We start from the raw sequence: 55,476 nt of genomic DNA on the forward strand, positions 1-55,476 counted from the left end.
CATCGTTTCGAGCATTCATTCGATTTTTTCACCCTGCGCCCTTCAAGCAAATATTGCAATCGATTTCGGATTTATTTTCCGGTAGCGTCGAAAAAGCACAGACTTCGTTCAACGTTTGGCACTATTTTGCGAGCGAGTCGCTCACGGCCTTCGTCGGCCGTGGGCAGGGTCGAACCGAGATCTCGGGACGATCGGCGACGAACCGCCCCCGGCACGCCGCCGGCGCGGCAGTCCGGTTCCGCCGCTCGAAACTACGGACGACATCGCCACCGACGGGTCGCACGACACCGTCTCGTTCGACCGCGCCGGTGATCCGTGCGCGATCGAACGCCGATCGGCGCGCGTCGACAGGCATCCACCCCACCATCCATCGAAGAGGTACCCGACGATGAAGACGAAATTCCAGGCCGGCCAAGAGGTCGTGTGGACTCCCGGCCCTTCGGTGCGGCCGCAGCGCTGCACCGTGATCCGGGCGATGCCGAGCGAGACCTCCGCGCGGGTCTACCGCATCCGGCGGGCCACCGAATCCTGCGAGCGTTCCGTTCCGGAAGACTCGCTGTCCGCGTTCCGTCCGTCCGAACGCGATCGGCTCTTCGACAACTGAGGTGCCCGACGGGGTTCCCGCCACGCCGATGCCGGCGCGGCATCGCTCTTGCTGGGCGCGCGGCATGGCCACCGCGAAGGGAGGAAACCCGACAATGGCGATCGTGACGTTCTGGGAGAAACCCGGCTGCGCCAACAACACGCGGCAGAAGGGGCTGCTCGCCGCCTCCGGCCATACGGTCGTGGCGAAGAGTCTCCTCGCCGAGCCGTGGGAGGCGGCGCGGCTGCGCTCGTTCTTCGGCGACAGGCCGGTCGCCGACTGGTTCAACCGCGCGAGCCCGCGGGTGAAGGCCGGCGAGGTGGTGCCGGAGACCGTCTCGGAAACCGACGCGATCGCCGCGATGCTGGCCGATCCGCTCCTCATCCGCCGGCCGCTGATGGAGGTCGACGGCGCCCGCTCGGTCGGTTTCGACGTGTCGGCGGTCGATGCCTGGATCGGGCTCTCCGCGGCCACCGCGCCGATGAGCGAGGCCTGCCCCAAGGGCGACGCGCCGCATCCCCCCTGCCCCGATCCGGAACCGGCGAAGACGGCGTGAGCGGCGCTCTCAGGGCGTGATCCTGACGGGTCCGTTCTCGGGCGTGATCCGGGTCGGCGCGGACGGATCGCCGGAGCTCTGCGGCATCTCCGGGTTCTGGAACTCGAAGATGCGGCGGAAGATGCCGGGGGCGACCGCCGACAACGGGTTGATCTGCAGCACCGGGTCCTCGATCGGGCCGACGACGCGGAAGGTCACGCCGACCAGACCTTCGTTCGAACCCGAACCGGTGATGGCACCGAAGATCGGAATGCGGCCGGCGAGATTGTTGAGGCCGAAGGCCGGGATGTAGGTTCCCGACAGCGACAGGCGCTGGCCGGTGACGTCGATCTGGCCGTTGGCGGTGGCGCCGACCGAGGCGCCCTTGGCGACGCCCTCGGTGACGTCGATGATGCCGTCGTGCATGACGAAACGCACCTGGGCGCGGTCGAAGTTGGTCGAACGGTCGAAGTCGACGCGACGCAGCAGGATACGGCGGGTGCCGTCGGCGGCTTCCGTCGAGGCGACGCGGCCGGCCTTGGGCTCGGCGAGCAGGTGGAAGTCGACGAGGCGCAGCGTGCCCTCCGACGTGCCCGGCGCGCCGAGCCGCGACGACAGCGCCAGCGTGCCGCCCTGGATACGGTCGAAGAGGTCGAGGAAGCTCAGGACCGACCCGGCATCCTCGGACGCCACGGTGAAGCGGCGATAGCCGGTCTCCGGGCGGATGGCGATCGACAGCGGCTTGCGCGAGGCGGCCGTGCGGGCGCGTGCCTCGAGCGTCTGGAAGGCGCCGGCCCGCCACCGGCCGTCGACGACCACGTCGGACATGGTGACGTCGTTGAAGCCGAGCACCGTGCCGGCCTTGAGCTTGAGAACGATGTCGGGGCCGGACGCCGCGGCGGCGTCGCCGGTGCCCGAGGCCTTGCGGTTGGTCTTGAGCAGGCCGCGCACGTCGACGCTGGCCGCATCGAGCGCCACCGTCGTGACCTTGTCGGCGCCGCGCGTCACCTTGAGCTTCGCGTTGTCGCCCTTGCGCAACTGGAAGCGCGAGAAGTCGGCGGAGACGACGTTGTGGTCCTTGTCGAGCAGGACGTTGCCGCGGATCGACAGGCCTTCGCTCTCCATCACGATGTTGTCGACGTGACGGCCCTTGTCGTCGTCCCACAGGTCGAAGGTCGCCTTGGCGGGCACGCCCGGCCCCTTGGTCCAGCCGACGGCGACGAAGTTGAGCCGCGCCGGCGAGAGATCGGCCTCGATGCGGCTGCGGTTCTGCGCCGGATCGGGCTGCGACACCGACAGGCCGATGGCGCCCTCCACGGCACCGCCGAGGTCCAACCCCATGCGCTGGCGGGCGGCGTCGTCGACCTCCATCTTGAAGTCGCGCTTCTCGCCGGTCTTGGAGCCGCGGGCGTCGAAGACGTGGACGTCGGCGGGAACGCCGTCGACGACCGCGCGGCCGGAGACGTCGAGGCCGCGGGCGTCGGCGACGATCTTGAACCGGGCGTCCTGGAAGCGGCGGCCCTGGATCGGTTGCTGCGATCCGAAGCCGTCGAGCTGCGCCTCGACGCGGTAGTCGATCGACTTGGCGGTGATCGGGTCCTCGAAGGTCACCTCGACCTGCGAGGTGACCGAGCCGGTGCCGGCAAGACCGGTCGCGGCGATGCCGGCCTGCGACAGGACCGCCAACGGCTCGGCGTCGGCGATCTCGGCGAGTGCGGCGACGTCGCCCGAGACCTTCGACGAGAAGATGCCGCGCGCCGGCTTGCGGAACATGTCGACGACGGCGAAACGCAGGCCCTCGAGCGTCGGCTCGCGCCCCCTGGTGGCGACACGCCCCTTGTCGATCACCGCCTCGAAGCGCCGCTCGGCGACCGAGACGCGGCCCTCGCCGGCGGTGACGGGCGGCAGATTGCCGAGCGGCACGAAGCGCAGGCCGTCGAAGCGGCCGGTCATCTGGACGGCGTTGCCCGGCCAGGTCTCCTGGCGATCGAAGCGCGGCATGTCGAGGCGGACGCGCAGGTCGGAGACACGGCCGGCGGAGACGTTCTTGACGAACCACGCGCGCGCGTCCGCCGCCACCCAATGGGGCCAGGCGTGGGCGATTTCGGCGGCCGAGAGCGGCGAGAACTGGAGATCGTAGACGAGGCGCGGGTCCTCGCCCGACAGATCCAGGCGACCGGCGGAGCGCAGCGTCACGGCGCCGAAGGCGACCTCGCCGGTCGTCACGTCGAGAAAGCGAGTCTTCGGATCGAAGGAGCCCTCGAGCCTGCCGCCCCTGATCGGCACGGCCGTACCGGCGACGTCGCGCGGGCGCAACTGGCCCGGATCGAGCGCCATGTCGTAGGTCCAGATGCCGCCCGTCGCCGCCGGTGGGGCGATGCGGCCGTGGAGATTCCAACGGGTCTCACCGATCGCCGCGGTGGCGCGCTCGACCGCGAAGACCCGATCGCGCGGGTTCCACACGGCATGCACGTCGGCCTCGTCGAACAGGATCTCGTCTTCCGGCATCCGGCCGAAGCGGAAGACGCCCGCCCCCAGGTGCAGGTCGAGATCGGCGCCGTCGAAATGGCCGTTCGCGGCATAGCCGAGCTTCAGCGTCGGATAGAAGGGCGTCGTCAGCGCGAAGGCCGGACCGCCGGCGCCGAGCAGGTCGGCGAAGGTCACGTCTTCCGCCGAGAAGACGAGGCGATGACCGCCGTCGTCGCGGGCGGTGCGGGTCAGCCGCATGTTCCAGCGGCCGACCTCGCCGCGGGCCGAGACGCCGGCATCGAGCTCACCGCCGGGGCCGTCGATCACCGCGTCGATCTCGACGTCGACGAGGCGGATGTCGCGGCGATTGCCGGAGGGCGCGACATGGGCGATCTCGGTCCGCCCGCCGCGCAGCGACACGGTCTGGAAGCCCTGGTCGCGGGCGAGGCCGAGCAGGCGGTCGAGACCGACGTCGACGGCCTCGGCGAGCCGGGTGGAGACGGGAACGGTCGGACCGGCCCGGCCGGGCACCGGCGCGGCGCCGTCGGCGGCGGGCGTCGCGGGCGCGGGCGGCGCGGGCGCGGCTTCGGGGCGCTGCGGCGGCAGCGGCGCGGGGGCCGCGTCGGGGCGCTCGCGCAGCTCGGCGGTGTCGAGGACGAGATGGGGATCGACGATCTCGATCGCCCGCGGCCGGACTTTGCCGACGAGCAGCGGCAGCAGGCGCAGGCGGACGACGAGACGCGGCACGTCGAGGGCCAGCGTGGTGTCGCGGCGGACCGAGACGTCGCCGAGCGACAGCGACACGCCCTCGGCCCAGGTCCAGTCGAGGCCGGCGGCGCGCACCTCGGCGGTCGCGCCGGGGCCGCCGAGTTCGGCCAGCGCACCTTCGGCGGCGCGCACGGCGGCTTCGGTCTCGATCGGCCCGCGCGACAGGAGGACGACGAGGCCGAGCAGGAGGGCCGCGACGACGGCACCCGACGCCAGACCGATGCCCAGCGCCACGCGACCGCACCGGCCGACGAAGCGGCCGAGGTCGCGACGCGGCGGCGTCCCGGCGTCGGTCCCGGCCTCAGCCCCGGTCTCTGCGGTGTCGATCGGTGCGTCCTGCAATCCCGTCGGTCTTCTCTTCGGCGGATCGCCCGGGATCCGTCCCTGTCGATGTCGGCGGGTCGAATCGCGCCGGCGGCGCGGTCGTCCCGAACGAGGCACTACACGGTTCGCCCGCAACCGTCGAACCGCTTGCGGGCCGGTCGCGGCCGAGGCTAGGCTCGGTCGGACCGAAAAGCCGTCGCGCGGCGCGCGCGGCGACACCCACACCATCACATCGAGACGAAAGGAAGGCGAACATGGCCCTCGCCGTCGGAGACACCGCCCCCGACTTCACGCTCGCCGGCGATCGCGGCACGGTGTCGCTCGCCGCGCTGCGCGGCCGCCCGGTCGTCGTCTACTTCTACCCGAAGGACGACACCTCGGGCTGCACCAAGGAGGCGATCGCCTTCACCGGCCTCCTCCCCGAGTTCGAGAAGCGCGGCGCCGTGGTGATCGGCATCTCGCCCGACGGGGTCAAGGCGCACGAGAAGTTCCGCGCCAAGCACGCCCTCGGCGTCGAGCTCGGCGCCGATCCCGACAGGGCGGCGCTCGAGGCCTACGGCGTGTGGGTCGAGAAGTCGATGTACGGCCGCAACTACATGGGCGTGGAACGGGCGACCTTCCTGGTCGACGCCGCCGGCAAGGTCGCGGCGATCTGGCGCAAGGTGAAGGTCGCGGGCCATGCCGAGGCGGTGCTCGCCGCGGTCGACGCCCTGCCGCGCTGATCCCTCCCCCGCGCCCCGTTCCGGCACCGCCGCGGACGGGGCGGCACAAGCAAATCTTAACCCTAACGAAGTCTAATCGTCCCGAGCCGCAGAGCCCCTCCGAGGCCTTTCGAGACGAGCCCCATGGACGACAGATCGCGCCCCTTCGGACGCCGCGCCGACCTGCACAAGATCACCATCGTCCATGGCGACCGTGTGCGCGCCTTCCACGTCGACACCCGGCTGGTGACCGGCGGCGCCGCCATCCTCGGGGCCTTCGCCTTCACCTGGCTGGCGACGACCGCCGCCCTCTTCGTCCGCGACGAGTTCTTCGCCGATCCGCTGTCGCGGCAGGTCCGCACCGAGCGCGGCTACGAGGACCGGGTCGCGGCGCTGCGCGCCGAGATCGACCGCATCAACGCCCGCCAGCTGATCGACCAGGACGCCTTCGAGGCCAAGCTCGACGGGCTCGTCGCCCGTCAGGCCAAGCTCGGCGAGGTGCAGGCGAAGTTCTCCGGCCTCGCCGCCAAGATCGGCGACCTCGGGCTCGCGACCGGTTCCATCAAGCCGCCGGCGATCGCCCCGGTCGGCGCCGCCCTCGCCCCGCCGCCCGCCGCGTCGACGGCCACCCAGACGCCGGTCGCGCCTCTCCCGGCCGCCGCTCCGACGGTGCAGCCCCTCGACACCGAGAAATTCGCCACGCCGTTGCGTTCGTCGTGGCTCTCCGGCGGCGGCCGTCCCGGCGCGACGCGCGACGCGGGGGCCCGCATCGCCGCCGCCGAACACCAGATCGATGCCTTCGAGAAGCACCAGAGCGCGGCGCTCGCCGGTCTGGTCGACATCGCCGAGAGCCGCGACCGTGCCTGGACCCGGGCACTCGCCCGCGTCGGCTTCAAGGTCGCCGATGCCCCACCCGCCCCGCGCACGCCCGCCGCTCGGTCGGGCGATGCCGTGGGCGGCCCCTTCGTGCCGGTGCCGCCGGACGCCCTCGGTCGCGCCGAGAACGCGCTCGGACGCCTCGCAGCGATCCGCAGCCTCGCGGCGAAGCTGCCGCTCGCCCGGCCGCTGACGGGCGAACGCACCGTCACTTCGGACTTCGGCGTGCGCATGGACCCGTTCCTCGGCACGGCGGCGATGCACACCGGCCTCGACTTCCGCGCCGAGACCGGCGAGGCGATCCGCGTGACCGGGCCCGGCACCGTGACGGGGGCGGGCCGCCAGGGCGGCTACGGGCTCTGCGTCGACGTCGACCACGGCAACGGCGTGGTGACGCGCTACGGCCACATGTCGTCGATCTCGGTCTCGCCGGGCGACAAGCTCAAGGCGGGCGACGTCGTCGGCCTCGCCGGCTCGACCGGCCGGTCGACCGGGCCGCACCTGCACTACGAGACGCGGGTGGCGGGCGAGGCGGTCGACCCGCGCGACTGGCTGGAAGCCGGCCGCACGTTGGGGTTCTGAGAACTCACCCGCCGAAGGCCGGCCACACCACGTACCAGGCGAAGAGCAGCGCACCGAAGCCGATCCGGTACCAGGCGAAGACGCTCAGCGTGTGGTGCGCGACGTAGCGGATCAGGAACTTCACCACGACGATCGCCGTGACGAAGGCGACGACGAAGCCGACGGCGATGCCGAGGGCTTCCTTGCCGTTCATCTGGGCGCCGTGCTTGGCGAGGTCGAGCACCGTGGCGCCGAGCATGGTCGGGATCGCCAGGAAGAACGAGAAGTCCGTCGCCGCCGAGCGCGACATGCCGCCGAGCATGCCGCCGACGATGGTGGCGCCCGAGCGCGAGGTGCCGGGGATCATCGAGACGACCTGCGACAGGCCGACGATCAGCGCCTGTTTCCAGGTGATCGCCTCGGCGATGTCGGTGGTGGCGGGATGTTGCCGTTCCTCGACCCACAGGATGATCACGCCGCCGACCATCAGCGTCACCGCGACGATCCACGGCTTGAACAGCCAGGCCTTGATCAGCTTGATGGCGAGAAAGCCGATGATCGCGGAAGGAATGAAGGCGACCAGCACCGCGCCGGCGAAGGCGATCGCGGCCGGATCGCGCCGCAGCACACCGCCGATCAGGTTGAGGATGCGGTCGCGGAAGAGCCAGCACACCGCGAGGATCGCGCCGAGCTGGATCACCACCTCGAACACCTTGCCCGAGCCGCTGTCGAAGGCGATGAAGTCGTCGACCAGGATCATGTGACCGGTCGAGGAGACGGGCAGGAATTCGGTCAGGCCCTCGACGATGCCGAGCACCGCGGCCTTCAGGAGATAGACGAGATCCATGCGGGTCCTCGGGAGACGGGTCGGCCGGCGTCGCGGCCGAGGGCGTCCGGCGCCGGGCCGGACGAGCGAAGGGCGGCCGCAGCCGCCCCTCGGACGTTCAGTCGATGTCCTCGACGATCGCCGTCGCCGCGCCCTTGACGCGGGCGGCCAGCGAGGCCTCCATGAACTCGTCGAGGCCGCCGTCCAGCACCTTCTGCGGATCCGTCGTCTGCACGCCGGTGCGCAGGTCCTTGACCATCTGGTAGGGCTGCAGGACGTAGGAGCGGATCTGGTGACCCCAGCCGATGTCCGTCTTGGCGGCGGCCTCGGCGTTGGCCTTCTCCTCGCGCTTCTTCAGCTCGGCCTCGTAGAGGCGGGCGCGCAGCATGTCCCACGCCTTGGCGCGGTTCTTGTGCTGCGAGCGCTCGGCCTGACAGGCGACCGCGATGCCGGTCGGGATGTGGGTCAGGCGGACGGCCGAGTCGGTCGTGTTGACGTGCTGACCACCGGCGCCCGACGAGCGATAGGTGTCGACGCGGACGTCCGATTCCGCGATCTCGATGTCGATCGAGTCGTCGACCACCGGGTAGACCCAGGCGGAAGCGAAGGACGTGTGGCGACGCGCGGCGCTGTCGAAGGGCGAGATGCGGACGAGACGGTGCACGCCCGATTCGGTCTTCAGCCAGCCGTAGGCGTTCTCGCCCTTGATGACGTAGGTGACGGACTTCAGGCCCGCCTCTTCGCCCTCGGAGGCTTCCACCACCTCGACCTTGAAGCCGCGACGCTCGGCCCAGCGCACGTACATGCGCGCCAGCATCTGCGCCCAGTCCTGGGACTCCGTGCCGCCGGCGCCGGCGTGGACTTCGAGATAGGCGTCGAAGCCGTCGGCCTCGCCGGAGAGCAGCGCCTCGACCTGACGCTTGGCGACGTCGTGGCCGAGCTGCTTCAGCGCCTCTTCGGCCTCGGCGACGACCGCTTCGTCGTCTTCCATCTCGCCGAGCTCGAGCAGGCCGACGTTGTCGTCGAGATCACGGGCGATCGAGGCGACGATCTCCACCGACTTGGCCAGCTTGTCGCGTTCGCGCATCAGCTTCTGCGCGGCGGCGGGATCGTTCCACAGGTCGGGGCTTTCGGAGAGCGCGTTCAGCTCGTCCAGTCGTTTGAGCGCGACATCCCAGTCAAAGATGCCTCCTCAGCAGGCTGAGCGCCTGCTGGATCTCGTCCACGACGGACTGGATCTCTGCCTTCATCGGACCATTCCTCGAATGAGAATCTGGGGCGGGACCACACGTCCCGCGACGGGCGCGGACCATAGCCACGGGGGCGCGGGAAGTAAACGCGCGAAACGAAACGACGCCGCCTCGGGGACGAGACGGCGTCGCGACGGGAGACGCGAGACTCAGGCGGCGCGGCTGCCGTGGGCGACCTCGCGGGCGCGTTCGAGGAAGGCGCGGACCGACTGCTGCAGCCGTTCGGTCTGTTCGGCGAGTTCTCCGGACGCACCGGCGACGCGGTCGGCGGCCTTGCCGGTCTCGCCGGCGGCCTGGGCGACGTTGCCGACGTTGGAGGAGACCTCGTCGGTGGCGGAGGAGGCCATCTGCATCGAGCGGGCGATCTCGTGGGTGGCGGCGATCTGCTGCTGGACGGCGGAGGAGATGGCCATCGACGCCGCCGCGATGTCGCCGACGACGCCGGTGATGCCCTCGATCGAGGCCATGCACAGGCGGGCGCGCTCGTCGACCGCCTGGATGCGCTCGGCGATCGACTGGGTGGCGGTGGCGGTCTGGTCGGCGAGCGCCTTGACCTCGGTCGCCACGACGCCGAAGCCGCGACCGGCCTCGCCGGCGCGCGCCGCCTCGATGGTGGCGTTGAGGGCGAGGAGCTTGGTCTGTTCGGCGACCGAGCGGATCAGGTCGACGACGCCGACGATGTCGGAGACCGCGCCGGTCAGATCGACGATCGCCCGACGGCTCTCGCCGACGCGGGTGGCGGCCTGGCCGGCGATCTCGCGGGCGAGTTCCGACTGGCGGGCGATGTCCTCGACAGAGGCGGTCAGTTCCTCGGTGGCGGCGGCGACGGTGGAGACCGTCACCGAGGTCTCCTCGGCGGAGGCGCCGATGGTGGTGGAGCGATGCTCGGTGTCGACGGCGGTGGCGCGCATCGTCACCGCGGAGCGGGCGAGGCTCTCAACCGCGACGCCGAGCGAACCGGTGACGCCGCCGACGGTCGCCTCGAACTCGCTCATCACGCGGGCGAAGCCGGCGAGCCGCGCCTCGATGGTGGAGACGGCCTCGTTCATCACGACGGAGGCCTGACCGAAGGTGCCGACCATGCCGCGTTCGACGATGCGGCGATGGTTGCGGCCGTCGCGGATGCAGGCGAGCGTCGCCTTGGCCTCGCGGACGAAGGCGTCGGTGACGTCGAGCAGGCGGTTGGCGTCCTTGGCGAGGCGATGCAGCTCGCCGCCGTCGGCGAGCAGGATGACGCGCTTCTCCAGGTCGCCGCGGGCGGCGGCCGACAGAACCCCCGACACCTCGGCGACCGAGCGGCGGGCATGGCGGACCAGGCGGAAGGCGAACGCCGCCAATGCGCAGAGAACGAGCATCACCACCACGTCGTGGGGCTGCCGCTCCAGCGCGAGATGCACCCCGGCCGCGCTCAGAGACACCAGACAGATGGCGCCGAGCGCCCATTCAGCGCGCGAGAGAGAAGACGAATTCATCGTAGCTCGCACCGTTTGAGTGCAGGATGTCGTGGAGACGGGCGACGCTCGCCTCGAGGCCGCGGGCGCGGTCGGGCGCCCGTTCCTCGATCGCGCGCAGCTCGGCATAGAGCGGCCGGATCGCGGCGACGGCCTCACGCTCGGGGACACGTCGGTTGGAATGGAAGCCGGTGATGCCGCCGTCGGCGGCGAAGGTCGGCGTGACGTGGGCGAAGACCCAGTAGTGGTCGCCGTTCGACGCCATGTTGAGGACGTAGGCGAAGATCTCCTCGCCCTTCGTCACCGTGTCCCACAGCAGCTTGAAGACCGCGCGCGGCATGTCGGGATGGCGGATCACCGAATGTGGCGCGCCGATCGCCTGATGTTCCGCGAGCCCGGCGAGCTCGAGGAAGACGTCGTTGGCGTAGGTGATGATGCCGCGCAAGTCGGTCTTGGAGACGATGACGTCGTCGATACCGAAGGTGCGTTCGACCCCGGTCGGGCGGACCGTCGAAGCGAACCTCTGCTTCACCGCACCCCTGCCCCGCGCGGCCACGGGACCCCCGAACGAGATTCGCATTACATCCTCCGTTGTCCAACTTTGCGCTGTTTAATCCTTCGCCGTAAAGAAAAAGATAATAGATTACTCTGCGTAAGCCGTGCGCATTTATACGCATATACTAAGATGCCTCATATATTAGGCAAATCTAATTGCATTTCCGACAAATTGTATTCTGTTATTTCTATCGAATTCGTCTGTCCAATAACGCAATCCAAGCACAATCGATCAAGCGTCGACGATCGCGTCCGAAGACGAGACGGCCGAGTTCACCTGCTGACATTCCAACAATGATATTGGTATCGTGTTACCGATACCATGCCGCGATGCTGTTTGTCGGGCGCGCAGCAAGCGAAATGTTCAGGGAAGTCCGCAAGCAATTCTTCTTAGGTCATTGGTCGCACGAAGGCTTGCATCAACCTCGCCCACTCGCCCTCGTCGGCCGGCAGTCCGAAGCGCAGCAGCCTTGCGTCGTGCGGGAAGCGGCGGACATGGATACCGCAGGTGGCGAGGCGATCGGCGACCAGGGCCGCATCCCTTTTGCCGGCGAGGCGGAAAAGCGGCGTTCCGCCGAGGATTTCGAAGCCTGCGCCGGCGAGCACGCCGTCGAGACGAACGGCGGCGGCGGCGGTGCGTGCACGTGCCGCGTCGAGCCAGGCGCGGTCGGCGAGCGCGGCGCGGCCGATGGCGATGGCCGGACCGGAGATCGCCCAGGGGCCGATGCTGCGGCGCACGGTCGCGGCCGTCGCGATGTCGGAAAGCACGAATCCGAGCCTGAGACCCGCGAGGCCCCAGGTCTTGCCGAAGGAGCGCAGCACGATCGTGCCGGCGAGCGGCAGGCGCGGCGCGAGGCTCGCGCCCTCGGGCAGGATGTCGACGAAGGCCTCGTCGACCACCAGTCGGCGGCCGTCGCGCGCCATGTCGAGGGCGAGGCCCGCGAGCGCCTCGGGGGCGACGAAGCGGCCGTCGGGATTGTTGGGATTGACCAGGAGGCCGACGTCGAAGCCGGCCAGGTCTTCGAGCCGGTCGACCACCGTCGGCTCGGCCCCGGCCGTGCGCCAGACGTGGGCGTGTTCCTGATAGGTGAAGCCGAGGATGCCGACGCTTCGCCCCGCCGTCAGCCGTGGCAGCATCTGGATCGCCGCCTGGGTTCCCGGCACCGCGGCGACGCAGGCGGGATCGTCGACGCCGAAGGCCTCCGCCGCCGTCGCCTCGAGGGCGGCCAGCGCCGCGGGTTCCGGCAGGCGGGTCCAGACCTCGGGGGCGAGTTCGGGCACCGGCCAGGCGACCGGATCGATGCCGGTCGACAGATCGATCCACGGTTCCGGAGCGTCGGGATGGGCGCTGCGTGCTTGCGCGAGGTCGCCACCGTGGTAGACCCCCGTCGAGGCGCCCGTCGCCCCACCGTTCTTCGTCACGGAACCGTTCATGTCCCTCGTCCCCTGGTCCAGCTCGACGCTGGCGATCGCCCTCGCGGCGCTCGGCATCGAGGCCGCCGTCGGTTGGCCCGCCCCTCTCTACGCCGCGATCGGCCATCCCGTCACCTGGATCGGTCGTCTGATCGGCCTGCTCGATCGCCGTCTGAACCACGACGATGCCTCCGAGGCCGACCGTCGCCGCGCCGGGCTCGTCGCGCTGGCGATCGTGCTGGCGATCACCGGCGGCATCGCCTGGGCGCTGCAGGCGTTCGTCTTCTGGACGCTGCCGAAGATCCTCGCCGTGCTCGTCGTCGGCGCCTTCGCCGCCAGCCTGCCGGCGCAGAGGAGCCTGTACGAACACGTCGCGGCGGTCGCCGACGGGCTCTCGCGCGATCTCGACGAGGGCCGCCGCGCCGTGTCGATGATCGTCGGGCGCGACACGACGGTGCTCGACGAGGCGGGCGTGGCGCGCGCAGCGATCGAGAGCCTCGCCGAGAACTTCTCCGACGGCATCGTCGCGCCGCTGTTCTGGACCGCCGTGCTCGGCCTGCCGGGCGGCGCGCTCTACAAGGCCGCCAACACCGCCGACAGCATGATCGGCCACCGCACGGAGCGCCACGAGGCCTTCGGCCGGGCGGCGGCGAAGTTCGACGATCTGGTCAATCTCCCCGCGTCGCGGCTCTCGGCGGCGTGGCTGACGATCGCCGCGGCGATCCGGCCGGGCACCTCGGCGCGAGCGGCGATCGAGGCCGTGCGCCGCGACGCGGGCAACCACCGCTCACCCAACGCCGGCTGGCCGGAGGCGGCGATGGCCGGCGCGCTCGGCATCGCGCTCGCCGGGCCGCGCAGCTACCACGGCGAGACCTATGAGGGCGCCTGGATGGGCGACGGCCGCCGCGACCTCGCCGCCACCGACATCCGCCGCGCCCTGTCGCTCTACCGCACCGCGCTGGCGGTCCAGGCGGCGGCGCTGGCGGTGGTGTTGGCGGTGTTCGGGTGAGATCGGCTCGCCGCATGTCGGGGCCGAGCGGAGGCCCTTCATCCTGAGGTGCGAGCGCGAGCGAACCTCGAAGGGCGAAGGGCCGAGTGGCAGAGCCCGTCGTGGCTTCGTGTTTCGAGGCCCGGCTTCGCCGGGCACCTCAACATGAAGCCGAACAACAGGATGAGGAAGACCTCAGCGCGCCAGTCCCCACAGCCGATCGAGGTCGACGTGGGCGGCGACGTGTTCGGCGAGCGCATCCAGCGTCGCCTCCACCCGGGTCTCGTAGGCGAGATCCGACGCTTCCGCGCCGAGCATGGCGAGGAAGGCCGCCCGCGCGCCGTCGTCGGCGAAGAGCCCGTGGACGTAACACCCGGCGACGCGGCCGTCGGCGCGCACGGCGCCGTCGACGCGGCCGTCGGCGAGCGCCAGGACCGGTCGGGCGAGATCGGCGCCCGTGGTGCGGCCGACGTGCATCTCGTAGCCGGAGAAGGGCGCGGGCGCACCGGCGAAGGCGGCCGCCAGTGTTCCCGTCACCGCTTCCAGCCGCTTGTCGCCGCCGAGCACCGTGTCGACGTCGAGGAGGCCGAGGCCGGGCACGGTCGCGGGCGGGCCTTCGACGCCGTCGGGGTCGGCGACGGTGCGGCCGAGCATCTGGTAGCCGCCGCAGAGGCCGAAGACGCGGCCGCCGCGCCGGACATGGGCGAGGATGTCGACGTCCCACCCTTCGGCGCGCAGGGCCGCGAGATCGGCGATCGTCGCCTTGGAGCCGGGGAGAACCACCAGATCGGCCTCGGCCGGAACGGCCTCGCCGCGCGCCAGCATCACGAGGCGGACGCCGGGCTCCTGCGCCAGCGGATCGAGATCGTCGAAGTTGGAGATGTGCGGCAGGCGCGGCACGACGATCGTCGTGCGTCCGTCGCCGCCGGCGCGGCGCTTCTCCAGCACCACCGCGTCCTCGGCCGGCAGGAGCCCCGCGTCGCGGAACCACGGCACGAGGCCGAGATCGGCCCAGCCGGTCTTCTCGGCGATCAGCGCCATGCCGGGGGCGAAGAGTGCGGGATCGCCGCGGAACTTGTTGACGAGGAAGCCGACGATCTGGGCGGCGTCGCGCTCGTCGATCACCGCATGGGTACCGACGATCTGGGCGATGACGCCGCCGCGGTCGATGTCGCCGACGAGGACCACCGGCACGTCCGCCTTCCGCGCAAAGCCCATGTTGGCGATGTCGCGGGCGCGCAGATTGACCTCGGCCGCGCTCCCCGCCCCCTCGACGATCACCAGATCGGCCTCGGCCGCAAGCCGTTCGAAGCTCTCGTGGACGGAGACCTCGAGCCGCGGCTTCCAGTCCTGGAACTCGCGCGCCTTGGCATTGCCGACGACGCGGCCCCGCACGACGACCTGAGAGCCGACGTCGGACTGCGGCTTCAGCAGCACCGGGTTCATGTGCACCGAGGGCGCGACTCGGGCGGCGCGGGCCTGGAGCGCCTGGGCGCGGCCGATCTCGCCGCCGTCGACGGTGACGGCGGCGTTGTTCGACATGTTCTGCGGCTTGAACGGGCGGACGACGAGGCCGCGATTGGCGAAGGCGCGGGCGAGGCCGGCGACGAGCAGCGACTTGCCGACGTCGGAGCCGGTGCCCTGCAACATGATCGCCCTGGCGCGCCGTCGCTCGCTCACCCCCGCCTCCTCAGTACTCGATGCCGGCCTGCGCCTTCACACCGGCGGCGAAATGGTGCTTGGTCGCGCCCATTTCCGTCACCAGATCGGCGATCTCGATCAGTTCCGGCTTGGCGTTGCGGCCCGTCACCACGACATGGAGATCGGGCCGGCGGGCGGCGAGCGTCGCCACCACGTCGGCGAGCGGGAGATAGTCGTAGCGCAGGGCGATGTTGAGTTCGTCGAGGATCAACAGCGCGATCGCGGGATCGGCCATCAGCTCGACGACCTTCTCCCAGGCACGGGTCGCGGCGGCGACGTCGCGGGCGCGGTCCTGGGTCTCCCAGGTGAAGCCCTCGCCCATCGTGTGCCACGACACGAGGTCGGAGAAGCGCTCGAGCGCGGTGCGTTCGCCGGTCGACCACGCGCCCTTGATGAACTGGACGACGCCGACGCGATGGCCGTGGCCGAGCATGCGCAGGGCGAGGCCGAAGGCGGCGGTCGACTTGCCCTTGCCGGGGCCGGTGTTGACGATCAGCAGGCCCTTCTCCTCGATCGTCTTGGAGGCGACCTCGGCATCCTGCACCGCCTTGCGGGCGGCCATCTTGGCCTTGTGGCGATCGTCGGGGGTCTTGTCGGGCGTATCGGTCATCGTCGGGCCTCGGGAGGGGTTCTCCCTGAGACCACGGGAACGGAGACGGCGCAAGCGGGGAATGGGGGCGAGGCGCGACGGGCGCCGGTCCCTTCTCCCGCAAGGGGAGAAGGGGAAGCCGTGCGCGATGCTTCGAGACGGCGTTCTCCGAACGCCTCCTCAGCATGAGGCGTTTGTCTTTGCCGATGAAATCTCCGGAGCCTCATCCTGAGGAGCGCCGCAGGCGCGTCTCGAAGGATCGCGCACGGACGTCGATCCGGCCCCGTTTCGAAGGGCGCAGAGGTCCCGCAGGGGGGAGAAGGGGGAAGCCCCCTTTCGCCCACAAACGCACGAAGGCCGGGTCGCCCCGGCCTTCGGTTCGGTACGCGAGGCGCGAGCCTCAGCCGAACTTGAACAGCACGCCGTAGCCGCCGCGGGGATAGTCCCAGGAGATCTCGCCGGAGGGCTCGCACAGCACGCGGCAGGTGCCGCATTCCATGCAGCCGTCGGGGGTGACCTCGACCTGGCCCTTGTCGTTCATCTCGTAGCACTTGGCCGGGCAGACCGTGGTCAGCGCCACGAGGTTGGCCGAAGGCTTGTCGTGCGGCAAGACGGTGATGTGGGGGCGACCCGCATCGACCAGATAGCGGTTCTGATAGAGCTTGTCCTCGACGCGAACGGCGATCGTCATGGGTCCGTCCTCCTCATTCGGCGCGCGGGCGCCCGATTGTCCTGTCGTGTCGCAAAGCCGACGCGCGGTCGGCGGCTGGTGCGAGCAATGCGAGAAGCGTGCCGGAACGAGGGTCGTGCCGGCGCGCGAGGGCGGTCGGCGGGGCCGCTGCCCCGCCGGTGCCGATCAGCGCCAGGCGAGCGCCAGTTTCACCGCGTCGGAGACCATGCCGAGGCGCGAGCGCTTCTCGATGAAGGCGCGGCTGGTCGCCTTCTCGCGTTCGATCTTCGGCGTGCCGTCGACGCGCAGGAAGTTCTGCGCGGCCTGGGAGACGAGCTGCGGATAGGACATGAAGAAATTCGCCGAGTTGGTATGCAGCAGCGCCGGCATGTCCTTGTACTTCTTCAGATCCTTCATGACGAAGGACTCGTCCAGGAGCTCCTTGTAGAGCTTCAGGTTCTCCTTGGTCGGCGCCTGACGGCCGGCCTTGAGGCGGTGGATCGCCTCGCCGGCGAGACGGCCGGAGGTCATGGCGAGGTTGGAACCCTCGCGATGGATGGCGTTGTTGAGCTGCGCCGCGTCGCCGACCACCACCCAGCCGTCGCCGTAGAGCTGCGGGATCGCCTTGAAGCCGCCCTCCGGGATCAGGTGGGCCGCATATTCCTTGCACTCCGAACCTTCGAGCAGCGGGGCGATCGAGGGGTGGGTCTTGAAGGTCTCGAGCAGGTCGTAGGGGCTCTCGCGGGTCTCGGCGTAGTCGGAGATCAGACAGCCGACGCCGAGCGAGATGCTCTCCTTGTTGGTGTAGAGGAAGCCCATGCCGGTCATCCCCTTGGTGATGGTGCCGACGGCCTCGATGACGACGCCTTCGTCGCCCTTGATGTTGAAGCGGCTCTCGATGGTCTCGGCCGGCAGGAAGTGCATCTCCTTGACGGCGAGGGCCACCTGACCCGCCTTCGGCGGCTCGCGCAGGCCGGCGCGGGTGCCGAGGAGGCCGTTGACGCCCTCGGCCAGCACCACCACGTCGGCCTGGACGACGCCGCCGGCGCGATCGGTCTTCACGCCGACGCACTTGCCGGTGGAGTCGATCAGGAGACCCGTCACCGTGGTCTCGGTCAGCACCGTGGCGCCGGCCTCGCGGACCTTGCGGTTGAACCACTTGTCGAACTGCGCACGGACGATCGTGTAGCGGTTCGGCTTGTCCTCGTTGAAGTCGTCGGAGCGGTACTGCATCGCGGAGTGGCCGCGATCGTCCATCATCCAGAAGCGCTGTTCGATGACGTGGCGCTCGAGCGGGGCATCCTCGCGGAAGTCGGGGATGATCTTCTCGAGCATCGACGCGTACATGATCGCGCCCTGCACGTTCTTCGAACCGGCATATTCACCGCGCTCGAGCTGCAGCACCTTGAGGCCGCGGGAAGCCATGGTGTAGGCGGCGGCGTTGCCGGCCATGCCCGCACCCACGACGATGGCGTCGAACTTTTCCTCGATCATCGGTCGATCTCCTCGGCTCAAAGGCTCAACCGGCGAGCTTGTCGCGGTTGTGGGGCGAGAGGCGGCGGGTGAAGGCCTCGGTGAGCGCCGGCAGGAAGCGCAGCGCGTCGGTGACGACGCCGACATGGGCGAAGTCGAAGATCGGCGCGTTCTTGTCGGTGTTGATGGCGACGATCATGTCGGCGCCCTCGACACCCACCCGGTGCTGGATCGCGCCGGAGATGCCGGCGGCGATGTAGAGCTTCGGCCGAATGGTCTTGCCGGTCTGGCCGATCTGACGCTCGGCCGGCATCCAGCCCTTCTGGACGATCGGGCGCGAGCAGCCGTATTCGGCCCCGAGTGCCTTGGCGAGGTTCTTGACCAGCTGCATGTTCTCGACCGCGCCGAGACCGAGACCGCCCGCCACCACGACGTCGGCATAGGCGAGGTTCACCTTGCCCGCCTGACGGTCGGCGACGAAGTCGAGGATCTTGGTGACGATGTCGTCTTCCGCCATGTTGAGCGGATGGGCGACCACGCGACCGATCGGCTTTTCCTGCCGCTCGGGCATCGCCATGACGCGCGGACGCACCGTCGCCATCTGGGGCCGGAAGTTCAGCGTGTAGATGGTGCAGAGCAGCGAGCCGCCGAAGGTCGGCCGGGTCGCGGCGAGCGACTTGTCGGCATCGACCGCCAGTTCGGTGCAGTCGGCGGTGAGGCCGGTGAGCAGCGTCGTGGCCACCGAGCCGGCGAGATCGCGGCCGAGCGTCGTGGCGCCCAGCAGCAGGATCTCCGGCTTGTAGGTGTTGACGAGGTCGGTCAGACCCTTGGAATACGGCTCGTTGCGATAGTCGGCGAGCAGCGCGTCCTCCATCAGATAGACGAGGTCGGCGCCATAGGCGAAGCTCTCGGCGATCGCATGGTTGGTGCCTTCGCCCTTCGGGCCGAGGACGACGCCGGCGAGCTCGACGCCGAGCTGGTCGGCGAGCTTGCGGCCTTCGCCGAGAAGCTCGAACGAGACGGGGTGGACCGCCCCGCGTTCCACTTCCACGAACACCCAGACGCCCTTGTAGGCCTTGAAGTGTTCGGGAAGCTCCTTCTTCATTCCGGCGCGGCCGCCGGCAGCGGGAGCGGCAGGTGCGTTCGACATGGGTTCCCCTCCCCGTCTCAGAGCGTCTGGTGCAGTTCGACGAGCTCGGTCTCGAGACCGACGAGCCCGCCGAAGATGGTTTCGATCAGCGCATCGGCGGTATCGGCCGCCTTGGGCTGGACCTCGACGAGCTTGGCCTTCTCGGCGCGGGCGGCGGGCGCGAAGACGCGCTTGACCACCGTCGGCGAGCCGCGCAGGCCGCATTTCATGACGTCCTCGATGCCGGCGTCCTTGGCCGACCAGGTGACGATCTCGGCGCGGGCGGCGCGCAGCGCGTCGGGCATCGAGCCGCGGCGCATCTCGTTCGTCCCTTCGAGCATGGTGATGAGCACCGGCAGCCTGGTCTCGAGCACCTGGACGCCGCCCTCGGCGCGGCGCTCGACGCGGATCTTGCCGCCGGCAAGATCGAGGTTGGCGATCTTCGAGACGTAGGTCAGCTGCAGCAGCTTGTTGCGCTTGGCGATGCCGGGGCCGACCTGGGCGGTGTCGCCGTCGATGGTCTGCTTGCCGGTGAAGACGATGTCGGCGGCCCCGAAGACCTCGTCGATCTTCTTCAGCGCCATGGAGAGCGCATAGGAGGTCGCCAGCGTGTCGGAGCCGGCGAAGAAGCGGTCGGTGAGGAGCACCGCGCGGTCGGCGCCGAAGGTCAGCGCCTTGCGCAAGGAGTCCTCGGCCATCGGCGGGCCCATGGTCAGCACCGTCACCTCGCCGCCGTACTCGTCGCGGAGACGCAGAGCGGCCTCGAGGGCGAAGAGATCATACGGGTTGATGATCGTCGGCACGCCCTGACGCATGATCGTGTTGGTCACGGGGTGGACGCGGATCTGGGCCGAGTCCGGAACCTGCTTGATGCAGACGACGATGTGCATCTCGCCTCTCCTCGTGGGTTTGCCGGTCGCATGGGCCTCCGGCTGTTCGAGGGGACATACGCACGCGCCGTGCCAACCGGGAAAAGCGTGGAATTTCGAGCGCTCGCGTGGCAGGGCGACGAGATCCGTGCGGTGACCGACGGACAATCCGTCGCAGCTTGTCGCAAATCCGACAGGCGACGGCGGTCCGACACGGGGGCGTCGTGGCGGCGGCGGCGTCAGAGTGCCGGCGACGGTCGATCGCGACCTTCCCCTCTTGCGGTCGCAGCGATCATCCATTTTAATGGATGTATGGATACTATCGTGGATGACACCGGATCGCGGCTCGCCCGCCGCATCCGTCTCGAGCGCGAGGCGCGGGGCTGGTCGCTCGCCGATCTGGCGGCGCGGGCCGGCGTCGCCAAGGCGACGATCTCCAAGATCGAGCGCGAGGAGGCGAGCCCGACCGCCGTCGTGCTGGTGCGCGTCTCGGCCGCCTTCGGGCTGACGCTCGCCGGCCTGCTGCTGCGCGCCGAGGGCGCCGGCGATCGGCTGTCGCGCGCCGCCGACCAGCCGGAATGGCGCGATCCGGCGACCGGATACCTGCGCCGGCAGGTCTTCCGCCATGCCGATCATCCGGTCGAGCTGGTCGAGGTGACGTTGCCCGCCGGCCGATCGGTGACGCTGCCGGCGGAATCCTACGTCCACATCCGCCAGATCGTCTGGGTGCGCTCGGGCGTCCTCACCATCCGCGAGGGCGACGGCGAACGCCTGCTCGAGGCCGGCGACGCGCTCGGCTTCGGCCCGCCCGCCGACACGACCTTCGCCAACGAGACCGACGCGCCCGCGACCTATGTCGTGGCGCTCGCGCGCAGCTGAGGCATCCGCCGATGACCGAGCCCCGGATCGAACCGCTCGCCGACACGCCCGCGACCCGCGCCGCCCTCGTCGACCTGATCGTCGAGACGGTGGCGGCGGGCGGGTCGGTCTCCTTCATGCACCCGTTCTCGCGGGAAGACGCCGACGCCTTCTGGGCGGGATCGCTGGCGTCGGCCGCGCGCGGCGAACGGCTGGTGCTCGGCGCCTTCGAGGGCGAGGACCTGGTCGCGACTCTGACGCTGTTCCTCGCCTTCCCGCCCAACCAGCCGCATCGTGCCGAGTTGGGGAAGATGATGACGCGCGTTTCGGCGCGTGGACGCGGTCACGCGATGGCGCTGATCCGCCGGGCGGAGACGGAGGCGCTCGCCCGCGGCAAGACCCATCTGATGCTCGACACGGCATCGGACGGGGGCGCGAGCGGTCTCTACGAGAAGGCGGGCTTTCTCTTTGCCGGCGAGATCCCCGACTTCGCGCTGAAGCCGCACGGCGGGCTGACGGGGACGAAGTTCTACTGGAAGTCGATCGGGACGGCCTGAGCGCGCGCGGAGCATCCGGTCCCGGGGCCTTGTCGCAGAGGCCCTTCATCCTGAGGTGCGAGCGCCAGCGAGCCTCGAAGGGCGAAGGGCCGCATGGCACGGCCTGTCGTGGCTTCGTGTTTCGAGGCCCGGCTTTGCCGAGCACCTCAACATGAAGCCGAACAATGGGTGAGCGTCGTCACTTCCGACGTTCGGCCCGAGCCCCCCTCACCCCTGCTTGCGGCGGGCGTCGGCGATCGCCTGGGCGAAGCCGGCCGCGTCGAGGGCGCCGGGGAAGACGAAGGAGCCGATGACATAGGCCGGCGTGCCGGGGAAGCCGAAGCCTTCCGCCTGCGCGCCGTTGCGGGCGACGAGGGCGTCGAAGGCCTTGCGGTCGGTCTCGACGTCGGCCAGCAGTTTCGCCCGATCGGGCACCAGACGGCCGACGATCTCGTCGACGAAGGCGTCGGTCGGCCGGGTCTGCCAGTCCATCAGCGCCGCGTGCAGCGGCGCGAGCAGCTTCTGCCGGCGGGCCGACCAGACGAGGCGGGCGGCGCGTTCCGAGGTCTTGCCGAAGATCGGCCAGTCCTTGAGCAGCACCGCCACCTTGCCGTCGGCCTCGACCACCTTCATCAGCTCGACCTCGGCCTTGCGACAGAAGGGGCAGCGATAGTCGAACCACGTGGCGACGGCGACGTCGCCCTCGCGGTTGCCCAGCACCGGCACGTCCGGGTCGCCGAAGACGGCGGCGGGCTCGACCCGCGCCGCGGCGGGACGCAGCCCGGCGACGAGCCCCGCGCCGGCGGCGAGGCCGAGGAGCGCGGTGCGGCGGGTGGGGGCGGCGAAAGAATCGGTCATGACGGGCTCGCGGAAGGACACTTCAGGAAGCCCGAATATGTCCGTCCGACTTCACGCGCCAGTGACGTTCCGGTGAGCGCGACGCCCGGGCGGTGACGTCCCCGCCTCGAAGGGCCGACAGAGATCGATCGCGTGCATGGAACCGAACGGGCGCCGGTTCGTTTCTTCCTCGCGAACGAAGGAGAAGAACCATGCGTATGCTGATCGGTATGTGTCTCGGCGCGGCCCTGGTCGTCGGTGCCGCCTATGTGCACGACAGCAGCCCCGCGCTGGTCGGTACCAAGCCCGTGGTCAACTGGGACGTCGTCGGCGCCAAGGCGGCGGCGATCGAGGCGACGGTCTCGGCGGCCTGGAACAAGTTGGCCGGCTGACGCCGCGCGCCCGAGCATTCCGACCGACCGAGCGGCGCGGGGGCATCCCCGCGCGCTCGACCGGTCGACGTCATTCGGCCGTGGGGATCGGCGCCATGATCTCGTCGAGGCCGACGAAGGCCTGACCGGGCTTCACCGGGCGGGTGGGATCGTGATCCTTCAGCACCTTGAAGACGCGCTGCTGGAGCGGCGACGAGGTGGTGAAGTCCTCGTAGGCGCGCTCGAGGAAGGTGCGGGCGCGCGCCGCGACCACCCGGTCGGGCATGTCGTCGAAGTCTTCCGAGGCGAGGTACTGGCCCATCCGCTTCAGGATGTGGAGACGGGCCGGGCCGAGCACCTTGGGATCGAACTTCACCTTGAGTTCGGCGAAGAAGTCCTCGGCGGACGAGCACTGCTTCAGGCGGGCGAGGATGTCCTTGACCACCACCGCGTTGGAGATGTCGCAGGAAGAGACGTCTTCGGTCATGGGGTGCTCCCGTGGGCTGGAGGATCGTTGCGACGGGTGTCGTCGCGGGCGGGCAGGACCTCGAACTCGACGGTCGGTTCGGGCGTCCGCGCGAGGTGGGCGAGCCGCGCCTCGAGGAAATCGATGCGATCGACCAGCGCCGACAGCGCCTCGCCGACCGGGTCGGGCATCAGGTGATGTTCGAGATCGATGCGGCCGGCGACGAGGCGGCGGCCCTCGATCGGCTTGACGATGCGGCCGGGGATGCCGACCACCGTCATTTCCGGCGGCACGTCCTCGATGACGACCGAGTTGGCGCCGATCCGCGCGCCGGCACCGACGGTGATCGGGCCGAGGATCTTGGCACCGGCGCCGACCAGCACGCCGTCGCCCAGCGTCGGATGGCGCTTGCCCGGCCGCCAGGAGACGCCGCCGAGCGTCACGCCGTGATAGAGCGTCACGTCGTTGCCGATCTCGGCGGTCTCGCCGATCACCACGCCGGCGCCGTGGTCGATGAAGAAGCGGCGGCCGACGGTGGCGCCGGGGTGGATGTCGACATTGGTCAGGAACCGGCCGAGCCACGACACGAAGCGCCCGGAGAAGCGATGGCCGCGCCGCCACAGGCGGTTGGCGATGCGATGCCAGACGATGGCGTGGACGCCGGGATAGGTCAGCCAGATCTCGAGCGTGCCGCGGGCGGCGGGGTCGCGCGCCTTCACGCAGGCGACGTCCTCGCGGATCATCGCCCAGAGGCCGAGACGCGCCGGAGCCTCGCCGGTCGCGGCGGAGGCGAAGGAACCGAGAGTCAGATCGCTCATCACTGCCTCCTCCGGCGCCGCCGCTGCGGGCGGGCGCGTCTCCTCGTTCATGGCCGCACGCGCAGGGGCACGCGGGCCGGGCTCGCCTCTTCCTCGTCGACCAGACGACGGTGCATCTCGACCAGCACGTCGGTCGGCACCGGTCGCTTGGTGCGGATCGCATGCGCCTTCACCCGGGCGAGCAGCCGCGGATAGACGCGGTCGTCGAGTTCGACGGCGCGGGTCGCCAGCGCATGGACGATCGCGGTGCGGCCGGAATGCTTGCCGATGGCGAAGCCGTGGTCGCGACCGAGGGTCCGCGGGTCGACGCCCTGATAGGTGTCGCGGTTCCACAGCAGGCCGGCGACGTGGATGCCGCTCTCGTGGGTGAAGACGTCGGCGCCGATCACCGCCTTCTGCGGATGGATCGGCCGGCCCGAGGCGGTCGAGACCACCGCGGCGATGTCGCAGAGGCGGGTGGCGTCGACCCCCGAGGGGTAGCCGAGCCGATCGAGCGCCACCACCATCTCCTCGAGCGCGGCATTGCCGGCGCGCTCGCCGATGCCGCCGACCGTCACCGAGACGTGGCGGGCGCCGGCGCGCACGGCGGCGAGCGCATTGGCGGTGGCGAGCCCGAGGTCGTCGTGGGTGTGGATCTCGAGCGGCAGATCCGTGCCGCCGACGAGGCGGGCGACGAGATCGTGGGTGGCGAAGGGATCGAGCACGCCGACGGTGTCGGCGAGGCGGACGCGGAAGGCGCCGAGGCGCTCCACCGTCTCGATGACGGCCGCGAGGTGGTCGACCTCGGCGCGCGAGGCGTCCTCGCAGCCGATCGCCACCTCGAAGCCCATGTCGAGCGCCCGCGGCACGAGACGTTCGATGCGGGCGAGCGCCGTCGCGCGGTCGATGCCGAGCTTGGCGGCGAGCTGGACGTCGGAGGCCGGGATCGACAGGTTGACCGCCGTCACGCCGGCCGCCTTCGCGGCGGCGAGGTCGGCCTCGGTCATGCGGCACCAGGCCATGACGCGGAGCGGCAACCGGGCTTCGACGATGGCGCGGATCGAGGCCTGTTCGTCGGCACCCATGGCGGGGGTGCCGGCCTCGATCTCGGGAACGCCGGCTTCCGCCAGCGCTTCCGCGATCTCGACCTTCTCGGCGACCGAGAAGGCGACGCCGGGCGCCTGTTCGCCGTCGCGCAGCGTCGTGTCGTTGAGGAACACGCGGGCAGCCATCGGCGTCCCTCCCCTTCGATCAGGCATAGACCGGGTTGAAGGTCGCCGGCGCCTTGTCCGCGCCCTGCCAGAACGGCGACAGCGCCCGCAGCTTCTCGATGATCGGCGGCATCACCTCGAGGACGCGATCGACGTCCTCGTCGGTGTTGTCGCGGCTGAACGAGAAGCGGATGGCGCCGTGGGCCGCCGTATAGGGCACGTTCATGGCGCGCAGCACGTGGCTGGGCTCGAGCGAACCGGAGGTGCAGGCCGAGCCCGACGAGGCGGCGATGCCTTCGCGGTTCATCAGCAGCAGGATGCCCTCGCCCTCGATGAACTCGAAGGCGATGTTGGCGGTGTTGGGCAGGCGCTCGGCCGGATTGCCGGTGACGAAGCAGCTCGGGATGCGCTGGAGGAGACCCTTCTCCAGACGATCGCGCAGAGCCGCGACACGGGTGACCTCGTCCTCCATGTGGAGGAGCGCCAGTTCCGCCGCCTTGCCGAGGCCGACGATGCCGGGGGTGTTCTCGGTGCCGGCACGGCGGCCGCGTTCCTGGTGGCCGCCCTTGAGCAGCGAGCGGAAGCGCACGCCGCGCTTGACGTAGAGCGCGCCGATGCCCTTCGGCCCGTGCAGCTTGTGGCCGGAGAGCGACAGCATGTCGATGGCGGTCGACTTGAGGTCGATCGGGATCTTGCCGACCGCCTGCACCGCGTCGGTGTGGAACAGCGCGCCGACCTCGTGGGCGAGTTCGGCGAGTTCGGCGACGGGGAAGATCGTCCCGGTCTCGTTGTTCGCCCACATGATCGAGACGACGGCGGTCTTCTCCGACAGCGCCTCGCGGTAGGCGGCGATGTCGAGCAGGCCGCGGCTGTCGACCGGGATGACGTGGACCTTGAGGCCCCTGGTCTTCTCGAGATGGGCGCAGAGCGACAATACCGCGGGGTGTTCCACCGCCGAGGTGACGATCTCGTCGCGACCGCCCTGCGCCTCGAGGGCGGAGAGGATCGCCATGTTGTCGCTCTCGGTGCCGCCCGAGGTGAAGACGATCTCGTGATCGAACTCGGCGCCGAGCAGCTTCTGCAGCGAGGTGCGCGCCGCCTTCACCGCCCCGCCGACCGACGCGCCGAAGGCGTGCATCGAGGAGGGATTGCCGAACTGTTCGGTGAAATAGGGCAGCATCGCCTGGACCACCTCGGCGTCGCAGCGCGTGGTGGCGTTGTTGTCGAGATAGACGGGGCGGGTCATGGGTCGGTCCTCGTTCGTCTTCGCGTTCGTCGGGTGCGAGGGGATGCCCCCTCGCCCGCCCTCACTTCACCGGCACGACCCGGAGCGGGATGCCGAGCTTGGCGATCAGCTTCTCCTGGACGCCGTTGACGGTCATCGACGCCATCTGGCAACCGACGCAGGCGCCGGTCAGCTTGACGATGACGTTGGAGCCGTCGACGTCGACCAGCTCGCAGTCGCCGCCGTCGCGCTTGAGGAAGGGACGGACCTCTTCCAGCGCTTCCTCGATCAGCCTGATCTTCTGCACCGTGGTCAGGCGCGGCGCCGCGGCGGCGGCGGCCGGGACCGGCGCGGGAGCGGCGGCGGCGACGACCTCGGTCGCGGCGGCGGCCTTCTCCAGCGACTCCAGCGAGATCACCGGCTGGCGGGCCTCGGTGGCGAGCGTGGCGACCGGGCTCGAGGCCATCTGGCCCTTGGGCTTCGCTTTCTGCTTCAAGGTCTTGGGATCGACCGTGCCGGCCTTGTAGGCGGCCTCGGCGACGATCAGGCCCTCGGCGACCATCTCGGCGTTGACCCGGGCGAGCACGCCTTCGAGCGCCTCGAAGCAGGTCAGGCAGCCGCCGCCGGCCTTGGTGTAGTTGGTCAGCTCCTCGATCGAGGTCAGCTCGTTCGAGCGCACGGCGCGTTCGATCATGCCCTCGTCGACGCCGAAGCACTTGCAGACCAGCGCGCCTTCCTCGTGGTCGTCCTTCCACTCCTCGCCGCGGAAGTCGGCGACCGCGGCCTGGAGCGCCTCGTAGCCCATCACCGAGCAGTGCATCTTCTCGGGCGGCAGGCCGCCGAGGAAGTCGGCGATGTCCTGGTTGGAGATCTTCAGCGCCTCGTCGAGCGTCTTGCCGACGACGAGTTCGGTCAGCGCCGAGGACGAGGCGATGGCCGAGCCACAGCCGAAGGTCTGGAACTTGGCCGCCTCGATCACTTCGGTCTCGGGATCGACCCGCATCATCAGCTTCAGCGCGTCGCCGCAGGAGATGGCGCCGACCTCGCCGACCGCGTTGGCGGTCTCGAGCACACCCGCGTTCACCGGGTTGAAGAAGTAGTCCTTGACCTTGTCGGTGTAGTCCCACATGGGCCGCACTCCTGAATAGCGTTCGGGATCAACCGAAGGACTTGCCGCACGAACACTTCGAGGTGGCGTTCGGGTTGTCGAAGACGAAGCCGGAGCTCTCGAGCCCGGTGACGAAGTCGACCGTCATGCCTTCCACCAGGGGGCAGCTGTCGGGGTCGACGTAGAGCTTGACGCCGTCCTGATCGACGACGATGTCGCCGTCGCGGGTCGTGCCCTCGAGGCCCATGAGATACTTGAAGCCGGCGCAGCCGCCCGCCTCGACCTTGATGCGCAGGCCCTCGACGGGCGTGGCGGCACGGGAGATGGCCGTCTTGACGGCGGCGACGGCGCTGTCGGTCAGCTGGATCATCGACGTGTTCCCTCGTTGCGAGTGGCGTTCGAGGGAGATTTCGCAAGCGCCGTGCCAATCGGTGAAAACCCTGACAATCCTTGTCTTTTTGCCATCGCTCGCCTGTGCGAAATGCGACAAGGGCGGATTTGCGACATGTCGGGAGAACGACGAAGAGACTGAAAGGACGGGGGATTCGGGTGGAAGTCGGTGGCGTGGCGAGGCACGCTCGCGCGTGCGCCCCCCCTCATCCGGCGCGTTCCGCGCCACCTTCTCCCGCGAGGGGAGAAGGGATGTCCGGGGCGAAGGCCTCGTGAACGTCGAGGACGGTGCAGGGAGAGATGTCGAAGAGTGGCCCGCGCCACACGCTCCCCCTTCTCCCCTCGCGGGAGAAGGGGCCCGAAGAGCGGACGAGGGGCGCTCGCCCAAGCGAGCAGGCCCTCACTCCGCCGCGAGGACCGCCAGATCCATCGCCCGGCGGCGCTCGGCCATGCGGCTCTCGCCGTCCTCGGCGCCGAAACAGTCGGCGAAGTCGGTGCAGGCGGCACAGGACGGGGCCGAGCAGAGCGCGAAGCCCTCGGCCTCGCAGAGGCGGCGATAGAAGTACTTCTTCCAGCGCATGTTGTTGGTGTTCCCGGCATGCAGCACGGGGAAGAACAGCGCCAGCAGGCGGCCGAGCTCGGCGCGATCGAAGAGGCCGAGGTCCTGCCACAGGTGATCGGGGCGCATGGCGCGCCGGGCGATCATCGTCGCCACCAGCGGGCCGTCGCCGCTGCGGCGATCCTCGGCGAGATGGTCGAGGAGCAGATCGCGCAGCACCTCCTCTTCCGGTTCGCAGGTCGGCCGGGCGACGTCGGCGAGCGGAAAGAGGCGGCGGTCGACGGCGGGGAAACGTTCGGCCAGCAGCGCGTCGAGCCGGTCGGGCGAGAGGCCGGTCGCGGCGCAGACGTCGACCTCGCCGGACGCCGCCTCGTCGACGGCGACCGCCAGGATACAGGCGAGCGCGTGGGCGGCGAAACCGTCCTCGGCGTCTCGGGCGGGCCTCGCCGCCGCCGCGATCGTCGCATGCCAGTGATCGGTCATGGTCGCCTCCTCGGTCGGATGTCGCCTCGGGATCGGGGGAGACGGCCGGCACTTTCGGAAGACGCCGGCCGTCTCGGGGTCGCGACCGCTCGTGTGGTGCGGTCGGCCAGGGTTCGCAGTGCCCGCGAGACGCGGGCGGACGTCAGGCCGCGATCTTGTCGGCGGCGACGTGGGACTGGCAGTTCTTGGGGCAGACGCGGGCGCAGGCACCGCAGCCGATGCAGGAGCCGGCGGCGTCGACCACCATGATCATGCGGTTCAGCTCGCCGTCGAAATCCTCGTCGTCGCCCTCTTCGCACTTGCCGAGGATCTCGCCCTCGTCGTCGACGCCGTAGAGGTGCATCACGTCGCGCGAGCAGACCTTGAAGCAGCGGCCGCAGCCGATGCAGGTCCCGCCGTCGATCGAGACGAGGTATTCGGGCATCCAGCCGGAGCCGTCGCGGGTCACGAAGTCGGTCATGTCAGGCGGCCTCCAGGCTCTTCAGTTGGGCGCGCGCGGCTTCCAGCGCGGCATAGGCGTCGTGGGTCGCCTGGGCGACCTCCATGATGGTCTTCCAGTTGACCGGCAGTTCCTCGGAGAGGTCGTGCAGATTCATCTTGGCGTTGATCGCCTTGGCGGAGAGCTTCTTGATCTCGGCCTTGAGCGTCTCGACGTCGGACATGGCGTCTCTCCTCGATGCGAACGCGAAAAACGAGTTGGGCATCATCCCCGACGCGGTGGGTCGGACGGACGGTCGGCCCACGAGACCGTGCGCCCGGCTCGGCGTCACCGCGAGCAGCCGCGCCGGGGATGATGCGTCGAGGACGGCACGGGGAATGTGCCGCCCCCTTCCCCGGGTCACCAGTCGGCGACTTCGGGGAACTTGGCGATCATCTCGCAGGCCTCTTCGACGGCCTTGGTGCCGGCCTCGGCGAGCTTGCCGAGGTTGTCGTGGCCCCAGCGATGGACGTCGCGCAGCGACTTCGACAGCACGACCAGGCGGCCGGCGGTCAGCATGACGCGGCCGAAGCCCTCGTGGCTCATCTTCATCATCGGCGAGGCCATGCGGCCAGACGCCTGCTCGATGGTCAGGCCGACGGCGGCATAGAACTTCTCGACCCGCCACAGCACGTCCGGATCGGGATCGCCGATGATCGGGATCTCGCGGCGCTGCTCCTTGGTCAGGATGAAGTCCTTGAGGAGATCGGCGTCGGTGCGCCCCTCCCAGGTGCCGTAGCTGTCCTCGGCGCGGACGAGCCGCACCAGGGTGGAGAGAAAGGGCGTGGCGAGCGCCACGGCGTCGGCGTCGAGTTCGGCGGTGTCGGACATCGGAGATACCTCAATCGTCGGCGAAGGAAGGTTTGGGGGCGGCGATGCCGGCTTCCGCCAGCACCTTGCGCAGCCACGGGGGCGGCGCACCGTTCAGCATGGTGCGGGTGCGCTCGAGCACCTCGTCGATCGGCGACGGCGCCTGCACCTTGATGGGATGGATCTTGGCCGAGACGACCTTGGCGGCGGAGGGGCCGCCGATCGCCAGGCAGAACAGCAGGTGACAGCCGGCGAGCGCCTCGACCTTGGGGGTGATGCGGTCGTCGCCGTCGGTCTTGTGCAGACCCGACTGTTCGGTGACGTCGTCGAAGGCCAGCGCCTCGACGAAGGTCCAGCCGTCCTTCGACACGTCGTAGACGGCGAAGCGGTTCGCCGACCCGAAGTGCGCGTTGAGCGACTTCATGTCGTTGGTGGCGATGGCGACGCGGACCGCGCCGGCCGGACGCTCGGGGGCGGCGGTCGCCTCGCCGTCAGTGGGCACGAGCGACAGTCTGCGCACGGCTGTCATGGGCGTTCTCTCTCTTCAGTAGCGGATCGAGACCCTCGGGGGTCGGATCCTTCCGGTGGGCCTGGAAGACGTTGGAAACCTCGAAGATCAGGTCGCGGGTGCCGCGATAGCCGACGAAGCGGCGGTGCTGCGCGCCGAGCCGGTCGAAGATCGGAAAACCGACCCGGTAGAGCGGAATGCCGAGCCGCTCGGAGGCCTGGCGGCCGTGCGAATGGGTGACGAGCAGATCGCAGTCCCCGGCGAGCTTCTCGAAGTCGCCGAGATCGCCGACCTTGACCTCGTCGGCCGGCACCTTCCGCAGGATCGGCGAGGTGCCGGTGGTGGTCACCGCGGCCGAGACCTCGGCGCCCATGCCGGCGAAGAAGGTCGCGAGCTGGTAGAGGTGATCGGGCTCGGCGGCGATGCCGACCTTCTGGCCACCGAAGTGGAAGTGACCGTCGAGCAGCGCGTCGGAGAGCTGCGAGCGCTGGCGGCGGATCTTCGCCGGCACCGGCTGGCCGGAGATCTCGGCGAGCGCGGTGACGAAGCGATCGGCCGCCTTGAGGCCGGTCAGCGTGCCGAACAGCGTGTAGGGAACGTCGGCGACCTCCGCCAGCTTCTCCGCCGCGGCGCGCTGGCCCTCGCCGATGGCGATGCAGTGGACGCATTCGCCGAGCGAGCGGATGTCCTCGACCTTCGTGCCGCCGTAGGTGGTGGGGATCCACTTGCCCGGCACGGTGCCGTCGAGGGCACCCGACACGTCGGGCAGGATGGTCGCCTCGAGCCCGAAGGCCTCGATCGTCTCGCGGATCTCCTCGATGTCCGCGACCGTCAGGTTGAAGCCCGGAAGCACCGCGATGCGCCGCGGGTTGCGGCGGGGGGAGACGCGGGCGGTGATGCCGTCGATCATCGAGACGACGGCCTTGGTCCAGCCCTCCTCGATCGAACCGTTGAAGTCGGGCGTGGCGGCGAGCACCACCTCGGTGCCGGCGAGATCCTCGGCGCGCTTGGCCTTGATCATGGCGAGATCGCCGGCGAAGTCCTCGCCGCGGGTCTCGACCAGCGCCGTGGTGCAGACGCCGATCAGCTTCGGCTTCGTCCGCGTCTTGAGGTTCATGATCGCCTCTTCGAGGTGATCGGCGCCGCCCATGATGGTGGCGACCTCGTCCATCGCGGTGGTCTGGAGCGGGATCGTCTCCTTGAAGTGACGCACGAAGAGCACCAGCGCGAAGGAGGTGCAGCCCTGGCTCCCATGGAACAGCGGCACGCAGCCGTCGACGCCGAGGAAGGCGAAGGCGGCGCCGAGCGGCTGGCTCGACTTCAGCGGATTGACGGAGGCCGACTTCTCGACCGGCAGGACGTGGGCCATGGGGGTCCTCCTCAGCAGTCGTCGGCGTCGCCGGCACCGGAGCCGGCGAACTTCTTCAGCGTGTGGGCGGGGAACGTGTCGTTGGCGGCGACGAAGGCCGCCTCCTCGCGAGCCCCGACGACCGGGCCGCCGCCCACCACGCTCTCGCCGGTGATGCGGCCGTCGGCGTCGAAGGGCGCGGGGGCGCGGACCTGATCCCAGATCGGATTATGGATGGCGATGTCGATCTGGCGGACCAGTTCGACCATGCCGTCGTAGCCGGCGTAGGGAAGGTGACGCTCCTGGTTGATGTCGAGCCAGGGCATGCGGGCCTTGAGCGCGACGAACTGGGTGCGGCCGCCCGACAGCATGATGTCGGCATCGTGACGTTCGAGCAGCGCGTAGAGATCGCGCGGCGCCATGCCCTCGAACATCTTGTGTTCGTCCTCGAGCAGCTGCTTGACGCGTTCCTTGTCCTCGGGCGTCGACTTCTTGACCGAGGTGCCGACGATCTCGATGCCGATCTCCATCAGCGCCGAGGCGACCGACCAGGACTTCACGCCGCCGGTGTTGAGCAGGACCTTGCGGCCCTCGAGCCGCGGCCGGAAGGCCTCGAGCCGGGCCCAGGCGATCGCCTCCTCACGGGCGATGACCGCCTCGGTGCGATCGATCAGCTCGGCGTCGGCGCCCTGACGGACCAGCAGCGCCGCGATCTGGCGCAGCGCGTCGGAGGTGTCGGCGATGCCGTAGAACGAGCCCTCGAAGAAGGGGATGCCCCAGCGCTCTTCCATCTTGCGGGCGAGATTGATGAGCGCCGTCGAGCACACCATCATCGTCGCCTTCGCGGTGTGGGCGCTCGCCACGTCGGCGTAGCGCGCATCGCCGGGGATGCAGGCGCGGATGCGGATGCCGAGCTCGTCGAGCAGCGGCTTCACCAGCCAGAACTCGCCGGCGAGATTGAACTCGCCGAGGATGTTGATGTCGTAGGGTCCGACGTCGTCGGGCTCGAGCGTGCCGATCACGTTGTCGAGCAGCGCCTCGCCGGCGAGCTTGTTGCCGAGGTTCTTGGACCCGACGAAGCCGGCCGAATGGACCGGGATCACGGCCGTGCCGAACTTCTCGGTCGCGTGACGGCAGACGGCGTCGATGTCGTCGCCGATCAGCGCGGTGACGCAGGTCTCGTAGACGAAGATCGCCGGGGGGCGATGCTCCTCGACGATCTCGCGGATCGCCTTGTAGAGCTTGCGCTCGCCCTGCCCCATCACGACGTCGAGTTCGGTGAGGTCGGTGGTGAAGGACGTGCGCCACAGCATCGGGCCGGAGGACGCCGCACCGCGGTTGTCCCAGGAGTTGCCCTCGCAGGCGAGCGGCGCATGGATCAGGTGGGCGGCGTCGGTGATCGGCTGCAGCACGATCTTGGCGCCGTCGAAGGCGCAGCCGCCGGCCGCCGCTCCGGGCGTGAGGGGCTTGGAGCAGCCCTTCTTGCGCGCCTTCTCGTCCTTGGCCGCGTTCTTGTCGCAACCCGGCTCGTTGAAGAGTTCCTGGACCTTCGGTGACAGCATGTCCGGCCCCCTGTCGTCGACTTTGTCGGTCATCCGACAAAGCGCTGGCGTCAGGGGGATAGGAGCAAGGGGTGTGCCAGAGGGGCGCGGTCAGACCGCGCCTTCGTCCTCGATGCAGAGGATGTTGCCGCAGGCCTTGCAGTGGACGGCGTCGACGTCGTGGCGGTTCAGGCCGCAGTGCGGGCACTTGTGCTCGACCTTGTGCGGCCGGAACATCACCTGCACCAGCCGCAGGAACAGCGACACGCCGAAGATCATGATCACCACCGCGATCATCTTGCCGGAGGTGCCCTCCAGCGTGATGTCGCCGAAGCCGGTCGTCGTCAGCGTCGTGACGGTGAAGTAGAGCGCGTCGGCATAGTGCTCGATCTTCGGATTGGCGGCGTGCTGCGTCTCGTAGACGATGGCCGTCATCACGAAGAGGAAGACGAAGAGATTGATGCCCGCATCGATCGTCTGCTGGTGACGGCGGAAGAAGTCGAAGTCGGTGCGCAGGCGGCGGACCGTCTGGTAGGAGCGCAAGAGCCGCAGCATCCGCGCCACGCGGAGGAAGGCGAGGCCCTCGCCGACGATCGGGGCGAGAAGCGACACGATCACCACCATGTCGGCGATGCCGAGCGGATGGAGGAGATCGCGCACGCGCCGCCGCGAGATCCAGGTTCGCGCCGCGAAGTCGGCGACGATGACGACGCCGATCGCCAGATCGATGCGCTCGACCGTCGACGAATGGGCGAAGAACGACGAGACGACGAGAAAGGCGACGGTGGCGAGGTCGAAGACCAGCAGCGCGTAACGGAAGGCGACGGCGCGTCGGCTGTCCCTCTCGTAGAGTTCGATCAACAACGCCTTCATGGTCTCTCCCAGCCGCGAGCCGGCGTCGGGATATCTGGGGGCGGAGGGCGCGATGCGCAATCCCGCCCAAGCGAAACGGCCGCCCCGAGGGGCGGCCGTCCGTTGTCCGACATGTCGGCTTTTCGACGTCGACGATCTCAGCGGGTGAGGTCGTAGGAGTAGTCGGTCTTGCCGGCGACGATGGTCTCGCTGTCGAGCTTGTCGAAGACCTTGTCGAGGATCGTCGTCAGCACGCGCAGGCCGCCCTGGTAGCCCATGATCGGGAAGCGGTGGTGGTGGTGACGATCGAAGATCGGGAAGGTCAGGCGGATCAGCGGCACGCCGGTGTCACGCTCGAGGTACTTGCCGTAGGACGAGCCGATCATGAAGTCGACCGGTTCGGTGAACAGCAGCGAACGCAGGTGCCAGAGGTCCTTGCCGGCCCAGACCTGAGCGTTGGCGCCGAACGGGTTGGCGGCCAGCATCTCCTTCATCTCGGCTTCCCACTGCTTGTTGCCGTTGGTGGCCAGGCAGTGGGTCGGCTCGCCGCCCGTCTCCATGATGAACTGCGCCATCGCCTGCACGAAGTCCGGGTCGCCCCAGATCGCGTACTTCTTGCCGTGCAGATAGGCCTGGCTGTCGGCCATGGCGTCGACGAGGCGGCCGCGCTCCATGCGGATCGCTTCCGGGATCGCCTTGCCGGAGAGCTCCGACACCTTCATCAGCAGGCTGTCGGTCGCCCGGACGCCCAGCGGATAGTGGAAGGTCGCGGTCTCCTGGCCCTGCTCGGCGACGTAGTCCATCGTCTTGCGGGTGTTCCAGTACTGCAGCGAGATCGTGGCCTTGGCGTCGAGCGCGCCCTTGACCTGGTCGATCGTCGTGCCGCCGTCGTACATGCGATAGTCGCCGTCCGAGGGGGTGTCGAACTGGTCCGAGGCGTCCGAGACGAAGGTGTATTCGACGCCCATCATGTCGAACAGACGCTTCAGCTCGCGGTTGTTGCCGACGCAGAAGCCGTCGAAGCCCGGGATGATGTTGATCGAGGTCGCCGGCTTGCGTTCGGCACCCTTCCAGAAGTTCTCCAGAATGCCCTTGATCATGTTGTCGTAGCCGTCGACGTGCGAGCCGACGAAGGCCGGGGTGTGGGCGTAGGGGACGGGGAAGTCCTCCGGCACCGAACCCTTGGTCTTGGCATTGGCGATGAAGCCCTGGAGGTCGTCGCCGATGACTTCGGCCATGCAGGTGGTCGAGACCGCGATCATGTCGGGCTGATAGAGCGCCGAGCAGTTGGCGAGGCCGTCGATCATGTTGTTGAGGCCGCCGAACACCGCGGCGTCTTCGGTCATCGACGAGGAGACGGCCGAGCACGGCTCCTTGAAGTGACGCGACAGGTGCGAACGGTAGTAGGCGACGCAGCCCTGCGAACCGTGCACGAAGCTCATGCAGCGGGAGAAGCCGGCGGAGGCGAAGACGGCGCCGAGCGGCTGGCAGGCCTTGGCCGGGTTCACGACCAGGGACTCACGGGCGAGGTTCTTCTCGCGATATTCCCAGGTCTTCAGGTACTCGCCCTGCTCGGCGACCTTGTCGTCGGGCAGCGGGCATTCGAACTCGGCACGCTTGCGCGCGAACATTTCCTGATACTCGGGCTCGCGGAACAGCGGAGCGTGGTCGAGGACCTTGTCTACGGACTGCGGCATGATTGGTCACCTCTCCAGGATCTCCGCGCCATACGGCGGACGATCGTTCAGGGTGTGAGCAAGGGTCGCGCGGGCGGATGGCTCGCGGCGTGGTTTCGTCGAACTCTCGTCCATCGGCCCGGGTCCCCTCCGCGGGCTGCGCGGAGGGAGATGTCGAGCGGGTCGCCGATCACTCGGCGGCGGCAGCCAGCGGCGCCTTCTCGGTCCACGGGGCGTCGAACAGATCCCAGACCGGGTTGTTGATCGCCAGATCCATGTCGCGCGCGAAGATCGCGAAGCCGTCGTAGCCGTGGTACGGGCCGGAGTAGTCCCAGGAGTGCATCTGACGGAACGGGATGCCCATCTTCTGCACCGGGTACTTCTCCTTGATGCCGGAGCCGACCAGGTCGGGGCGCACCTTCTCGATGAACTTCTCGAGCTCGTAGCCGGTGACGTCGTCGTAGATCAGCGTGCCCTTCTTCACATAGTGACCGGTGCGCTGATAGTCGTCGTTGTGGGCGAACTCGTAGCCCGTGCCGGCGATCTCCATGCCGAGGTCTTCGTAGGCGTTGATCACGTGACGGGGGCGCAGGCCACCGACGTAGAGCATCACCGTCTTGCCCTTCAGGCGCGGGCCGTACTTGGCCTTGATGCCGTCGACCAGCGGCTTGTACTTGGCGATGACGGCTTCCGCCTTCTCCTCGATCTCCGGACCGTAGTGCTTGGCGATCTTGCGGAGCGACGCCTCGATCTGCGACGGGCCGAAGAAGTTGTATTCCATCCACGGAATACCGTACTTCTCTTCCATGTGCCGGCAGATGTAGTTCATCGAGCGGTAGCAGTGGATGAGGTTGAGCTTGGCGTGGACCGCGTTCTCGACCTCGGCGAGCGTGGCGTCGCCCGACCAGTTGCCGACCACGCGCAGGCCCATCTCCTCGAGCAGGATGCGCGAGGCCCAGGCGTCGCCGCCGATGTTGTAGTCGCCGATGACGTTGACGTCGTAGGGCGTCGTGACGACCTCGCGTTCCTTCTTGTCGAAGACCCAGTCACGGATCGCGTCGTTGGCGATGTGGTGACCGAGCGACTGCGACACGCCGCGGAAGCCTTCGCAGCGGACCGGAACGATGGTCTTGTCGTGTTCCTTGCCCTTCTTCTTCGACACCGCTTCGATGTCGTCGCCGATCAGGCCGATCGGGCACTCGGACTGGACCGAGATGCCGTTGGCGAGCGGGAAGAGCGTCTCGATCTCGTCGATGACGCGCTCGAGCTTCTTGTCGCCGCCGAACACGATGTCGCGTTCCTGGAAGTCGGTGGTGAACTGCATCGTCACGAAGGTGTCGATGCCGGTCTTGCCGATGTAGTAGTTGCGACGCTGGGACCAGGAGTACTGACCGCAGCCGACCGGGCCGTGCGAGATGTGGACCATGTCCTTGATCGGACCCCACACCACGCCCTTCGAACCGGCGTAGGCGCAGCCGCGGATGGTCATCACGCCGGGGATCGACTTGATGTTCGACTTGACGTCGCACTCGGTGACCGGGCGCTCTTCGCCCTCGATCTCCTCGGTGCCGGCCTCGGAAGCGACCGAGAGGTGCTTCTTGCGGCGCTTGGCGAACTTGTCGGGATACTGAGCGAGAACGTCCTCGATCAGCTTGGCGTGCATTTCGCCGTCGTTTTCATAGTCGAGGCTCATGGGAACCCCCCTCGTAGGGATCGGCGCACGCGGGCGACGCGATCCGGAGCCGTGGCACTCGCCCCTCGAGGGGGCCGTTCGGGGGGCGGCGTGGAGATGCCGCCCGGGTCGGGTCGCGGGCAGGCCCGCGACCCGTCTGCCTCCGGGATCACTCGCCGGCGACGGCGGCTTCCTTGGCCTGGAGCTCGGCGAGCGCCTGCTCCTCGGTCTTCATGATGCCGAACTCCATCAGCATCTCTTCGAGCTCTTCCATGGTGATCGGGGTCGGGATGGTGCCCTTGCCCGAGTTCTCGTGGATCTTGCGGGCGAGCTCGCGATACTCCTTGGCCTGCTGGCTGTCCGGCGCGTACTCGATGACGGTCTGACGGCGCAGCTCGGCGTGCTGGACGATGTTGTCGCGCGGCACGAAGTGGATGAGCTTGGAGTTGAGCTTGGCGGCAAGCGCCTCGGCCAGTTCCAGCTCCTTGTCGGTCTGACGCTCGTTGCAGATCAGGCCGCCCAGACGCACGCCGCCGGAGTGGGCGTACTTGAGAATGCCCTTGGCGATGTTGTTGGCGGCATAGAGCGCCATCATCTCGCCGGACATGACGATGTAGATTTCCTGGGCCTTGTTCTCGCGGATCGGCATGGCGAAGCCGCCGCAGACGACGTCGCCGAGAACGTCGTAGGACACGTAGTCCACGTCGTCATAGGCGCCGTTCTCTTCCAGGAAGTTGATGGCGGTGATGACGCCGCGGCCGGCGCAGCCGACGCCCGGCTCCGGGCCACCGGACTCGGTGCACTTGATGCCCTTGTAGCCGATCTTCATGACGTCCTCGATCTCGAGGTCCTCGACCGAGCCGGCTTCGGCCGCGAGGTGAAGAACGGTGTCCTGGAGCTTGGTGTTCAGGATCAGGCGGGTCGAGTCCGCCTTGGGATCGCAGCCGACGATCAGGATCTTCTGACCCATCTCGACGAGAGCAGCGAGGGTATTCTGGGAGGTGGTGGACTTGCCGATACCACCCTTGCCGTAGAAGGCGATCTGCCGAAGCTTGGCCATGTTTCGAACCCCTTCGAAAATTTGTCGGGCATCGATGCCCGATGCCGTCCGTCCGTTCGGCAGCCTTGTCGCCGCCTAGCGCAAAGGGAGTTTCAAGCTTCGTGCCAAGTGCCCCATCGGCCCGTGACGATTTTTTTATTCTTTCTATTTCAATGCTTTGCATGAAATGCCGCAGGCCGGACGGGGGAAAGGGGCCGCTGTCGCGACCCCGACATTTCCCGACAGGGCGTGTCGAACAACGTCTGTCGGAGGGGTCAGCAGACGAAATCGACATTCGACACATTCAATCCCCGACGAACGGGCCGCGAGCCTCTCGGTTCGCTGCGGAGGCCCTTCATCCTGAGGTGCGAGCGAAGCGAGCCTCGAAGGGCGAGGGGCCGAGAGGCACCGCCCGTCGTGGCTTCGCCCTTCGAGGCCCGGCTGCGCCGGGCACCTCAGGATGAAGCCGAACAATGACCTACACGCCTGAACCACCATACCTGTGCGACGAGGGCCGGGGATCGCTCCCCGGCCCTCGCCAAAGTCGTCGGATCGTGCCGCGTCAGAAGACGAAGCGGAACAGCGTGTAGAGCGAACCCGACAGCAGGATCGCCGCCGGCAGGGTCAGCACCCAGGCCATCAGCAGATTGCGCAGCGTGGCGAGCTGGAGGCCGGACCTGTTGGCCGCCATGGTGCCGGCCACGCCCGAGGACAGCACGTGGGTGGTCGACACCGGCAGGCCGAGACCGTCGGCGGCACCGATCGTCGCCATCGCGACGACTTCCGCCGACGCGCCCTGCGCATAGGTCAGGTGGGTCTTGCCGATCTTCTCGCCGACGGTGACGACGATGCGTTTCCAGCCGACCATCGTGCCGAGACCGAGCGCGATGGCGACGGCGATCTTCACCCAGGTCGGGATGAACTTCGTCGAGTCGTCGAAGGCCTTCTGCAGCGTCTTGAGTTTCGCCTCGGCGCCCGCGTCGAGGCCGGCGCCGTGGGTCTTGAGCAGGAAGCGCGCGCTCTCGGAGGCGAGATACATGTCGTTGCGCACGTTCTGGACCGCGCCGGCCGGGACGTGGGCGAGCGCGCCGTAGCCCGACACCTGATCGGAGATCTCGAGCGCCAGCTTCTGGAACGAGGCGACGGTGGTGTCGGTCGCCTTGCGGGTGCGCACGAATTCGGTGAGGTCGCCGCGGAAGTCGGCGGGGGCCGGCGCCTTGGCGTAGGGCTGCATGGCGGTGACGGCACCGGCCGAGGCCTGCTGATAGGCGAGCGTGTGGGCCTCCGGCATGGCGCGGTTCAGCGCATAGGCGGTGGGGACCGTGCCGATGAGGATCAGCATGATCAGGCCCATGCCCTTCTGGCCGTCGTTGGAGCCGTGGAAGAAGGACACGCCGGTGCAGGTGAAGATCAGCAGGCCGCGGATCCACCACGGCGGCGGCTGGTTGCCCTTCGGCTCGTCGTAGAGTTCGGGCTTCCGGACCAGGAAGCGCAGCGTCAGGAACAGGACCGCGGCCAGACCGAAGCCGAACAGCGGCGACAGCAGCAGCGAATACCCGATCTCGGTGGCCTTGCCCCAGTCGACGCCGGAGGTGCCGTCGCGGCCGCGCAGGATGGCGTTGGCGATGCCGACGCCGATGATCGAGCCGATCATCGTGTGCGACGACGATGCCGGGATGCCCAGCCACCAGGTGGCGAGGTTCCAGATGATCGCCGCGATCAGCAGGGCGAAGACCATGGCGAAGCCGGCGTCCGAGCCGACCTGCAGGATCAGTTCCACCGGCAGCAGCGACACGATGCCGAAGGCGACCGCGCCGGTGGAGACGGCGACGCCGAGGAAGTTCCAGAAGCCCGACCACACCACTGCGACATGCGGCGGCAGGGCGTGGGTGTAGATGACGGTGGCGACCGCGTTGGCGGTGTCGTGGAAGCCGTTCACGAACTCGAAGCCGAGCGCGATCATCAGCGCCACGCCGAGCAGGATGAAGGGCACCCAGGTGGCGACCGGGGTACCGGCCTCGACGATGTCCTGCCGGATCGACCAGGCGGTGAAGAGCGCACCGGCGGTCAGGATGCCGAAGAACAGGACCGCGGTGACGGGGCCCATGCCCACGTCGAGTTTCGGTCGGGAAGATTGGGAGGTCAGGCCGTCGGGCGGCAGTGCCATGTCGGTCATGCGTCGTCCTCGCATCGATCCGGTTGCACGAGCGGGGCGCAGGGCGCTCCGCGTCTCGGGGCCAGTCTTGGCCCGCCCGCGCGACGTTCGAATGACGATGCGGCAACCGGCGAAGGCGGCACCGCGGCCAAGACGCGAGGCCGAAACGCGAAACGCCCCGGATCGCTCCGGGGCGTCTCGTCGGATCTCGGCCGAAGGGTCCGCGTCAGGCGGCGGCGAAGTCGCGGACGAAGACCTCGACGACCCGACGGAGATCACCGGCCTGGCTCGACAGGTCGGTCGACAACGACATCAGCTGGGTCGAGGCCGCCCCCGTCATCTCGGCCGCCTGACCGACGCCGGCGATGTTCTGCGTCACCTGATTGGTGCCGGTCGACGCCTGCTGGCAGTTGCGGGCGATCTCGGCGGTGGCGGCGCCCTGCTCTTCCACCGCGCCGGCGATGGCTGCCGAGATCTGCTTGATGTCGCCGACGACGCGCAGGATCTCGCTCATCGAGGCGACGCTGTCACCGGTCGCCCTCTGGATCTCCTGCACCTTGGTGCCGATGTCGCCGGTCGCCTTGGAGGTCTGGTCGGCGAGTTGCTTCACCTCCGCCGCGACGACGGCGAAGCCCTTGCCCGCCTCGCCGGCCCGCGCCGCCTCGATCGTCGCGTTGAGGGCGAGGAGGTTGGTCTGGGCGGCGATGTCCCGGATCAGGTTGACGACGTCGCCGATCGCCGCGGCCGCCGTGGCGAGCGTACCGATACGGGTGTTGGAGATCTCCGCCTCGCCGTAGGCGGTGTCGGCGACCTGCGCCGAGTGGCCGACCTGACTGCCGATCTCGCGCACCGAGGCGGCGAGCTCTTCCGACGCCGCCGAGACGGTCTGGACGTTGGAGGCGGCCTCTTCCGCCGCCGCGGCGACGGCCTGGGCCTGCCGCGCGGTCTCCTCGGCGGTGGCCGAGAGGTTCTTGGCCGAATCCGCGACCTCGCCGGAGGAGCGGGCGAAGCCCTGCGCCAGTTCCTGCATGCGATCGACGAAGTCGGTCGCCAGTTTCTCGCGATGGGCGAGCGCGCGCAGTTCCGCTTCCTCGAGGGCGGCACGTTCGCGGCGGGCTTCCTCGGCGGCACGCAGCTGTTCGCGCAGGGTGGCGAGTGCGCCGGTGATGACGCCGACCTCGTCGTGGCGATCGGTGTCGGTGATCTCGGTGTCGAGCGCGCCGCGGCCGAGGGCGGTCATGGCCGTGACCGCACGCCGGACGGGGGCGCAGACGCCGGTACGGACGAGATAGACCGCGAGCCCGACGACCATCACCACCGCCAGTCCGATGGCGACCAGAGTCTGCCATGCCGTCCACACGGCATTGGCGGTCGTGCCGCGGCTCTCGTCGTCGAGACGGGCGGTGATCTCGCGGGTGAGCGGCAGCCCGACCTCGAGCGCCGCAACCAGCGCCGGGCGACACTGTTCCTGCATCACCCGCGCGGCGGCGACCATGCCGCCGGTCTCGGCGGTGCGGTTGACGGCCTGGCAGGCGCCCTCGGTCACCGCGAGGAAGCCGCGTTCGACCTCGGCGAAGCGATCGGTGAGGCTCGGAACCTGCCGGCGTGCCTCGGCGAAGTTCTCGCGGAAGCTCGCGATCGCCGCGGCCTGCCCCTTCACGGCGGCCTGCCGCGCCTCGGGCGTCGACGCCTCGATGCTCTGGTGCAGGCCGATTTCGTATTGCGTGATGTACCGCGCCGCACGCGTGTACTTCAGTGTGCCGGCGACGGTGTTTTCGAGGAGCCCCTGATAGGTCCCGGCGATCACCAGCAGCCGGTTGGTCGAATAGAGCGCGCCGGCGAGGCTCACGCCCCCGAGCAGCAGCAGCAGACTGACCACCTTCCAGACGATCGACCAATTCTTGAAGGACATGCTCCCGACCTCCTGTCGCGATCCGTCGCGCGCTTGCCCAATAGATTCGGCAGCGCGACGACACCAAATCGAGCAATCAGCATGCTACTTTTCTAGTTTCCGAATCTGAATCTTTGATTAATTGATATTTCACTAGTATTTCATCGATTAAATCGATGCGTATACGTATAATTGCTCAATTTCTCCGGCAAAATCACCTGACGTAAATGTTCGTTTTGAACGAATCGACCATGGCGAACCGGGTCTAGACCGCCTTCGACGCGCTCGAGAGCCCGACAAGACACGAAAGCGCGACCAGAGGTCGCATGCTTGTCGCGTGCTGCAACAGGTCTCCGTGCCTCGCCCGGGCGCACGTCGAAGCCGGGCGCGCCATCGCATCGGCCGCGACATCGCGCCGACGGGCTCGCGACAGGCACGTGTCGCGAGCCCGACAAAGCGCGACAGGGTGACCCGGGCGACGGCGCGACGGGGCCGAAAACCGCCGCGAAGGCGTCCGCGGCAGTTGGCGCGGGGCTTGCTCCGGGGCTCGGCACGCATCCCCGCGCGGTTCGGCGGGCGACTTCGGTCGTCCGTGCCGGCGGGCCGCGTTCGACGTCAACAGAGACACCCCAGCGGAGCCGCCAGATGGCCAACGTGACCTTCTCTTCCCGCGTCCTTCCCAAGGACGTCACCGTCTACGCCGTCGCGGGCGACCGCGGCACCATTCTCTCGGTCGCCGAGAAGCACAAGATCCCGATCCCGTTCGAATGCCGCGACGGCGAGTGCGGCTCCTGCCTCGTCGAGATCGTCACGCTGACCGGCAAGACCATGGGCTCGCAGCTGACCGAGAAGGAGAAGGCGATGCTGAAGTCGCTCGGCCGCATCACGGCCGACGAGCTCGCCGACGCCGAGACCAACGACGTCATGCCGCGCTTCCGCCTCGCCTGCCAGACGATCGTGCGCGACCAGGACATTCTCGTCCGCTTCCTCGGCGACCAGCCGGGCGACGCCGTCTGACGGACCCACGGCCGGGGCGATCCGTCCCGGCCCCCTGCCCCGCCCCGGCGACCGGGCGGCGGGGCGCGACGACGAGGAGCGCGACATGAAGAACGTCGAGGAATTCCTGGCCTATGCCGTCAAGCTCGAGGAAGAGGCCATGCTGCGCTTCGGCGAACTCGCCGACAGCATGGAGACCTGGGGCAACGCCGATGTCGGCAAGCTCTTCCGCAAGCTCTCGGAATATTCCAAGTGGCACATGAGCGACGCCAAGGCGCGCTCGGGTTTCCGCGAGATCCCGGAGATCGCGCCGCACGAGTTCCACTGGCCGCAGGGCGAGAGCCCGGAACGCGCCGCGATCTGGGCGGCCGATCCCTTCATCGCCCGCGACGAGGCGCTGGAGATCGCGCTCTCGGCCGAACGCGCCGGCCTCGCCTTCTACGCCCACGTGCTCGAGACGACCGACGATCCGGAGATCGCCGCGCTCGCCAAGGAGTTCGTCGAGGAGGAGAGCGAGCACGTCGCCGAGCTCCTCAAGTGGATCGCCGCCCACAAGGCCGGCAAGCCGCTGCCGGCGCTCGCCTGAGGCGGACGCTCCCGCTCCGACGTCGATGCCCCGGCTCGCCGGGGCTTTCGGCGTTGCGGGGACGGCGAGGCCGTGCGCGATGCTTCGAGACGGGCGCCTACGGCGCCCTCCTCAGCATGAGGCGTATGTGTTTGTTTCGAATATGAAAAACGCCTCATGCTGAGGAGCGGGCCGACGGTCCGCGTCTCGAAGCGTCGCGCACCACGCCTCTCTCCTCCCCAAGGGAGAAGCCCTCCTCACGCGCCTTCGAAGCCGGTCAGCACGCCGACGGCGTTGTGGCCGATCGCCTCCACCGCGTAGCCGCCCTCGAGCACGAAGACGGTCGGCAGGCCGAGCTTCGCCAGGCGGCGGCCGATTTCGGGGTAATCCGACGTCTTCAGGCGGAAATGGCTGATCGGGTCGCCCTCGAACGTGTCGAGGCCGAGCGAGACGACCAGCGCCTCCGCCCCGACCTTGCGGATGCGCTCGATCGCCGTGTCGAGCGCCGCACCCCAGGCCTCGAAGCCCGAACCGGCGAGAAGCGGCAGGTTGAGGTTGAAGCCCTCGCCGGCGCCGACGCCCACCTCGTCGGCGGCGCCGAGGAAGAACGGGTATTCGGTCGACGGGTCGCCGTGGATCGAGGCGAAGAACACGTCGGAGCGATCGTAGAAGATCTCCTGCGTGCCGTTGCCGTGGTGGAAGTCGACGTCGAGCAGGGCGACGCGGTCCGCGCCCTTCTCGCGCAGCCGCTCGGCGGTGCAGGCGGCGTTGTTGACGTAGCAGTAGCCGCCGGCGGTGCGGCGGCCGGCGTGGTGGCCCGGCGGGCGGCAGCCGGCGAAGGCGACGCGCTCGCCGGAGGCGACGAGATCGGCCGCCGTCAGCGCGACGCGGAACGAACTCTCGATCGCCTTCCACGTGCCTTCGACGAAGCTCGCGCCGCCGTCGAAGGAATAGAAGCCGAGCAGGGCGCGGATCGCCTTCGGCTTCAGATCGGCGCGCAGATTGTGCGTCGGCCACACCATCGGCAGCGCCGGACCGACGTAGCCGGCGGCCGTCCACAGATCGAAGGCCTCGGCGAGGAAGGCGACGTAGTCGGCGTCGTGAACGCGACACGCCGTGTCGAGGCTCTGCTCCGTCGGCGCGACGAAGGGGCCGAGGCCGCGGCGTTCGGCCTCGGCGAGCACGAAGGCGAGGCGCTCGGGCTTCTCGTAGCCGGGCTCGATGATGCCGGCGCCGAGTTCGACCTGACCGGAATGGCCGAGATGGTCGGGGGACCAGACGATCTTCATGGGGGTGATCTCCGATGGCTCAGGCGCGTGAGAAGGCGGTGGCGCGGGCGATCAGATCGTCGTCCGGGCGGATGCCGGTGTAGAGCACGAATTGTTCGACCGCCTGCAGCGTCATGACCTCGGCACCGGTGATCACCGGTTTGCCGAGCCGACGGGCGGCGAGAATCGTCGGCGTCTCGGAGGGCAGCGCGACGACGTCGAAGACATGGGACGCCGCGGCGATCTCGGTCTCCGTGAAGGCGAGATCACCGGCCTCGGCCCCGCCGGCCATGCCGATCGGCGTGACGTTGACGAGCATCGCGCCGGCCGTGTCGCCGATGTCGGCACGCCAGCCCCAGCCGCAGCGGTCGGCCAGCGCGCGGCCGGCGGTCTCGTTGCGGGCGACGATGGTGCCGGCCTCGAAGCCCGCGTCGCGCAGCGCCGCGGCGACCGCCTTGCCCATGCCGCCGGCGCCGCGCAGCACGACCGGCGTCGACACCGGCACGGCGTGGGCGACGACGAGCTTCGCCACCGCGACGTAGTCGGTGTTGTAGGCCTTCAGGTGCCCGTCTGTGTTGACGATGGTGTTGACCGCGCCGATGGCGGCGGCCGACGGGTCGAGTTCGTCGACCAGCGGGATCACCGTCTCCTTGTGCGGCATCGACACCGCCGTGCCGCGGATCGACAGCGCCCGGATGGCGGTGACCGCACCGGCCGCATCGGCGACCGCGAAGGCCTTGTAGACGTAGTCGAGCCCCAGTTCCTCGTAGAGGAAGTTGTGGAAGCGGGTGCCGGTGTTCGACGGGCGCGCCGAGATCGACATGCACAGGCGGGTGTCGCGGGTGATGCGGAGGGTCATGCGGGCTTCCGGTCGTCGGTGGGACGGGGGAGGCTAGACCCGAGGCGCGGCGACGGCAACGCACGGCGTCGCAGGGCGGGCGTGTCGGGGGCGGGACGCGGAGGTCGGGGCGTGGGTGCGCGATGCTTCGAGACGGGCGCCCGCAGGGCACCCTCCTCGGCATGAGGCGCTTTTCATATTCGATACAAACACATACGCCTCATGCCGGGGAAGCGGGCCGACGGCCCGCGTCTCGAAGCATCGCGCACGTGTTCGGCGCGAGCGGCGTCGCCGCCCCTCAGCCCACCAGCAGATCGACGGCCTGCGCCAGCGGCAGATCGACCACCTCGGCGCCGATCTCGGCGAAGAACTTCAGCTCGTTCTTGGTCAGCCCCGCCGTCTCGGTCACCACCACGAGGGGACCGGCGGAGCGCTTGGCGATCTGGCGGGCGTAGGTGCGCAGCATCTGGTCGTGGAAGCGACAGCCGACGAAGACGAAGCCGCGGGTGGCGCGGATGCCCTTCACCACTTCCGGGATCGGCGTCTGGATGTCGATCTCGGTCAGGACCTCGACATAGTCGCTGTCGGCGACGAGGAAGTTCTTGGCCGGCGCGACGGCGCCGTGCGGCTTGTAAAGCACGGTCTTCGCCGTGTCGGCCGTCGCGGGCGCGAGTTCCGCACCGTCGGGGCCGTAGGCGCGGAACCAGATGTCGGCGTTGACGCCGGCCCGCGTGATGCCCTGGATCTCGACCCAGTCGGTGCGGCCGGTCGCCTTCAGCGCGGTGCGGGCGGCGCCGTCGTACCAGGTGTCGACGATCAGGGCGAGCGGCAGGGTCGCGAGCTTGGCGTGGAGCTTCGACGGCGCGACGGCGGGGCCGAAGATCTCCGCCATGAAGGCGACCAGCGTGTTGCGATGGCGGCGTTGCTCGATGAACTGGGCGACCGACCACATGTTGGTGCGGATCCGCGACGGCGCCGGCGCCTTGGCGTGGAGCCGCGCGGCGACCGCCTCAGGCAGGAGCGGGATCGGCGCCTCGCCGTCGAGCGCGGCGAGGTCCGGCCCGAGGAAGGGGATCAGCCGGTCGGCCTCGAGACCGAAGCGGACGTCGGCGAGCTTGGCCTCTGCGGCGGCCCCGGTCAGCACGACGGGCTCGGCGGTGGCGATCATGGTCATGGTCTCTCCTCGTCTCGTCGTGTGGTCGGGCGCGGTCGGCTCGCCGGCTCTGCCGGCGCCCCCTCATCCGGTCCTTCGGGCCACCTTCTCCCTCGAGGGGAGAAGGGAACGCCTCACTCCTCGTCGTCGCCGATCTTGCGGGCGTTGACGGTGATCGGCAGCTTGGTTTCGGCCGGCATGTCGGGCAGGACCAGCACCCAGCCGTTCTTCATCTTGATCGAACCGCCCCACATCCCCTCCTTCTCGACCTCGACGACCGGTTCCTCGAGATCCTTCTTGGGGATGTAGGCGGAGAGCCCCTTGGGCGTGTTGCGGAGCATCACCTTCATGTCATGGGCCTTTCGTGGGCGACGGCGCCATTCCCCGGCGCCGGATGCGGGTGGCGCGGGGCACGCGCCGGAGGGTCATTCGGCCGCTTCGCCGAGCATGTGGCCGGCGTCGCGGGCGGCACGCGCGGCGGCATCGGCGCGGTAGCGGGCGGCCTCCTCGGGCTCGGCGTCCATGGAGACCAGCTCCTTGCCGCGCATGCCGACGATGGTGCCGCGTTCGGTCCACTCGACCGCGTAGATCCAGAACATCTGCAGGAAGGTGCCGATGTCGCGCACGTAGCCGACGTCGCCCTTCATCACCAGCGGCTCGCCGATGTCCTTGCGCGGATAGGTGCCGTCGTTCTTGACGAGGCGGCGGGCGACGACCCGCTCGCCGGGCTTGAACACCGGCGCCTTGCGGATCTCGACTTCCTCTTCGCGTGCGAGGCCCATCAGCGCTCTCCTTCGGTCTTCAGTCGTGCCTCGACCGCCTCGCGGACGATCGCCTCGCCGTCCTCGGCCATGGCCGCGAGATCGGCGAGCGGCAGGCGTTCGGCGACGGTGAACCGCACCCGAACGTCGGGATCCTTCGCCAGAGCGTGCAGCCGTTCCGGCGCCAGTCGCTCGGCGACCACCAGACGGACCGTCGGGTCGGGATCGACGATCAACGCACCGAGATGGCGCGGATCGACGCGACGGGCCGCCTCGCGGCGAATTTCGTCGTCCTCGTCGTGCATCACGCCGACGAGGAGCGCGGGCGGCGCACGACGGGCCGCCGCCATGCGGACGCCGTAGTCGGCATCCGAGAGCAGCGGCACGAGGTCCTCGGCGTCGAGACGCCGTACGACCGTCATGCGCACCCGCCGGTCGGGATCACGGGCGAAGCCCCGGATCCGCGGCTTGGGCAGACGCAGCGCCACCATGGCGCGGACGTCGGGCTCGGGATCGTTCATCAACGCTCCGAGCCGGAAGGGGCTGGCGTATTTCGCCGCCAGCGTCCTCACCTCGAAATAGGGGTGATCGAGGTAGCGATCGGCCTGCGCCGGATTGGCCGCGAAGAAGCGGTCGATCCGCTTGCCGCGCCGGTCGTTGACGCAGGTGCGCCCGAACTCGCAGAGACCGGCGGCGCGATTTTCATCGTGCGGACAGTCCCGGCAGGAGATCGGGTTGCCCAGCCAGTCGACGGTCTCGTCCTCGTCGACCGGCTGGATCCGCAGCGTGCCTTCGAAGCCATCGCTCATGGTCGCCGTCCCTCCCGGCCACCGAGCGTGGCGTCAGGCCTTGACGCAGGTCTTGGGCACCGGGCAGACGGCGGCGCACTGCTGGGTGTCCATGCCGTCGCATTCGGTGCACTTCGCCGGATCGATGATGTAGGTCTCGCCCTTCATCCTGATCGCGGCCGAGGGGCACTCGAACTCGCAGGCGCCGCAGGTGGTGCATTGGGAAGAGATGATCTTGAAGGCCATGAGCCCGTCTCCTGGTGTCGTCACGTCGTTTCGGCGGCGAGCCGCCGGCTGGGGGCCGTCCGGCGGGAGGCCGGACCCGACGCGAGCGCGCGACGGCTCAAGTTCCGTCGCCACCCACGAAGGTGTGCGGCGCGCCCGGACGGGTGCGCCGCGTGCGGCGTCGCCTCAGGCGACGGCCGCGGAGCACGCGACGCCGAACTCGGTCGCATAGAGCGCGCCGATGGCGGTTTCGATGTAGTCGAAGGCGTAGTCGTCGGTGGCGCGGATGCCGGCCGCCGTCAGCATGTCCTTGGGGCAGTCGCCGATCTTCGAGCACAGCACCACCTCGACGCCCTCGAGCGCCGCGATGACCGTGTCGAGGGTGGCGTCCTCGCCCCAGCCGCCTTCGCAGTACTGGGCCTCGACCTTGCGGTGGCCGACGAAGGTGATGCCCTTCGGGCCCGCCTCGTAGACCTGGAACTCCTTGGCGTGGCCGAAGTGCTGGTTGACGCGACCGCCGCCCTGGGTGGCGACCGCGACCAGCAGCTTGGCCTCGACCGCGGTCTCCTTGACCGCGGCGACCGCCGCGTGCTTCGCCTCGACGTGATCGCCGCGCTCCTTGGCGACGATCTCGCGATAGGCCTCGCGCTTGGAGGCGTCGTAGGTGACGGTGTCGGGCAGCTGGTCGAGGGTGAACTCCTGACCGCGGTCCTCGCCGAGCAGGCCGACGGCATCGGCGCGGCACTGGCGGCAGTGACGCATCAGCTTGGCGCCGCCCTCGAGCTTGTCCTGCAGCGCCTTCAGCTCCATCGCCGTCGGTCCACGCTGACCGGTCAGGCCGTAGTGGGTGCCGTGCGCCGGATCGGAGATCAGCGGCATGACGTTGTGCAGGAAGGCGCCACGCTCCTTCACCCACTTGTTCACCTCGAGCAGATGCTCGTCGTTGACGCCGGGGATCAGGACCGAATTGATCTTGGTGAGGATGCCGCGCTCGGTCAGCATCTCCAGGCCGAGCATCTGGCGCTCGTGCAGGATGCGGGCGGCCTCGACGCCCTCGTAACGGCGCTTGTTGTAGTAGATCCAGGGATAGATCTTCGCGCCGATCTCGGGATCGACCATGTTGATGGTGATCGTGACGTGGTCGACGTTCATCTGCGCCAGCTCGTCGACGTGGTCGGGCAGCGCCAGACCGTTGGTCGAGATGCAGAGCTTGATGTCGGGGATCTCCAGGGAGATCGCCTCGAAGGTCGCCTTGGTCTTCTTCCAGTCGTAGCAGGCGTCACCCGGGCCGGCGATGCCGAGGACCGACAGCTGCGGCACCTCGTTGGCGACCGTCACCACCTTGCGCATCGCCTGATCGGGCGTCAGCTTCTCCGAGACGACGCCGGGGCGGCTCTCGTTGGCGCAGTCGTACTTCCGATTGCAGTAGTTGCACTGGATGTTGCAGGCCGGCGCCACGGCGACGTGCATGCGGGCGAAATAGTGGTGCGCCTCTTCGGAGTAGCAGGGATGATCCTTGATCTTCTCCCACGTGGCCTCGTCCATGTCCTCGGGCTTGGCGGACGAGCCGCAGGAGGACGACGAACACCCGCCCGAAGAGGCGGTCTTCTGGAGGGCATCCGCGTCGATCGGCGTCAGGATGCTGTCCAAGGAAATCATCGGCTGGTTCATCTCGACCACTCCCCTCGGCATGGTTCGAGGGAGATTTCGCAAGCCCCGTGCCAGAGGCGCGCGAACGGCGGTTTTCGAGGGATTCCAGAGATCTCGCGTCGCGCCGGCGTCGGAATTGTCCGTCGGACATGTCGGATTCCTGTCGCGTGTCCGACACCAGACATCGCCGACATGCGCCGAAAGTCGCAGACGATCTGCGTCGCACATCCGGCATTTCACGAATTGCCAAGTCGGCGGTAACCGCGGCGTCTAACGGCCTCGAAAGGGACCGCCACGATGACCGCCTCCTCTGCCGCTGCTCCGGCGCACGACGACGACGCCGAAGCCGCCATCGAGCGCATGGTGCGCCGCTTCTACGACGGTTGGGCCGGCGATGCGCTGCTCGATCCGCTGTTGCGCGCGCTGCCCCATCTCGAGGAGCACCTGCAGATCATCATCGATTTCTGGTCGCGCCAGCTGCTCGGCACCGACCGCTACCAGGGCCGCCCCTTCCCGCCGCACTGGAAGCTCGACATCGAACCCGATCACTTCGACCGCTGGATGGAGCTCTTCGCCGGGGCGGTGAAGGCCGAGCTTCCCGCCGATCTCGCCGCGACGGCGATCGAGAAGGCCGGCCACATGAGCGTCGCCTTCCAGGCCGGCCTCTTCCCGATCAAGGGACCCGACGGACGACCGATGAAGCTCTCGCGCGCCTGACGCCGCCGCTTCGCTCACTCGGATACCGCAGAATGCGTCGTGGGCTCGTGCCTTCACCGCGTCGAGCGCGGTCGTATACATTCGCGTCACGAAAATATTGCTAAAATTTTTCTTCGAACACTCCATCTCATCGCGGAGCTTCGGCGCGCTCTTCTTCCAAGATGACACTTTCTTAACCCTCGCGGGTCCAACGTCGGCGGATCGAAACATCGTTCGAGGATCGACGTTTCCATGGCGCCACGAGTCACGCCCAAGGATCGAGAGGTTACTTTCGATCCGGACGAAATCATCGTCTCCAAGACCGATCTCAAGGGTCGGATCACCTATGCCAACACCACCTTCGCCAAGGTGGCGGGCTATTCGCGCGCCGAGCTGATGGGCGCGCCGCATTCGATCATCCGCCATCCCGACATGCCGCGTTGCGTGTTCAAACTACTCTGGGATCGCCTGGCGGAGGAAAAGGAAGTCTTCGCCTATGTGAAGAACATGGCGCGTGGCGGCGAATACTATTGGGTCTTCGCCCACGTGACACCGTCCTACGACAATGCCGGCAAGGTGACCGGCTATCACTCCAATCGGCGCGTTCCGGATCGTCGCGTCGTCGACGGGGTGATCACGCCGCTCTATCGCACGCTGCTCGCCACCGAGGCGTCGCATGCCAACGCCAAGGACGGGTTGCGCGCATCCTTCGCGCAGCTCCTGGACATCGTGAAGTCGAAGGCCAGCAGCTATGACGAACTCGTCTTTTCGCTCTGAGGCGCTCGTTCCCGGCATCGCCGGCCTCGTCGCGATCGCCGGGGCCGGCGGCGCGGTCGTCCTCGGTGCGCCCTGGGTGGCGCTCGGCTGCCTCGCCGCGGCGGGGGCTGCGACCATCTGGTCGCTGTGGATCGCCGCACGCGTCGCCGCCGGCGTCGGCCGGGCGGTCGACGTCTGCGCGGCGCTGGCGCGCGGTGACTTCGAGGTCCGCGACCTCGCCTTCGACCGGCCCGGCATGGCCGGAGCGCTGACCGACGCGATCAACGACATGGCCGACCACGTCGATGCCTTCGTGCGCGAATCCAGCGCCTCGATGGACGCGGTGCGGCACAACCGCTATTGGCGCCGCATCCTGCCGGACGGCATGCACGGCGCCTATCGCCGCGCCTCCGAGACGATCAACGAGGCGACCGACGTCATCCAGGAGCGGGTCCAGTCGTTCAACGTCTCGACCGAGGACTTCGCCGACACCATCAACTCGATCGTCGACAGCCTCACCGTCTCGGCCGACGGCATGGGCGCGACCGCCGAGCGGATGAGCGAGGGCGCCGACGCCACCGATCGCCGCGCCGGATCGGCCGTCGAGACCTCGCAGGAGGCCTCCGCCGACGTCCGCCGCGCCGCGGAAGCCGCCGAACGCCTGTCGCAGTCGGCCCGTGGCATCGGCGCCGAGATCGACCGTTCCGCCACCATCGCCCGCAACGCCGTCGCCCGCGCCGAGGAGACGGGCCGCATCGTGTCGGGTCTGTCCGATGCGGCGGAGAAGATCGGCGCGGTGATCGGCCTGATCGATCAAGTCGCCGGGCAGACCAACCTCCTCGCCCTCAACGCCACCATCGAGGCGGCGCGCGCCGGCGAGGCGGGCCGCGGCTTCGCGGTCGTCGCGGCCGAGGTCAAGAACCTCGCCGACCAGACCGCCAAGGCCACCGCCGAGATCGCCTCGCACATCACCGAGGTGCAGTCGGCGACCCGAGCGGCGGTCGAGAGCATCTCCGGCATCGGCGGCACGATCGCCGAGATCGACGCCTCGACCGGCGCCATGCGCGGCTCGATCGAGACCCAGATCGAGGCGACCAGCGAGATCGCCCACAACGTCGCCAACGCCTTCGAGGGCTCGCGTGCGGTGAGCGACAACGTCGCCGGCATCTCCGACATCGCCCGCGAGACGGCGACGCTCGCCGCCGACCTCGGCACCACCTCGCGGCGGATCTCCTCGGAGGGCAACCGTCTCGCCGAGACCGTGCGCGAGTTCCTGTCGCGTCTGCGCCGCGGCCCGCTCGACCGCCGTCTGACGGCGGAGCAGCGGATGCCCGCCGGCCATGCCGTCGGCGTCCTCCACGACGGGGCGCACAGCAAGGCGGTCTGCGTCGACGTCTCCCACTCGGGCGCCAAGCTGGCGCTGGAGCTCGAGGGCGACTTCGCCGGTTTCCTGGTCGGCGACCGGGTCAATCTGTCGTCGATCCCGGGCATCGACTGCCCGGCGATCGTGCGCTGGGTCCACGGTCACGAGATGGGCGTCGAATACGTCGCCGCCGAGTTCTCGCCCGAGGCGGCACGCCGTCTGAGGGCTCTGGTCGACGAGGCCAAGGCCCGCGCACCGGCCGCCGCCTGACGGATCTTGCGATCGTGACGAAATCTTCAGGTGACGCGCGGTCCGTAATCATGCTGATATCGTACGAGGCTGGGGCGACTCTCCGGCCTCGTTTCGTTTCGTCGAGGTTTCCATGCGGGTCTCCGCCGTCCGTCTCATCGCTGCCACCGCCACCGTCGCCGCCGTCGCGCTGTTCGCCGCGCTTCCTCGCGACGCCGTCGGACAGAACGCGCCCGCCGGCGGCCCGCCGGCCGGTCCCGCCGTCACCGTCGCCAAGCCGGTGGTGCGCGACGTGCAGGAGACCCAGGTCTTCACCGGTCGCTTCGATGCCATCCAGTCGGTGACCATCAAGGCGCGTGTCGCCGGCTACCTGCAGCAGGTGGCCTTCACCGACGGTGCCCAGGTCAAGAAGGGCGACCTGCTCTTCGTCATCGATCCCCGCCCCTACCGGGCCGCGGTCGATCAGGCGAAGTCGGCGGTCGCCGTCGACGAGACGGCGCTGCAGTTCGCCAATGCCGACTTCGAGCGCGCCCAGGCGCTGCAGAAGTCGGGCAACATCACCGAGCAGGTCTTCGACCAGCGCCGGCAGACGCTGCTTTCGGCCCAGGCGCGCGCCGCCGGCAACAAGGCGGCGCTGGCCGCCGCCGCGCTCAATCTCGAGTTCACCGAGATCCGCGCCCCCTTCGACGGCCGCCTGTCGCGGACGCTGGTCTCGGAGGGCACGCTGATCGGCGCGGCCGACACGTCGCTGACGACGATCGTCGGCTCCGACCCGATCGACTTCTACTTCGAACTCGACGAGGGCACGTTCCTCGGCCTCGAGCGCGCCCATCTGGCCGCCGGCAAGGGATCGATCGTCGGCACGACCGCCTTCGTCGGCACCTCCGACGAGCTCGAGCCGAAGCGCGAGGCGAAGATCGACTTCGTCGACAACCGGGTCGATCAGGCCTCGGGCACCATGCGTCTGCGCGCCAAGGTCGACAATGCCGACCGCTTCCTCACCCCCGGTCTCTTCGGCCGCATCCGCATCGCCGTCGGCGGACCGAAGAAGGGCGTGCTGATCCCCGACGAGGCGATCGCCTCCGACCAGACCCGCCGCATCGTCTATCAGGTCGCCGAGGACGGCACGGTCAAGCCGACGCCGGTGGTGCCGGGGCCGAAGATCGACGGCTATCGTCTGATCCGTTCGGGCCTCGAGGGCACCGAGACCATCGCGATCAACGGCATCGTGCGCATCCGTCCCGGCGTGAAGGTGACGCCGCAGCCGACCCAGTTGCCGCCCGTCGCCGCCGCGCCGGCGGGGCAGCGCTGAAACGAGGCGAGATCCCATGCGTTTCGCCCATTTCTTCGTCCGCCGGCCGATCTTCGCCTCGGTCCTGTCGATCCTGACGGTGATCGTCGGCCTGGTGGCGTTCAATGCGCTGCCGGTGTCGCAGTATCCCGAGATCGCGCCGCCGACCATCGTGGTGCGCGCCAACTATCCCGGCGCCGACGCCGAGACGGTGGCCGCCACGGTCGCGACGCCGCTCGAGGAGCAGATCAACGGCGTCGAGGACATGCTCTACATGTCCTCCTATTCCTCGGCCGACGGCTCCGTCGCGCTGACCATCACCTTCAAGCTCGGCA

Annotated in this window: 56 protein-coding genes (1 of these 56 only partly in view); 16 read left to right on the forward strand and 40 right to left on the reverse strand. The window is 69.0% G+C overall.

Going from position 1 to position 55,476, the window contains the following annotated elements; all coding sequences use genetic code 11:
- The 3 genes from ACT541_RS15495 to ACT541_RS15505 all read left to right on the forward strand — a co-directional run.
- Positions 1–392 (forward strand): hypothetical protein (locus tag ACT541_RS15495; protein WP_476137998.1); only part of this gene is annotated, 392 nt, incomplete at its 5' end.
- Complete coding sequence (locus ACT541_RS15500; protein ID WP_476137999.1) at positions 389–604, forward strand: hypothetical protein; 216 nt, start codon at positions 389–391, stop codon at positions 602–604. The genes ACT541_RS15495 and ACT541_RS15500, both read left to right, overlap by 4 nt.
- Positions 605–698: 94 nt before the next feature.
- Positions 699–1,139 (forward strand): ArsC/Spx/MgsR family protein, encoded by a 441-nt coding sequence (locus ACT541_RS15505; RefSeq protein WP_476138000.1) that lies wholly within the window; start codon positions 699–701, stop codon positions 1,137–1,139.
- A 9-nt stretch (positions 1,140–1,148) separates the two neighbouring features.
- Here ACT541_RS15505 and ACT541_RS15510 read toward each other — a convergent pair whose 3' ends face one another.
- On the reverse strand, positions 1,149–4,697 hold the full coding sequence (locus ACT541_RS15510; protein WP_476138001.1) for a hypothetical protein: 3,549 nt from the start codon (positions 4,695–4,697) through the stop codon (positions 1,149–1,151).
- A gap of 236 nt (positions 4,698–4,933) precedes the next feature.
- Here ACT541_RS15510 and ACT541_RS15515 point away from each other — a divergent pair, with 236 nt between their 5' ends.
- The gene (locus ACT541_RS15515; RefSeq protein ID WP_476138002.1) at positions 4,934–5,401 is read left to right on the forward strand and encodes a peroxiredoxin; all 468 of its coding nucleotides are present in this window, start codon (positions 4,934–4,936) and stop codon (positions 5,399–5,401) included.
- Positions 5,402–5,524: 123 nt separating this feature from the next.
- Positions 5,525–6,838 (forward strand): M23 family metallopeptidase, encoded by a 1,314-nt coding sequence (locus tag ACT541_RS15520; RefSeq protein ID WP_476138003.1) that lies wholly within the window; start codon positions 5,525–5,527, stop codon positions 6,836–6,838.
- A gap of 4 nt (positions 6,839–6,842) precedes the next feature.
- Here the strand turns inward: ACT541_RS15520 and ACT541_RS15525 are convergent, their stop codons facing one another.
- The 5 genes from ACT541_RS15525 to cobD all read right to left on the reverse strand — a co-directional run bounded on the left by ACT541_RS15525 (position 6,843) and on the right by cobD (position 12,333).
- Positions 6,843–7,664: an undecaprenyl-diphosphate phosphatase gene (locus ACT541_RS15525; RefSeq protein WP_476138004.1), complete on the reverse strand. Its 822-nt coding sequence runs from the start codon at positions 7,662–7,664 to the stop codon at positions 6,843–6,845.
- Between the two features lie 97 nt (positions 7,665–7,761).
- A protein-coding gene (gene prfB, locus ACT541_RS15530) for a peptide chain release factor 2 (protein ID WP_476138005.1) occupies positions 7,762–8,893 on the reverse strand; the annotation gives its coding sequence in 2 pieces (ribosomal slippage) (positions 7,762–8,823 and positions 8,825–8,893; 1,131 coding nt in all).
- A gap of 149 nt (positions 8,894–9,042) precedes the next feature.
- Positions 9,043–10,365: a methyl-accepting chemotaxis protein gene (locus ACT541_RS15535; protein WP_476138006.1), complete on the reverse strand. Its 1,323-nt coding sequence runs from the start codon at positions 10,363–10,365 to the stop codon at positions 9,043–9,045.
- Positions 10,337–10,876 (reverse strand): PAS domain-containing protein, encoded by a 540-nt coding sequence (locus ACT541_RS15540; RefSeq protein ID WP_476138007.1) that lies wholly within the window; start codon positions 10,874–10,876, stop codon positions 10,337–10,339. Before ACT541_RS15540 ends, ACT541_RS15535 begins: the two co-directional genes overlap by 29 nt.
- A gap of 413 nt (positions 10,877–11,289) precedes the next feature.
- Positions 11,290–12,333, reverse strand: coding sequence for a threonine-phosphate decarboxylase CobD (gene cobD / locus ACT541_RS15545; RefSeq protein WP_476138008.1), 1,044 nt, complete (start codon positions 12,331–12,333; stop codon positions 11,290–11,292).
- Between cobD and cbiB the strand changes: the two genes are divergently transcribed.
- A complete protein-coding gene (gene cbiB, locus ACT541_RS15550) occupies positions 12,332–13,321 on the forward strand; it encodes an adenosylcobinamide-phosphate synthase CbiB (protein ID WP_476138009.1) in 990 nt (329 codons plus the stop codon). The two genes, cobD and cbiB, sit on opposite strands and share 2 nt — an antisense overlap.
- A gap of 174 nt (positions 13,322–13,495) precedes the next feature.
- On the opposite strand, the gene ACT541_RS15555 is transcribed toward cbiB, so the two are convergent.
- The 6 genes from ACT541_RS15555 to ACT541_RS15580 form a co-directional block, all read right to left on the reverse strand.
- The gene (locus tag ACT541_RS15555) at positions 13,496–14,950 is read right to left on the reverse strand and encodes a cobyric acid synthase (protein ID WP_476138205.1); all 1,455 of its coding nucleotides are present in this window, start codon (positions 14,948–14,950) and stop codon (positions 13,496–13,498) included.
- A 40-nt stretch (positions 14,951–14,990) separates the two neighbouring features.
- Entirely contained in the window at positions 14,991–15,611 is a 621-nt protein-coding gene (cobO, locus tag ACT541_RS15560) for a cob(I)yrinic acid a,c-diamide adenosyltransferase (protein ID WP_476138010.1), read from the reverse strand.
- 379 nt (positions 15,612–15,990) lie between these two features.
- The gene (locus tag ACT541_RS15565) at positions 15,991–16,281 is read right to left on the reverse strand and encodes a ferredoxin family protein (protein WP_476138011.1); all 291 of its coding nucleotides are present in this window, start codon (positions 16,279–16,281) and stop codon (positions 15,991–15,993) included.
- A gap of 165 nt (positions 16,282–16,446) precedes the next feature.
- Positions 16,447–17,754: an FAD-dependent oxidoreductase gene (locus ACT541_RS15570; RefSeq protein WP_476138012.1), complete on the reverse strand. Its 1,308-nt coding sequence runs from the start codon at positions 17,752–17,754 to the stop codon at positions 16,447–16,449.
- 25 nt (positions 17,755–17,779) lie between these two features.
- Entirely contained in the window at positions 17,780–18,883 is a 1,104-nt protein-coding gene (locus ACT541_RS15575) for an electron transfer flavoprotein subunit alpha/FixB family protein (protein WP_476138013.1), read from the reverse strand.
- 17 nt (positions 18,884–18,900) lie between these two features.
- Positions 18,901–19,752, reverse strand: a complete 852-nt coding sequence (locus ACT541_RS15580) for an electron transfer flavoprotein subunit beta/FixA family protein (RefSeq protein ID WP_476138014.1) — start codon at positions 19,750–19,752, stop codon at positions 18,901–18,903.
- Positions 19,753–20,043: 291 nt separating this feature from the next.
- Here ACT541_RS15580 and ACT541_RS15585 point away from each other — a divergent pair, with 291 nt between their 5' ends.
- Positions 20,044–20,610, forward strand: coding sequence for a helix-turn-helix domain-containing protein (locus tag ACT541_RS15585; RefSeq protein WP_476138015.1), 567 nt, complete (start codon positions 20,044–20,046; stop codon positions 20,608–20,610).
- An 11-nt stretch (positions 20,611–20,621) separates the two neighbouring features.
- Positions 20,622–21,146 (forward strand): GNAT family N-acetyltransferase, encoded by a 525-nt coding sequence (locus ACT541_RS15590; protein WP_476138016.1) that lies wholly within the window; start codon positions 20,622–20,624, stop codon positions 21,144–21,146.
- 207 nt (positions 21,147–21,353) lie between these two features.
- Here ACT541_RS15590 and ACT541_RS15595 read toward each other — a convergent pair whose 3' ends face one another.
- Complete coding sequence (locus ACT541_RS15595; protein WP_476138017.1) at positions 21,354–21,983, reverse strand: DsbA family protein; 630 nt, start codon at positions 21,981–21,983, stop codon at positions 21,354–21,356.
- A 191-nt stretch (positions 21,984–22,174) separates the two neighbouring features.
- Between ACT541_RS15595 and ACT541_RS15600 the strand changes: the two genes are divergently transcribed.
- A complete protein-coding gene (locus ACT541_RS15600) occupies positions 22,175–22,354 on the forward strand; it encodes a hypothetical protein (protein WP_476138018.1) in 180 nt (59 codons plus the stop codon).
- Between the two features lie 70 nt (positions 22,355–22,424).
- Here the strand turns inward: ACT541_RS15600 and nifW are convergent, their stop codons facing one another.
- The 19 genes from nifW to ACT541_RS15695 all read right to left on the reverse strand — a co-directional run bounded on the left by nifW (position 22,425) and on the right by ACT541_RS15695 (position 42,563).
- Positions 22,425–22,820, reverse strand: a complete 396-nt coding sequence (gene nifW, locus ACT541_RS15605) for a nitrogenase stabilizing/protective protein NifW (protein ID WP_476138019.1) — start codon at positions 22,818–22,820, stop codon at positions 22,425–22,427.
- Entirely contained in the window at positions 22,817–23,617 is an 801-nt protein-coding gene (cysE, locus tag ACT541_RS15610; protein WP_476138020.1) for a serine O-acetyltransferase, read from the reverse strand. The genes nifW and cysE overlap by 4 nt, the downstream gene beginning before the upstream one ends.
- A gap of 47 nt (positions 23,618–23,664) precedes the next feature.
- Positions 23,665–24,828: a homocitrate synthase gene (nifV, locus tag ACT541_RS15615; RefSeq protein ID WP_476138021.1), complete on the reverse strand. Its 1,164-nt coding sequence runs from the start codon at positions 24,826–24,828 to the stop codon at positions 23,665–23,667.
- Positions 24,829–24,847: 19 nt separating this feature from the next.
- Positions 24,848–26,053 carry a cysteine desulfurase NifS gene (nifS, locus tag ACT541_RS15620; protein WP_476138022.1) on the reverse strand — a complete coding sequence of 402 codons (1,206 nt, stop codon included), beginning with the start codon at positions 26,051–26,053 and terminating at the stop codon, positions 24,848–24,850.
- Positions 26,054–26,114: 61 nt separating this feature from the next.
- Positions 26,115–27,161 (reverse strand): Fe-S cluster assembly protein NifU, encoded by a 1,047-nt coding sequence (gene nifU / locus ACT541_RS15625; protein WP_476138023.1) that lies wholly within the window; start codon positions 27,159–27,161, stop codon positions 26,115–26,117.
- 28 nt (positions 27,162–27,189) lie between these two features.
- Positions 27,190–27,510 (reverse strand): HesB/IscA family protein, encoded by a 321-nt coding sequence (locus tag ACT541_RS15630; protein ID WP_476138024.1) that lies wholly within the window; start codon positions 27,508–27,510, stop codon positions 27,190–27,192.
- A gap of 420 nt (positions 27,511–27,930) precedes the next feature.
- Complete coding sequence (locus ACT541_RS15635; RefSeq protein ID WP_476138025.1) at positions 27,931–28,572, reverse strand: nitrogen fixation protein NifQ; 642 nt, start codon at positions 28,570–28,572, stop codon at positions 27,931–27,933.
- 142 nt (positions 28,573–28,714) lie between these two features.
- A complete protein-coding gene (fdxB, locus tag ACT541_RS15640; protein WP_476138026.1) occupies positions 28,715–29,032 on the reverse strand; it encodes a ferredoxin III, nif-specific in 318 nt (105 codons plus the stop codon).
- A 1-nt stretch (position 29,033) separates the two neighbouring features.
- A complete protein-coding gene (locus ACT541_RS15645; RefSeq protein WP_476138027.1) occupies positions 29,034–29,234 on the reverse strand; it encodes a CCE_0567 family metalloprotein in 201 nt (66 codons plus the stop codon).
- Positions 29,235–29,410: 176 nt separating this feature from the next.
- Positions 29,411–29,881 carry a NifX-associated nitrogen fixation protein gene (locus tag ACT541_RS15650; RefSeq protein WP_476138028.1) on the reverse strand — a complete coding sequence of 157 codons (471 nt, stop codon included), beginning with the start codon at positions 29,879–29,881 and terminating at the stop codon, positions 29,411–29,413.
- Between the two features lie 10 nt (positions 29,882–29,891).
- The gene (nifX, locus tag ACT541_RS15655) at positions 29,892–30,389 is read right to left on the reverse strand and encodes a nitrogen fixation protein NifX (protein ID WP_476138029.1); all 498 of its coding nucleotides are present in this window, start codon (positions 30,387–30,389) and stop codon (positions 29,892–29,894) included.
- Positions 30,352–31,737, reverse strand: a complete 1,386-nt coding sequence (nifN, locus tag ACT541_RS15660) for a nitrogenase iron-molybdenum cofactor biosynthesis protein NifN (RefSeq protein ID WP_476138030.1) — start codon at positions 31,735–31,737, stop codon at positions 30,352–30,354. The genes nifX and nifN overlap by 38 nt, the downstream gene beginning before the upstream one ends.
- 11 nt (positions 31,738–31,748) lie before the next feature.
- Entirely contained in the window at positions 31,749–33,278 is a 1,530-nt protein-coding gene (gene nifE / locus ACT541_RS15665; RefSeq protein ID WP_476138031.1) for a nitrogenase iron-molybdenum cofactor biosynthesis protein NifE, read from the reverse strand.
- A gap of 90 nt (positions 33,279–33,368) precedes the next feature.
- Positions 33,369–34,130 (reverse strand): ion channel, encoded by a 762-nt coding sequence (locus ACT541_RS15670; RefSeq protein ID WP_476138032.1) that lies wholly within the window; start codon positions 34,128–34,130, stop codon positions 33,369–33,371.
- A gap of 137 nt (positions 34,131–34,267) precedes the next feature.
- Entirely contained in the window at positions 34,268–35,806 is a 1,539-nt protein-coding gene (gene nifK, locus ACT541_RS15675; protein WP_476138033.1) for a nitrogenase molybdenum-iron protein subunit beta, read from the reverse strand.
- A 169-nt stretch (positions 35,807–35,975) separates the two neighbouring features.
- Positions 35,976–37,478, reverse strand: coding sequence for a nitrogenase molybdenum-iron protein alpha chain (gene nifD, locus ACT541_RS15680; protein WP_476138034.1), 1,503 nt, complete (start codon positions 37,476–37,478; stop codon positions 35,976–35,978).
- A gap of 148 nt (positions 37,479–37,626) precedes the next feature.
- The gene (gene nifH, locus ACT541_RS15685; RefSeq protein ID WP_476138035.1) at positions 37,627–38,517 is read right to left on the reverse strand and encodes a nitrogenase iron protein; all 891 of its coding nucleotides are present in this window, start codon (positions 38,515–38,517) and stop codon (positions 37,627–37,629) included.
- A 541-nt stretch (positions 38,518–39,058) separates the two neighbouring features.
- Positions 39,059–40,672 (reverse strand): inorganic phosphate transporter, encoded by a 1,614-nt coding sequence (locus ACT541_RS15690; RefSeq protein ID WP_476138036.1) that lies wholly within the window; start codon positions 40,670–40,672, stop codon positions 39,059–39,061.
- Positions 40,673–40,877: 205 nt separating this feature from the next.
- On the reverse strand, positions 40,878–42,563 hold the full coding sequence (locus ACT541_RS15695; RefSeq protein ID WP_476138037.1) for a methyl-accepting chemotaxis protein: 1,686 nt from the start codon (positions 42,561–42,563) through the stop codon (positions 40,878–40,880).
- 624 nt (positions 42,564–43,187) lie between these two features.
- Here ACT541_RS15695 and ACT541_RS15700 point away from each other — a divergent pair.
- Both ACT541_RS15700 and ACT541_RS15705 read left to right on the forward strand, forming a co-directional pair.
- Entirely contained in the window at positions 43,188–43,559 is a 372-nt protein-coding gene (locus ACT541_RS15700; protein ID WP_476138038.1) for a 2Fe-2S iron-sulfur cluster-binding protein, read from the forward strand.
- A gap of 85 nt (positions 43,560–43,644) precedes the next feature.
- Positions 43,645–44,124, forward strand: coding sequence for a rubrerythrin (locus ACT541_RS15705; RefSeq protein WP_476138039.1), 480 nt, complete (start codon positions 43,645–43,647; stop codon positions 44,122–44,124).
- 236 nt (positions 44,125–44,360) lie between these two features.
- Here the strand turns inward: ACT541_RS15705 and ACT541_RS15710 are convergent, their stop codons facing one another.
- The 8 genes from ACT541_RS15710 to nifB all read right to left on the reverse strand — a co-directional run bounded on the left by ACT541_RS15710 (position 44,361) and on the right by nifB (position 50,807).
- Positions 44,361–45,392, reverse strand: coding sequence for a histone deacetylase family protein (locus ACT541_RS15710; RefSeq protein WP_476138040.1), 1,032 nt, complete (start codon positions 45,390–45,392; stop codon positions 44,361–44,363).
- Positions 45,393–45,411: 19 nt separating this feature from the next.
- The gene (locus ACT541_RS15715; RefSeq protein ID WP_476138041.1) at positions 45,412–46,230 is read right to left on the reverse strand and encodes a shikimate 5-dehydrogenase; all 819 of its coding nucleotides are present in this window, start codon (positions 46,228–46,230) and stop codon (positions 45,412–45,414) included.
- Between the two features lie 277 nt (positions 46,231–46,507).
- A complete protein-coding gene (locus ACT541_RS15720) occupies positions 46,508–47,383 on the reverse strand; it encodes an SIR2 family NAD-dependent protein deacylase (protein WP_476138042.1) in 876 nt (291 codons plus the stop codon).
- A 113-nt stretch (positions 47,384–47,496) separates the two neighbouring features.
- Positions 47,497–47,712, reverse strand: a complete 216-nt coding sequence (gene nifT, locus ACT541_RS15725; protein ID WP_476138043.1) for a putative nitrogen fixation protein NifT — start codon at positions 47,710–47,712, stop codon at positions 47,497–47,499.
- 75 nt (positions 47,713–47,787) lie between these two features.
- On the reverse strand, positions 47,788–48,144 hold the full coding sequence (locus ACT541_RS15730; protein WP_476138044.1) for a nitrogen fixation protein NifZ: 357 nt from the start codon (positions 48,142–48,144) through the stop codon (positions 47,788–47,790).
- The gene (locus ACT541_RS15735) at positions 48,144–48,932 is read right to left on the reverse strand and encodes a 4Fe4S-binding leucine-rich repeat protein (RefSeq protein WP_476138045.1); all 789 of its coding nucleotides are present in this window, start codon (positions 48,930–48,932) and stop codon (positions 48,144–48,146) included. Before ACT541_RS15735 ends, ACT541_RS15730 begins: the two co-directional genes overlap by 1 nt.
- Positions 48,933–48,965: 33 nt before the next feature.
- The gene (locus tag ACT541_RS15740; protein ID WP_476138046.1) at positions 48,966–49,157 is read right to left on the reverse strand and encodes a 4Fe-4S dicluster domain-containing protein; all 192 of its coding nucleotides are present in this window, start codon (positions 49,155–49,157) and stop codon (positions 48,966–48,968) included.
- A 165-nt stretch (positions 49,158–49,322) separates the two neighbouring features.
- On the reverse strand, positions 49,323–50,807 hold the full coding sequence (nifB, locus tag ACT541_RS15745) for a nitrogenase cofactor biosynthesis protein NifB (RefSeq protein ID WP_476138047.1): 1,485 nt from the start codon (positions 50,805–50,807) through the stop codon (positions 49,323–49,325).
- Between the two features lie 276 nt (positions 50,808–51,083).
- On the opposite strand from nifB, the gene ACT541_RS15750 reads away from it, so the two are divergent.
- The 5 genes from ACT541_RS15750 to ACT541_RS15770 all read left to right on the forward strand — a co-directional run.
- The gene (locus tag ACT541_RS15750; protein WP_476138048.1) at positions 51,084–51,503 is read left to right on the forward strand and encodes a group III truncated hemoglobin; all 420 of its coding nucleotides are present in this window, start codon (positions 51,084–51,086) and stop codon (positions 51,501–51,503) included.
- 231 nt (positions 51,504–51,734) lie between these two features.
- Positions 51,735–52,259 carry a PAS domain-containing protein gene (locus ACT541_RS15755; RefSeq protein WP_476138049.1) on the forward strand — a complete coding sequence of 175 codons (525 nt, stop codon included), beginning with the start codon at positions 51,735–51,737 and terminating at the stop codon, positions 52,257–52,259.
- Positions 52,234–53,871 carry a methyl-accepting chemotaxis protein gene (locus tag ACT541_RS15760; protein ID WP_476138050.1) on the forward strand — a complete coding sequence of 546 codons (1,638 nt, stop codon included), beginning with the start codon at positions 52,234–52,236 and terminating at the stop codon, positions 53,869–53,871. Before ACT541_RS15755 ends, ACT541_RS15760 begins: the two co-directional genes overlap by 26 nt.
- 112 nt (positions 53,872–53,983) lie before the next feature.
- Positions 53,984–55,162, forward strand: coding sequence for an efflux RND transporter periplasmic adaptor subunit (locus ACT541_RS15765; protein ID WP_476138051.1), 1,179 nt, complete (start codon positions 53,984–53,986; stop codon positions 55,160–55,162).
- A 16-nt stretch (positions 55,163–55,178) separates the two neighbouring features.
- Positions 55,179–55,476, forward strand: the 5' end (the start) of a protein-coding gene (locus ACT541_RS15770) for an efflux RND transporter permease subunit (protein ID WP_476138052.1). It continues 2,876 nt past the right edge of the window; 298 of the gene's 3,174 nt are visible here — the first part of the coding sequence; the start codon lies at positions 55,179–55,181; its stop codon lies beyond the right edge, outside the window.

This window comes from Pinisolibacter sp. DMC100 (assembly GCF_056313705.1).

Excerpts from the sequence above, each read along its gene's own strand:
- ACT541_RS15500 (WP_476137999.1), top strand. The coding sequence starts at position 389 with ATGAAGACGAAATTCCAGGCCGGCCAAGAGGTCGTGTGGACTCCCGGC.
- ACT541_RS15505 (WP_476138000.1), top strand. The coding sequence starts at position 699 with ATGGCGATCGTGACGTTCTGGGAGAAACCCGGCTGCGCCAACAACACG.
- ACT541_RS15515 (WP_476138002.1), top strand. The coding sequence starts at position 4,934 with ATGGCCCTCGCCGTCGGAGACACCGCCCCCGACTTCACGCTCGCCGGC.
- ACT541_RS15520 (WP_476138003.1), top strand. The coding sequence starts at position 5,525 with ATGGACGACAGATCGCGCCCCTTCGGACGCCGCGCCGACCTGCACAAG.
- ACT541_RS15525 (WP_476138004.1), bottom strand. The coding sequence starts at position 7,664 with ATGGATCTCGTCTATCTCCTGAAGGCCGCGGTGCTCGGCATCGTCGAG.
- ACT541_RS15535 (WP_476138006.1), bottom strand. The coding sequence starts at position 10,365 with ATGAATTCGTCTTCTCTCTCGCGCGCTGAATGGGCGCTCGGCGCCATC.
- cbiB (WP_476138009.1), top strand. The coding sequence starts at position 12,332 with ATGTCCCTCGTCCCCTGGTCCAGCTCGACGCTGGCGATCGCCCTCGCG.
- cobD (WP_476138008.1), bottom strand. The coding sequence starts at position 12,333 with ATGAACGGTTCCGTGACGAAGAACGGTGGGGCGACGGGCGCCTCGACG.
- ACT541_RS15555 (WP_476138205.1), bottom strand. The coding sequence starts at position 14,950 with ATGTTGCAGGGCACCGGCTCCGACGTCGGCAAGTCGCTGCTCGTCGCC.
- cobO (WP_476138010.1), bottom strand. The coding sequence starts at position 15,611 with ATGACCGATACGCCCGACAAGACCCCCGACGATCGCCACAAGGCCAAG.
- ACT541_RS15565 (WP_476138011.1), bottom strand. The coding sequence starts at position 16,281 with ATGACGATCGCCGTTCGCGTCGAGGACAAGCTCTATCAGAACCGCTAT.
- ACT541_RS15570 (WP_476138012.1), bottom strand. The coding sequence starts at position 17,754 with ATGATCGAGGAAAAGTTCGACGCCATCGTCGTGGGTGCGGGCATGGCC.
- ACT541_RS15575 (WP_476138013.1), bottom strand. The coding sequence starts at position 18,883 with ATGTCGAACGCACCTGCCGCTCCCGCTGCCGGCGGCCGCGCCGGAATG.
- ACT541_RS15580 (WP_476138014.1), bottom strand. The coding sequence starts at position 19,752 with ATGCACATCGTCGTCTGCATCAAGCAGGTTCCGGACTCGGCCCAGATC.
- ACT541_RS15585 (WP_476138015.1), top strand. The coding sequence starts at position 20,044 with ATGGATACTATCGTGGATGACACCGGATCGCGGCTCGCCCGCCGCATC.
- ACT541_RS15590 (WP_476138016.1), top strand. The coding sequence starts at position 20,622 with ATGACCGAGCCCCGGATCGAACCGCTCGCCGACACGCCCGCGACCCGC.
- ACT541_RS15595 (WP_476138017.1), bottom strand. The coding sequence starts at position 21,983 with ATGACCGATTCTTTCGCCGCCCCCACCCGCCGCACCGCGCTCCTCGGC.
- ACT541_RS15600 (WP_476138018.1), top strand. The coding sequence starts at position 22,175 with ATGCGTATGCTGATCGGTATGTGTCTCGGCGCGGCCCTGGTCGTCGGT.
- nifW (WP_476138019.1), bottom strand. The coding sequence starts at position 22,820 with ATGACCGAAGACGTCTCTTCCTGCGACATCTCCAACGCGGTGGTGGTC.
- cysE (WP_476138020.1), bottom strand. The coding sequence starts at position 23,617 with ATGAGCGATCTGACTCTCGGTTCCTTCGCCTCCGCCGCGACCGGCGAG.
- nifV (WP_476138021.1), bottom strand. The coding sequence starts at position 24,828 with ATGGCTGCCCGCGTGTTCCTCAACGACACGACGCTGCGCGACGGCGAA.
- nifS (WP_476138022.1), bottom strand. The coding sequence starts at position 26,053 with ATGACCCGCCCCGTCTATCTCGACAACAACGCCACCACGCGCTGCGAC.
- nifU (WP_476138023.1), bottom strand. The coding sequence starts at position 27,161 with ATGTGGGACTACACCGACAAGGTCAAGGACTACTTCTTCAACCCGGTG.
- ACT541_RS15630 (WP_476138024.1), bottom strand. The coding sequence starts at position 27,510 with ATGATCCAGCTGACCGACAGCGCCGTCGCCGCCGTCAAGACGGCCATC.
- ACT541_RS15635 (WP_476138025.1), bottom strand. The coding sequence starts at position 28,572 with ATGACCGATCACTGGCATGCGACGATCGCGGCGGCGGCGAGGCCCGCC.
- fdxB (WP_476138026.1), bottom strand. The coding sequence starts at position 29,032 with ATGACCGACTTCGTGACCCGCGACGGCTCCGGCTGGATGCCCGAATAC.
- ACT541_RS15645 (WP_476138027.1), bottom strand. The coding sequence starts at position 29,234 with ATGTCCGACGTCGAGACGCTCAAGGCCGAGATCAAGAAGCTCTCCGCC.
- ACT541_RS15650 (WP_476138028.1), bottom strand. The coding sequence starts at position 29,881 with ATGTCCGACACCGCCGAACTCGACGCCGACGCCGTGGCGCTCGCCACG.
- nifX (WP_476138029.1), bottom strand. The coding sequence starts at position 30,389 with ATGACAGCCGTGCGCAGACTGTCGCTCGTGCCCACTGACGGCGAGGCG.
- nifN (WP_476138030.1), bottom strand. The coding sequence starts at position 31,737 with ATGGCCCACGTCCTGCCGGTCGAGAAGTCGGCCTCCGTCAATCCGCTG.
- nifE (WP_476138031.1), bottom strand. The coding sequence starts at position 33,278 with ATGCTGTCACCGAAGGTCCAGGAACTCTTCAACGAGCCGGGTTGCGAC.
- ACT541_RS15670 (WP_476138032.1), bottom strand. The coding sequence starts at position 34,130 with ATGAAGGCGTTGTTGATCGAACTCTACGAGAGGGACAGCCGACGCGCC.
- nifK (WP_476138033.1), bottom strand. The coding sequence starts at position 35,806 with ATGCCGCAGTCCGTAGACAAGGTCCTCGACCACGCTCCGCTGTTCCGC.
- nifD (WP_476138034.1), bottom strand. The coding sequence starts at position 37,478 with ATGAGCCTCGACTATGAAAACGACGGCGAAATGCACGCCAAGCTGATC.
- nifH (WP_476138035.1), bottom strand. The coding sequence starts at position 38,517 with ATGGCCAAGCTTCGGCAGATCGCCTTCTACGGCAAGGGTGGTATCGGC.
- ACT541_RS15690 (WP_476138036.1), bottom strand. The coding sequence starts at position 40,672 with ATGACCGACATGGCACTGCCGCCCGACGGCCTGACCTCCCAATCTTCC.
- ACT541_RS15695 (WP_476138037.1), bottom strand. The coding sequence starts at position 42,563 with ATGTCCTTCAAGAATTGGTCGATCGTCTGGAAGGTGGTCAGTCTGCTG.
- ACT541_RS15700 (WP_476138038.1), top strand. The coding sequence starts at position 43,188 with ATGGCCAACGTGACCTTCTCTTCCCGCGTCCTTCCCAAGGACGTCACC.
- ACT541_RS15705 (WP_476138039.1), top strand. The coding sequence starts at position 43,645 with ATGAAGAACGTCGAGGAATTCCTGGCCTATGCCGTCAAGCTCGAGGAA.
- ACT541_RS15710 (WP_476138040.1), bottom strand. The coding sequence starts at position 45,392 with ATGAAGATCGTCTGGTCCCCCGACCATCTCGGCCATTCCGGTCAGGTC.
- ACT541_RS15715 (WP_476138041.1), bottom strand. The coding sequence starts at position 46,230 with ATGACCCTCCGCATCACCCGCGACACCCGCCTGTGCATGTCGATCTCG.
- ACT541_RS15720 (WP_476138042.1), bottom strand. The coding sequence starts at position 47,383 with ATGACCATGATCGCCACCGCCGAGCCCGTCGTGCTGACCGGGGCCGCC.
- nifT (WP_476138043.1), bottom strand. The coding sequence starts at position 47,712 with ATGAAGGTGATGCTCCGCAACACGCCCAAGGGGCTCTCCGCCTACATC.
- ACT541_RS15730 (WP_476138044.1), bottom strand. The coding sequence starts at position 48,144 with ATGGGCCTCGCACGCGAAGAGGAAGTCGAGATCCGCAAGGCGCCGGTG.
- ACT541_RS15735 (WP_476138045.1), bottom strand. The coding sequence starts at position 48,932 with ATGAGCGATGGCTTCGAAGGCACGCTGCGGATCCAGCCGGTCGACGAG.
- ACT541_RS15740 (WP_476138046.1), bottom strand. The coding sequence starts at position 49,157 with ATGGCCTTCAAGATCATCTCTTCCCAATGCACCACCTGCGGCGCCTGC.
- nifB (WP_476138047.1), bottom strand. The coding sequence starts at position 50,807 with ATGAACCAGCCGATGATTTCCTTGGACAGCATCCTGACGCCGATCGAC.
- ACT541_RS15750 (WP_476138048.1), top strand. The coding sequence starts at position 51,084 with ATGACCGCCTCCTCTGCCGCTGCTCCGGCGCACGACGACGACGCCGAA.
- ACT541_RS15755 (WP_476138049.1), top strand. The coding sequence starts at position 51,735 with ATGGCGCCACGAGTCACGCCCAAGGATCGAGAGGTTACTTTCGATCCG.
- ACT541_RS15760 (WP_476138050.1), top strand. The coding sequence starts at position 52,234 with ATGACGAACTCGTCTTTTCGCTCTGAGGCGCTCGTTCCCGGCATCGCC.
- ACT541_RS15765 (WP_476138051.1), top strand. The coding sequence starts at position 53,984 with ATGCGGGTCTCCGCCGTCCGTCTCATCGCTGCCACCGCCACCGTCGCC.